The 57,306-nt window shown below is 65.4% G+C and carries 51 protein-coding genes, 1 tRNA gene and 5 pseudogenes (2 of these 57 cut by a window edge); 37 read left to right on the top strand and 20 right to left on the bottom strand.

Annotated elements, in window-relative coordinates; translation table 11 throughout:
• The 8 genes and pseudogenes from G6N24_RS11890 to era all read left to right on the top strand — a co-directional run.
• Window positions 1-66, top strand: partial view of an ester cyclase gene (locus G6N24_RS11890; protein WP_197743090.1) — the end only. 486 nt of this gene lie to the left of the window's left edge; 66 of the gene's 552 nt are visible here — the last part of the coding sequence; the start codon falls outside the window, past its left edge; its stop codon occupies window positions 64-66.
• A gap of 63 nt (window positions 67-129) precedes the next feature.
• Window positions 130-849, top strand: a pseudogene (locus G6N24_RS24550) (PhoH family protein); the annotation flags it as partial.
• Window positions 838-1,614, top strand: a pseudogene (locus tag G6N24_RS25510) (PhoH family protein); the annotation flags it as partial. The pseudogenes G6N24_RS24550 and G6N24_RS25510, both read left to right, overlap by 12 nt.
• A 312-nt stretch (window positions 1,615-1,926) precedes the next feature.
• Window positions 1,927-2,265: pseudogene (locus tag G6N24_RS24540) on the top strand (PhoH family protein); the annotation flags it as partial.
• 19 nt (window positions 2,266-2,284) lie between these two features.
• Entirely contained in the window at window positions 2,285-2,821 is a 537-nt protein-coding gene (gene ybeY / locus G6N24_RS11880) for an rRNA maturation RNase YbeY (RefSeq protein WP_085161030.1), read from the top strand.
• A complete protein-coding gene (locus G6N24_RS11875; RefSeq protein ID WP_085161032.1) occupies window positions 2,818-4,125 on the top strand; it encodes a hemolysin family protein in 1,308 nt (435 codons plus the stop codon). Before ybeY ends, G6N24_RS11875 begins: the two co-directional genes overlap by 4 nt.
• Entirely contained in the window at window positions 4,118-4,438 is a 321-nt protein-coding gene (locus G6N24_RS11870) for a cytidine deaminase (protein ID WP_085161034.1), read from the top strand. Before G6N24_RS11875 ends, G6N24_RS11870 begins: the two co-directional genes overlap by 8 nt.
• Before the next feature lie 73 nt (window positions 4,439-4,511).
• Window positions 4,512-5,411 carry a GTPase Era gene (gene era, locus G6N24_RS11865; RefSeq protein ID WP_085161066.1) on the top strand — a complete coding sequence of 300 codons (900 nt, stop codon included), beginning with the start codon at window positions 4,512-4,514 and terminating at the stop codon, window positions 5,409-5,411.
• Here era and G6N24_RS11860 read toward each other — a convergent pair.
• Window positions 5,408-6,862, bottom strand: coding sequence for an amidase (locus G6N24_RS11860; RefSeq protein WP_085161035.1), 1,455 nt, complete (start codon window positions 6,860-6,862; stop codon window positions 5,408-5,410). The genes era and G6N24_RS11860 overlap by 4 nt on opposite strands.
• A 61-nt stretch (window positions 6,863-6,923) precedes the next feature.
• Between G6N24_RS11860 and recO the strand changes: the two genes are divergently transcribed.
• Genes recO through G6N24_RS11845 form a run of 3 tightly spaced genes read left to right on the top strand, consistent with a single transcriptional unit; the run spans window position 6,924 to window position 9,035 of the window.
• Window positions 6,924-7,721, top strand: coding sequence for a DNA repair protein RecO (recO, locus tag G6N24_RS11855; RefSeq protein ID WP_085161037.1), 798 nt, complete (start codon window positions 6,924-6,926; stop codon window positions 7,719-7,721).
• Entirely contained in the window at window positions 7,714-8,607 is an 894-nt protein-coding gene (locus G6N24_RS11850; protein ID WP_163745494.1) for a decaprenyl diphosphate synthase, read from the top strand. Before recO ends, G6N24_RS11850 begins: the two co-directional genes overlap by 8 nt.
• On the top strand, window positions 8,607-9,035 hold the full coding sequence (locus G6N24_RS11845) for a hypothetical protein (protein ID WP_085161041.1): 429 nt from the start codon (window positions 8,607-8,609) through the stop codon (window positions 9,033-9,035). Before G6N24_RS11850 ends, G6N24_RS11845 begins: the two co-directional genes overlap by 1 nt.
• On the opposite strand, the gene G6N24_RS11840 is transcribed toward G6N24_RS11845, so the two are convergent.
• The gene (locus G6N24_RS11840) at window positions 9,024-9,425 is read right to left on the bottom strand and encodes a Fur family transcriptional regulator (protein WP_085161043.1); all 402 of its coding nucleotides are present in this window, start codon (window positions 9,423-9,425) and stop codon (window positions 9,024-9,026) included. The genes G6N24_RS11845 and G6N24_RS11840 overlap by 12 nt on opposite strands.
• Window positions 9,426-9,477: 52 nt before the next feature.
• Complete coding sequence (locus tag G6N24_RS11835) at window positions 9,478-9,858, bottom strand: ArsR/SmtB family transcription factor (protein WP_085161045.1); 381 nt, start codon at window positions 9,856-9,858, stop codon at window positions 9,478-9,480.
• Between the two features lie 196 nt (window positions 9,859-10,054).
• Here G6N24_RS11835 and G6N24_RS11830 point away from each other — a divergent pair, with 196 nt between their 5' ends.
• The 7 genes and pseudogenes from G6N24_RS11830 (at window position 10,055) to G6N24_RS11805 (ending at window position 17,768) form a co-directional block, all read left to right on the top strand.
• Entirely contained in the window at window positions 10,055-11,434 is a 1,380-nt protein-coding gene (locus tag G6N24_RS11830) for a glycine--tRNA ligase (RefSeq protein WP_085161047.1), read from the top strand.
• A 109-nt stretch (window positions 11,435-11,543) separates the two neighbouring features.
• Complete coding sequence (locus G6N24_RS11825; RefSeq protein ID WP_211278721.1) at window positions 11,544-13,439, top strand: PPE family protein; 1,896 nt, start codon at window positions 11,544-11,546, stop codon at window positions 13,437-13,439.
• Between the two features lie 120 nt (window positions 13,440-13,559).
• Window positions 13,560-14,390 (top strand): annotated as a pseudogene (locus G6N24_RS26080) (PPE family protein); the annotation flags it as partial.
• 30 nt (window positions 14,391-14,420) lie between these two features.
• Window positions 14,421-15,374 carry a beta strand repeat-containing protein gene (locus tag G6N24_RS25820; protein WP_443677544.1) on the top strand — a complete coding sequence of 318 codons (954 nt, stop codon included), beginning with the start codon at window positions 14,421-14,423 and terminating at the stop codon, window positions 15,372-15,374.
• Window positions 15,375-15,910: 536 nt separating this feature from the next.
• Complete coding sequence (locus G6N24_RS11815) at window positions 15,911-17,089, top strand: PPE family protein (RefSeq protein ID WP_085161068.1); 1,179 nt, start codon at window positions 15,911-15,913, stop codon at window positions 17,087-17,089.
• An 84-nt stretch (window positions 17,090-17,173) separates the two neighbouring features.
• Window positions 17,174-17,470, top strand: coding sequence for a WXG100 family type VII secretion target (locus G6N24_RS11810; protein WP_085161070.1), 297 nt, complete (start codon window positions 17,174-17,176; stop codon window positions 17,468-17,470).
• Window positions 17,471-17,483: 13 nt separating this feature from the next.
• On the top strand, window positions 17,484-17,768 hold the full coding sequence (locus G6N24_RS11805) for a WXG100 family type VII secretion target (protein WP_085161053.1): 285 nt from the start codon (window positions 17,484-17,486) through the stop codon (window positions 17,766-17,768).
• 255 nt (window positions 17,769-18,023) lie between these two features.
• Here the strand turns inward: G6N24_RS11805 and G6N24_RS11800 are convergent, their stop codons facing one another.
• Entirely contained in the window at window positions 18,024-18,746 is a 723-nt protein-coding gene (locus G6N24_RS11800) for a GAP family protein (RefSeq protein ID WP_085161055.1), read from the bottom strand.
• Window positions 18,747-19,517: 771 nt separating this feature from the next.
• Here G6N24_RS11800 and G6N24_RS11795 point away from each other — a divergent pair.
• The 6 genes from G6N24_RS11795 to G6N24_RS11770 all read left to right on the top strand — a co-directional run bounded on the left by G6N24_RS11795 (window position 19,518) and on the right by G6N24_RS11770 (window position 25,933).
• The gene (locus G6N24_RS11795; RefSeq protein WP_179963425.1) at window positions 19,518-21,080 is read left to right on the top strand and encodes a phospholipase C; all 1,563 of its coding nucleotides are present in this window, start codon (window positions 19,518-19,520) and stop codon (window positions 21,078-21,080) included.
• Window positions 21,081-21,353: 273 nt separating this feature from the next.
• Window positions 21,354-22,886, top strand: coding sequence for a phospholipase C (locus G6N24_RS11790; RefSeq protein WP_085161060.1), 1,533 nt, complete (start codon window positions 21,354-21,356; stop codon window positions 22,884-22,886).
• Between the two features lie 132 nt (window positions 22,887-23,018).
• The gene (locus G6N24_RS11785) at window positions 23,019-24,545 is read left to right on the top strand and encodes a phospholipase C (protein WP_139822436.1); all 1,527 of its coding nucleotides are present in this window, start codon (window positions 23,019-23,021) and stop codon (window positions 24,543-24,545) included.
• 250 nt (window positions 24,546-24,795) lie between these two features.
• A complete protein-coding gene (locus tag G6N24_RS11780) occupies window positions 24,796-25,125 on the top strand; it encodes a hypothetical protein (protein ID WP_139822434.1) in 330 nt (109 codons plus the stop codon).
• A gap of 165 nt (window positions 25,126-25,290) precedes the next feature.
• Complete coding sequence (locus tag G6N24_RS11775) at window positions 25,291-25,587, top strand: WXG100 family type VII secretion target (RefSeq protein ID WP_163745493.1); 297 nt, start codon at window positions 25,291-25,293, stop codon at window positions 25,585-25,587.
• Between the two features lie 61 nt (window positions 25,588-25,648).
• Entirely contained in the window at window positions 25,649-25,933 is a 285-nt protein-coding gene (locus G6N24_RS11770; RefSeq protein ID WP_085161053.1) for a WXG100 family type VII secretion target, read from the top strand.
• 149 nt (window positions 25,934-26,082) lie between these two features.
• Here G6N24_RS11770 and G6N24_RS11765 read toward each other — a convergent pair whose 3' ends face one another.
• On the bottom strand, window positions 26,083-28,080 hold the full coding sequence (locus G6N24_RS11765) for a TPM domain-containing protein (RefSeq protein WP_085161569.1): 1,998 nt from the start codon (window positions 28,078-28,080) through the stop codon (window positions 26,083-26,085).
• Between the two features lie 69 nt (window positions 28,081-28,149).
• On the opposite strand from G6N24_RS11765, the gene G6N24_RS11760 reads away from it, so the two are divergent.
• Together G6N24_RS11760 and dnaG are read left to right on the top strand one after the other, a co-directional pair.
• Window positions 28,150-29,427 carry a deoxyguanosinetriphosphate triphosphohydrolase gene (locus G6N24_RS11760; protein ID WP_085161567.1) on the top strand — a complete coding sequence of 426 codons (1,278 nt, stop codon included), beginning with the start codon at window positions 28,150-28,152 and terminating at the stop codon, window positions 29,425-29,427.
• A 41-nt stretch (window positions 29,428-29,468) separates the two neighbouring features.
• Entirely contained in the window at window positions 29,469-31,391 is a 1,923-nt protein-coding gene (dnaG, locus tag G6N24_RS11755; protein WP_085161565.1) for a DNA primase, read from the top strand.
• Between the two features lie 3 nt (window positions 31,392-31,394).
• On the opposite strand, the gene G6N24_RS11750 is transcribed toward dnaG, so the two are convergent.
• Window positions 31,395-31,664, bottom strand: a complete 270-nt coding sequence (locus tag G6N24_RS11750; protein ID WP_085161584.1) for a hypothetical protein — start codon at window positions 31,662-31,664, stop codon at window positions 31,395-31,397.
• 135 nt (window positions 31,665-31,799) lie between these two features.
• On the opposite strand from G6N24_RS11750, the gene G6N24_RS11745 reads away from it, so the two are divergent.
• Together G6N24_RS11745 and G6N24_RS25355 are read left to right on the top strand one after the other, a co-directional pair.
• Window positions 31,800-31,872, top strand: a tRNA-Asn gene (locus tag G6N24_RS11745).
• A 174-nt stretch (window positions 31,873-32,046) separates the two neighbouring features.
• Complete coding sequence (locus G6N24_RS25355) at window positions 32,047-33,366, top strand: PE family protein (RefSeq protein WP_085161563.1); 1,320 nt, start codon at window positions 32,047-32,049, stop codon at window positions 33,364-33,366.
• Window positions 33,367-33,378: 12 nt separating this feature from the next.
• Here the strand turns inward: G6N24_RS25355 and G6N24_RS11735 are convergent, their stop codons facing one another.
• The 5 genes from G6N24_RS11735 to G6N24_RS11715 are packed head-to-tail and all read right to left on the bottom strand — an operon-like array spanning window position 33,379 to window position 37,243.
• Window positions 33,379-33,831 carry a DUF4395 domain-containing protein gene (locus G6N24_RS11735; RefSeq protein WP_085161561.1) on the bottom strand — a complete coding sequence of 151 codons (453 nt, stop codon included), beginning with the start codon at window positions 33,829-33,831 and terminating at the stop codon, window positions 33,379-33,381.
• Window positions 33,832-33,846: 15 nt separating this feature from the next.
• Entirely contained in the window at window positions 33,847-34,275 is a 429-nt protein-coding gene (locus G6N24_RS11730) for a thioredoxin family protein (protein ID WP_139822462.1), read from the bottom strand.
• 19 nt (window positions 34,276-34,294) lie between these two features.
• Window positions 34,295-35,008, bottom strand: coding sequence for a serine O-acetyltransferase (cysE, locus tag G6N24_RS11725; RefSeq protein ID WP_085161557.1), 714 nt, complete (start codon window positions 35,006-35,008; stop codon window positions 34,295-34,297).
• Between the two features lie 2 nt (window positions 35,009-35,010).
• Window positions 35,011-35,943, bottom strand: a complete 933-nt coding sequence (gene cysK / locus G6N24_RS11720; protein WP_085161555.1) for a cysteine synthase A — start codon at window positions 35,941-35,943, stop codon at window positions 35,011-35,013.
• A complete protein-coding gene (locus tag G6N24_RS11715) occupies window positions 35,930-37,243 on the bottom strand; it encodes a TQXA domain-containing protein (RefSeq protein WP_085161553.1) in 1,314 nt (437 codons plus the stop codon). Before G6N24_RS11715 ends, cysK begins: the two co-directional genes overlap by 14 nt.
• 331 nt (window positions 37,244-37,574) lie before the next feature.
• On the opposite strand from G6N24_RS11715, the gene G6N24_RS11710 reads away from it, so the two are divergent.
• The 3 genes and pseudogenes from G6N24_RS11710 to G6N24_RS11700 all read left to right on the top strand — a co-directional run bounded on the left by G6N24_RS11710 (window position 37,575) and on the right by G6N24_RS11700 (window position 42,030).
• Window positions 37,575-38,510 (top strand): family 2A encapsulin nanocompartment shell protein, encoded by a 936-nt coding sequence (locus G6N24_RS11710; protein ID WP_085161582.1) that lies wholly within the window; start codon window positions 37,575-37,577, stop codon window positions 38,508-38,510.
• The gene (locus G6N24_RS11705; RefSeq protein ID WP_085161551.1) at window positions 38,497-40,389 is read left to right on the top strand and encodes a family 2A encapsulin nanocompartment cargo protein cysteine desulfurase; all 1,893 of its coding nucleotides are present in this window, start codon (window positions 38,497-38,499) and stop codon (window positions 40,387-40,389) included. The genes G6N24_RS11710 and G6N24_RS11705 overlap by 14 nt, the downstream gene beginning before the upstream one ends.
• Before the next feature lie 95 nt (window positions 40,390-40,484).
• Window positions 40,485-42,030 (top strand): annotated as a pseudogene (locus G6N24_RS11700) (DHA2 family efflux MFS transporter permease subunit).
• A gap of 10 nt (window positions 42,031-42,040) precedes the next feature.
• On the opposite strand, the gene G6N24_RS11695 reads toward G6N24_RS11700, so the two are convergent.
• Both G6N24_RS11695 and G6N24_RS11690 read right to left on the bottom strand, forming a co-directional pair.
• Entirely contained in the window at window positions 42,041-43,687 is a 1,647-nt protein-coding gene (locus tag G6N24_RS11695) for an NAD-dependent malic enzyme (RefSeq protein WP_085161580.1), read from the bottom strand.
• Window positions 43,688-43,775: 88 nt separating this feature from the next.
• Window positions 43,776-44,054, bottom strand: a complete 279-nt coding sequence (locus tag G6N24_RS11690) for a hypothetical protein (protein ID WP_232070537.1) — start codon at window positions 44,052-44,054, stop codon at window positions 43,776-43,778.
• 274 nt (window positions 44,055-44,328) lie between these two features.
• On the opposite strand from G6N24_RS11690, the gene G6N24_RS11685 reads away from it, so the two are divergent.
• Both G6N24_RS11685 and G6N24_RS11680 read left to right on the top strand, forming a co-directional pair.
• On the top strand, window positions 44,329-44,802 hold the full coding sequence (locus tag G6N24_RS11685; protein ID WP_085161578.1) for an LppP/LprE family lipoprotein: 474 nt from the start codon (window positions 44,329-44,331) through the stop codon (window positions 44,800-44,802).
• Between the two features lie 159 nt (window positions 44,803-44,961).
• Complete coding sequence (locus G6N24_RS11680; protein ID WP_085161547.1) at window positions 44,962-46,494, top strand: nitrate/nitrite transporter; 1,533 nt, start codon at window positions 44,962-44,964, stop codon at window positions 46,492-46,494.
• 35 nt (window positions 46,495-46,529) lie between these two features.
• Here G6N24_RS11680 and G6N24_RS11675 read toward each other — a convergent pair whose 3' ends face one another.
• Entirely contained in the window at window positions 46,530-47,123 is a 594-nt protein-coding gene (locus G6N24_RS11675) for a hypothetical protein (RefSeq protein ID WP_139822461.1), read from the bottom strand.
• 155 nt (window positions 47,124-47,278) lie between these two features.
• Window positions 47,279-47,764, bottom strand: coding sequence for a MarR family winged helix-turn-helix transcriptional regulator (locus tag G6N24_RS11670; RefSeq protein WP_085161543.1), 486 nt, complete (start codon window positions 47,762-47,764; stop codon window positions 47,279-47,281).
• A 119-nt stretch (window positions 47,765-47,883) separates the two neighbouring features.
• On the opposite strand from G6N24_RS11670, the gene G6N24_RS11665 reads away from it, so the two are divergent.
• Entirely contained in the window at window positions 47,884-49,923 is a 2,040-nt protein-coding gene (locus tag G6N24_RS11665) for an ABC transporter ATP-binding protein (protein ID WP_372514525.1), read from the top strand.
• A gap of 3 nt (window positions 49,924-49,926) precedes the next feature.
• Window positions 49,927-50,772 carry an energy-coupling factor transporter transmembrane component T family protein gene (locus G6N24_RS24520; protein WP_232070762.1) on the top strand — a complete coding sequence of 282 codons (846 nt, stop codon included), beginning with the start codon at window positions 49,927-49,929 and terminating at the stop codon, window positions 50,770-50,772.
• Here the strand turns inward: G6N24_RS24520 and G6N24_RS11660 are convergent.
• The 4 genes from G6N24_RS11660 to G6N24_RS11645 all read right to left on the bottom strand — a co-directional run bounded on the left by G6N24_RS11660 (window position 50,759) and on the right by G6N24_RS11645 (window position 54,823).
• Window positions 50,759-52,117, bottom strand: a complete 1,359-nt coding sequence (locus G6N24_RS11660) for a nucleoside-diphosphate kinase (RefSeq protein WP_085161541.1) — start codon at window positions 52,115-52,117, stop codon at window positions 50,759-50,761. The genes G6N24_RS24520 and G6N24_RS11660 overlap by 14 nt on opposite strands.
• A 4-nt stretch (window positions 52,118-52,121) precedes the next feature.
• The gene (locus G6N24_RS11655; protein WP_085161538.1) at window positions 52,122-52,391 is read right to left on the bottom strand and encodes a hypothetical protein; all 270 of its coding nucleotides are present in this window, start codon (window positions 52,389-52,391) and stop codon (window positions 52,122-52,124) included.
• Window positions 52,392-52,407: 16 nt separating this feature from the next.
• Window positions 52,408-53,349 (bottom strand): phosphotransferase enzyme family protein, encoded by a 942-nt coding sequence (locus G6N24_RS11650; RefSeq protein WP_163745492.1) that lies wholly within the window; start codon window positions 53,347-53,349, stop codon window positions 52,408-52,410.
• A gap of 88 nt (window positions 53,350-53,437) precedes the next feature.
• The gene (locus G6N24_RS11645) at window positions 53,438-54,823 is read right to left on the bottom strand and encodes a Rossmann-fold NAD(P)-binding domain-containing protein (RefSeq protein WP_163745491.1); all 1,386 of its coding nucleotides are present in this window, start codon (window positions 54,821-54,823) and stop codon (window positions 53,438-53,440) included.
• Window positions 54,824-55,258: 435 nt separating this feature from the next.
• On the opposite strand from G6N24_RS11645, the gene G6N24_RS11640 reads away from it, so the two are divergent.
• Window positions 55,259-56,374 carry a nucleotidyltransferase family protein gene (locus G6N24_RS11640; RefSeq protein WP_085161532.1) on the top strand — a complete coding sequence of 372 codons (1,116 nt, stop codon included), beginning with the start codon at window positions 55,259-55,261 and terminating at the stop codon, window positions 56,372-56,374.
• 112 nt (window positions 56,375-56,486) lie between these two features.
• Here G6N24_RS11640 and G6N24_RS11635 read toward each other — a convergent pair whose 3' ends face one another.
• Entirely contained in the window at window positions 56,487-56,936 is a 450-nt protein-coding gene (locus tag G6N24_RS11635) for an Lrp/AsnC family transcriptional regulator (protein ID WP_085161530.1), read from the bottom strand.
• A 119-nt stretch (window positions 56,937-57,055) separates the two neighbouring features.
• On the opposite strand from G6N24_RS11635, the gene ddaH reads away from it, so the two are divergent.
• Window positions 57,056-57,306, top strand: the 5' end (the start) of a protein-coding gene (gene ddaH, locus G6N24_RS11630) for a dimethylargininase (protein ID WP_085161528.1). 601 nt of this gene lie beyond the right edge of the window; the window shows 251 of its 852 coding nt (coding positions 1-251); its start codon is at window positions 57,056-57,058; its stop codon lies beyond the right edge, outside the window.

The raw sequence follows: 57,306 nt of genomic DNA, 5'->3' as shown, positions 1-57,306 counted from the left end.
GACAAAGATCTACCGGCAAATGCGCTGCTGAACGCTGACCAACCGGGGCTGCCGGCAGTAGACTGAGGCACCCGAAAAAACCGCGCGCAAACCCCCCTACCGGCCAAGAAAGCAGGCATCAGAAACCACGTGACGCCCCGCGAGACCCGCGTTGCTGACGCAGCCGGAGCCGAGAAGCCCGACGCTCAGGTTCGCAGCAGCATCGACGTTCCGCCCGACCTCGTCGTGGGCTTGCTGGGCTCGGCCGACGAGAACCTGCGCGCCCTGGAACGCACCCTGAACGCCGACCTGCACGTGCGTGGCAACACCGTAACGCTCTCGGGTGAGCCGGCCGACGTCGCGCTCGCCGAGCGGGTGATCACCGAGCTGGTCGCGATCGTGGCCAGCGGCCAGGCGTTGACGCCTGAAGTGGTGCGGCACGGCGTCGCCATGCTTGTCGGCACCGGTAATGAGTCACCGGCCGAAGTGCTCACCCTGGACATCTTGTCGCGCCGCGGTAAGACAATCCGGCCCAAGACGCTCAACCAGAAGCGCTATGTCGATGCCATCGACGCCAACACGATCGTCTTCGGGATCGGTCCGGCCGGCACCGGGAAGACATACCTGGCGATGGCGAAGGCAGTCAACGCGCTGCAGACCAAGCAGGTCACCCGCATCATCTTGACCCGTCCCGCGGTGGAAGCCGGTGAGCGCCTTGGCTTTTTGCCCGGCACGCTGAGCGAGAAGATCGACCCGTACCTGCGGCCGTTGTATGACGCGCTGTACGACATGATGGACCCCGAGCTGATCCCAAAGCTGATGTCCGCCGGGGTGATCGAGGTGGCGCCGCTGGCGTACATGCGCGGCCGGGCGCAGCCGGTGTTCACCAAGGTGTTGACCCCGGGCGGTTTTCGGCCGATCGGCGAACTTCGGGTCGGGGATTTCGTGATCGGTTCCGACGGACTCCCGACCGAAGTCTTGGGTGTCTATCCGCAGGGCTTCAAGGAGATCTATCGGGTCTCCACGCAGGATGGTTCGTCGACACTGGCGTCCGGTGATCACCTGTGGTCGGTCTGCACCCGTGACGACAAGCGCCGTGGCAAGTCGCCGCGCCTGTTACAGACCAAGGAGATGATCGGCAACCTCCGCCAGGCGCACCACCACCGCTACGAGTTGCCGCTGTTGAGTGCGCCGGTGAGTTTCGAAACACGGTCGGTGCCGCTCGATCCGTACGCGCTCGGGCTGCTGTTGGGCGACGGCTGCATCACATGTACGACGACACCCAGTTTCGCGACGACCGATCCCGAGCTGGCCGAATCTCTGGAACGTCTCATTCCCGGGATCGAAGTGCGCCGGAAGTCTGGCGTGGATCATGTGCTAAACCGGATCACTCGTCCCGGTGAGGTCATCACTACCGCAAACCCGATCACCAGCGTTCTCCGTCAGCTAGGACTGGCCGGTACGCGGTCTGATACGAAGTTCATCCCCGAGGACTATTTGCTCAATTCGCCCGGTACGCGGCTGGCGGTTCTGCAGGGTCTTCTCGACGCCGATGGCGGTCCGGTAACTCAACAGGGACGGACGTGCCGCATCCAGTTCACCACTGTCTCCGCTCGACTGCGAGACGACGTCGTTTTCATGGTCCAATCCCTCGGCGGTGTGGTGTACCCGCGCACCAGGCGGGCGGTAGGTCGCAGGCCCGGGCGGGCGCGTGGCCGAGCGGTGCACCATCGTTCGGATTCGCACATCCTCGACCTTCGTTTGCCGGAGGGATTAACCCCCTTCCGGTTGGCCCGCAAGGCCGCGAAGTACGACGCGGCAGGTGGCGGTCGGCCAATGCGTTTCATCGATCAGATCGAGCCCGCGGGCACCGAAGAGGCTGTATGCATCCAGGTTGCGGCCGCTGACTCGCTATATGTCACCGACGATTTCCTGCTCACCCACAACACCCTGAACGACGCGTTCATCGTCCTCGACGAGGCGCAGAACACCACCGCCGAGCAGATGAAAATGTTCCTCACCCGCCTGGGTTTCGGGTCCAAGGTCGTCGTCACCGGGGATGTCACCCAGATCGACCTGCCGGGCGGCGCCAGATCCGGCCTGCGGGCGGCGGTCGACATCCTCGAGAACATTGACGACATCCACGTCGCGGAGCTGACCAGCGTCGACGTGGTGCGACACCGGCTGGTCTCGGAGATCGTCGACGCCTACGCGAAATACGAAGAGCCGGGTCTGACGATGAACAGGGCGGCTCGGCGGGCGGCCGGCTCCCGCGGTCGCCGATGATGAGTGCGTGGGCAATCTTATGAGCATTGAAGTATGCAACGAGTCGGGCATCGACGTCTCGGAGGTCGAACTGGTCAGCGTCGCGCGGTTTGTCCTCGCCAAGATGGACGTCAACCCGGGCGCCGAGCTGTCCATGGTGCTGCTGGACACCGCGGCGATGGCCGACCTGCACATGCGCTGGATGGATTTGCCCGGGCCAACCGATGTGATGAGTTTCCCGATGGACGAACTCGAGCCGGGCGGTCGTCCCGATGCTCCCGAGCCGGGCCCGTCGATGTTGGGCGATATCGTGCTGTGCCCGGAATTCGCCGCGGAGCAGGCGGCCGCCGCGGGCCACAGCCTCGGACATGAGTTGGCCCTGCTGACCATCCACGGCGTGCTTCATCTGCTCGGCTACGACCACGGCGAGCCGGACGAGGAAAAGGAGATGTTCGCCCTGCAGGACCGGTTGCTCGAAGAGTGGGTCGCCGATCAGGTCGAGGCCTACGAGCACGAACGCCAGGACGAAAGGGACCGCCGGTTGCTGGATAAGTCAAGGTATTTCGACCGGCCGTGACGGGTCTTGATCAGCTGCTCGGAGCGATTGCGTTGATCGGCCTGGGCGGGGTGTTCGCGATGATCGACGCCGCCATCAGCACGGTGTCGCTGGCCCGCGTGCACGAGCTGGTGCGCGACGGCCGGCCCGGCGCGGTGTCGCTGCAGAAGGTGATGACCGATCGGCCGCGCTACATCAATCTGGTGGTGTTGCTGCGGATCATCTGCGAGATCACCGCGACCGCGCTATTGGTCGTCTTTTTCCGGCACAGAGTCAGCATGGATTGGGGGTTGTTCATCGCCGCGGCCACGATGGTGGTGACCAGCTTCGTCGTCATCGGTGTGGGGCCACGCACCCTCGGCCGTCAGAACGCGTACTCCATCTCGTTGGCGACGGCCCTTCCGTTGCAGGCGATTTCGTGGCTGTTGATGCCGATCAGCCGGCTGTTGGTGGTGGTGGGCAACGCGCTCACCCCGGGCCGCGGCTTCCGCAATGGGCCGTTCGCGTCCGAGATCGAGCTGCGTGAGGTCGTCGACCTGGCCCAGCAGCGCGGCGTGGTCGCCGCCGACGAGCGCCGGATGATCCAGTCGGTCTTCGAATTGGGCGACACCCCGGCCCGTGAGGTGATGGTGCCGCGCACCGAGATGGTCTGGATCGAAAGCGACAAATCAGCCGGGCAAGCGATGACCCTGGCCGTACGCAGCGGACATTCCCGCATTCCGGTAATCGGCGAGAACGTCGACGACATCGTCGGAGTTGTATACCTGAAAGACCTTGTCCAGCAGACGTTCTGCTCGCCGAACGGCGGCCGGGAAACGCCCGTGACGCTGGTGATGCGCCCGGCGGTGTTCGTGCCGGATTCCAAGCCCCTGGACGCGCTGCTACGTGAAATGCAGCACGACCGCAACCATATGGCCCTGCTGGTCGACGAGTACGGGGCCATAGCCGGCCTAGTGAGCATCGAAGACGTGCTGGAGGAGATCGTCGGTGAGATTGCCGACGAGTACGACGAGACTGAGACGGCGCCGGTGGAAGACTTGGGCGACAAACGTTTCCGGGTGTCGGCGCGTTTGCCGATCGAAGACGTGGGCGAGCTTTACGGCATGGAGTTCGACGATGATCTCGATGTGGACACGGTGGGTGGCCTGCTGGCCCTGGAGTTGGGCCGGGTTCCACTGCCCGGCGCCGAAGTGATATCGCATGGCCTGCGCCTGCACGCCGAGGGCGGCCCCGACCATCGGGGGCGGGTACGGATCGGCACCGTCCTGGTGAGTCCGGTCGAATCGGACGGCCCCGACGGCACGGAGACCGATCACCATGGCTGAGCCGCTGGACGCCGAAGACGCGAAGCTGGTGGTGCTGGCGCGGGCAGCGATGGCGCGAGCCGAAGCCGCGAGCGCCGCCGCGGTGCGTGACGTCGACGGTCGCACGTATGCCGCTGCGCCGGTGTGCTTGTCGACGCTTCGGCTGACCGGCCTGCAGGCGGCGGTGGCGGCCGCCGCGTCCAGCGGGACGACCGGCATCGAGGCCGCCGTGCTGGTCGCCGGGTCCGCGGACGATCCCGGCGTCGCCGCGGTCCGCGAACTCGCCCCCACCGCGGCGATCATCGTCACCGACCGCGCGGGCAACCCGTTATGACGCCGAGCGTGCACTCACGGCGAAAAATCGCGCCGATAGTCGCCCTGTGTGCACGTTCGGCGAGGAAACGCGGGTGAGCGAATTCCATTCGGGCTTCGTGTGTTTGGTCGGCAGGCCCAACACCGGCAAGTCGACGCTGACCAACGCGCTCGTGGGCGCGAAAGTGGCGATCACCTCGACGAGACCGCAGACCACCCGGCATGCCATTCGGGGGATCGTGCACCGGGAGAACTTCCAGATCATTCTCGTCGACACCCCCGGCCTGCACCGGCCGCGCACCCTGCTGGGCAAGCGGCTCAACGACCTGGTCCGAAACACCTATGCCGAGGTCGACGTCATCGGCCTATGCATCCCGGCCGACGAGGCGATCGGTCCGGGCGACCGATGGATCATCAACGAGGTCCGTTCGATCGCTCCCAAGACGACGCTGGTCATCGTCGTCACCAAGATCGACAAAGTGCCCAGGGAGCGGCTGGCCGCCCAGCTGGTAGCGGCCAGCGAGCTGGTGGGCAATTCGGCAGAAGTGGTTCCGGTGTCGGCCGTTACCGGCGAACAAGTCGACGTACTGATCGACGTGCTGGCCGCGGCGTTGCCCCCGGGGCCGGCGTACTACCCCGACGGGGAGCTGACCGACGAACCCGAGGAGATGCTGATGGCCGAGCTCATCCGCGAGGCCGCCCTGGAGGGAGTGCGCGAGGAGCTGCCGCATTCGTTGGCGGTGGTGATCGAGGAGGTAAACAGGCGTGACGGCAGGGACGATCTCATCGACGTGCACGCCGTGTTATACGTCGAGCGGGATAGCCAGAAGGGAATCGTCATCGGCAAGGGCGGTGCCCGGCTGCGGGAAGTGGGCACCGCGGCGCGCAACCAGATCGAGAAGCTGCTCGGAACCAGGATCTACCTCGACTTGCGTGTCAAAGTTGCCAAGAACTGGCAGCGCGACCCGAAACAGCTTGGTCGACTGGGGTTTTAACCCTCCCACCACACCTGCGGCTGCTTGGTCGCCCAGCCGCAGACGGCTTCCAGCTCGGCGGCCAGCGAGATCAACATGCCCTCGCTGTTCGCCGGACCCATCAGCTGCACCCCGATGGGTAAGCCGTCGGCGGTGAACCCCGCCGGCACGTTGATCGCCGGCCAGCCCAGCAGGTTCCACGGCCACGTCAACGGGCACGCGGCGATCATCGCGCGGTCGGTGGCGAGGCCGCCCAGCGTGTCGAAGGCGCGCGCCAGCGGCGGTGGCTGCGCGGTGGTCGGTGCCAACACCACGTCGACGATGTCGAAGATCGAGCCCACCCGACGCTGATCGGCGGCTTCGTGCCGGCGCGCGCTGCGCAGAATCGCCTGACCCAACACGTGGCCCGTGCGCAGATTGGACACGGTGCGCGGATCGAGGGTGACACCGTTGCCGAGCCGTTCCTCCCATTCCCACAGGCCCGCGGTGGACCGAGCGAGAAAGTTCCACGCCAGCCGCAGACCGTAGTCCGGGTTGCCCGGCACCACCGTGTGACCGAGCAGCTCGAGCTGTTCGCCGACCCGTTGCGTCGCAGCCAGGATTTCGGGATGCAACTTGGCCCGGAAAAACGTGTACGGGAACCGCGTTGACAACGCGATCTTGAGCGGACCCGGTGCGATGCCGACGTAGTCGGATGCCGTGACCGGGGGCGGTTTGTGCCGATCGCCCGCCACGTTTCCCGACGCGGCGTCGAGCACCAATGCCGCGTCGGCCACCGTGCGGGCCAGCACGCCGTTGACCGTGATGCCGTTGAACGCCTCGGGCAACGGCCAGGTGGAGATGCGCCCACGTTGCGGCTTGATGCCCACCAGGTGTGTCCACGCTGCCGGGATGCGCACGCTGCCGGCGCCGTCGGAGCCAATTGCCGCGGTGACCAGCCCCGCGGCCACCGCAGCCGCGCTACCGCCCGAGGATCCGCCCGGCGTGTGCCGGCGCGACCAGGGGTTTCGGGTGTGTCCGAATCCAGGTCCGCTGGTGAATGGCCATTGGCCCAGTTCGCAAGTGTTGGTCTTGCCGACGATCACCGCCCCGGCCACCTTCAGGCGCCGAACAACCTCGGCGTCGTGAGTAGCGGGCGGGACGTACCCATCGGTGCCGTAGGCGGTTGGCACTCCAGCAACGTCGACGTCGTCTTTGACCGCGATCGGGATACCCAGCAAGGGCGCGGTGTCACCCGCGGCCCGTCGCCGGTCGGCCGCCGCCGCGTCGGCGAGCGCGGACTCGGTGAGCACCACGCGAAAGGCGTTCAGGGTGGACTGGCTGATGTCGATCGCGCGCAGGGAGCGGCGCACCAGCTGATCGGACGTCACGGAGCCGGCGGCCAGCTGGTAGAGCAGGTCGGTGAGGGTGGGCAGGCGCTGGCTGCCGTGTGCAGATGTGGGTCCAGAAGCGGACGCGGAAGCGCCAATCACGGGGTACGAGACTATCGGCGCGGATACCCGTGATGTCGCGGTGGGGTGCAAAACTGTTGTGATGCGGCTGTATCGGGACCGGGCTGTGGTGTTGCGCCAGCACAAGCTCGGCGAAGCCGACCGGATCGTCACCCTGTTGACCCGCGATCACGGGCTGGTGCGCGCGGTGGCCAAAGGTGTGCGCCGCACCCGCAGCAAATTTGGCGCGCGCCTGGAGCCGTTCGCGCATATCGACGCGCAACTACACCCCGGCCGCAACCTCGACGTCGTCACCCAGGTCGTCTCCATCGACGCGTTCGCCACCGACATCGTCAGCGACTACGGCCGATACACCTGCGGCTGCGCGATGCTGGAAACCGCCGAACGCCTCGCCGGTGAGGAGCGGGCGCCCGCCCCGGCTCTGCATCGACTCACGGTGAGCGCGCTGCGCGCGGTGGCCGACGGCCGTCGGCCCCGTGACCTGCTGTTGGACGCCTATCTACTGCGTGCCATGAGCATCGCCGGATGGGCGCCGGCGCTGACCGAGTGCGCCCGTTGCGCCATCCCCGGTCCGCATCGGGCGTTTCACATCGCCGCCGGGGGCAGTGTGTGCGCGCATTGCCGCCCGGCAGGTTCGACCACGCCGCCGTTGGGTGTGCTGGACCTGATGTCCGCGCTGCATGACGGTGATTGGGAGGCCGCAGAGCAGGCACCGCAATCGCATCGCAGCTACGTCAGCGGATTGGTGGCCGCACACCTGCAATGGCATCTGGAACGACAGCTCAAAACATTGCCACTGGTAGAGCGGTCATACCAGGCCGATCGTTCGGTTGTCGAACGTCGCGCCGCGCTGATCGGGCAGGATATGGAGTGTGGCTAGCAAGGCAGAGCGACAGCTGAGGTCCACCGACTTCCCACAACTGCCCCCGGTGCCCGACGACTATCCAACCTTTCCCGACAAGTCGACCTGGCCGGTTGTCTTCCCGCAGCTGCCACCGTCGCCCGACGGGGGACCGCTCCGGCCGCCGCAACACATTTCGAAGGCGGCTGCGCCACGGATTCTGGCCGACCGGATGCCCACTCATGTCGCCATCGTGATGGACGGCAACGGCCGCTGGGCCACGCAGCGCGGACTGCGCCGCACCGAAGGCCACAAGGCGGGTGAGGCCGTGGTACTCGATATCGTCTGCGGCGCTATCGAACTTGGGATCAAATGGCTGAGTCTCTACGCTTTCTCGACCGAAAACTGGAAGCGTTCCCCCGAGGAAGTGCGCTTCCTCATGGGGTTCAACCGAGACGTGGTACGGCATCGGCGCGACATCCTCAACACGATGGGCGTCCGGGTCCGCTGGTCGGGTTCACGACTGAGGTTATGGCGCAGCGTCATCAAAGAACTCGAGGTCGCCGAGAAGATGACGAAGAACAACAACGTCATCACCATCAACTACTGCGTCAACTACGGCGGCCGAACCGAAATCGCCGAAGCAACAAGGCAAATCGCCCGTGAAGTCGCCGCGGGCAGGCTGAACCCGGAGCGGATCACCGAGTCGACCATCTCCCGGCACCTGCAGCTGCCCGACGTACCCGATGTGGACCTGTTTCTGCGTACCTCCGGTGAGCACCGGTCGAGCAATTTCATGTTGTGGCAGGCGGCGTATGCCGAATACGTCTTCCAGGACAAGCTGTGGCCTGACTATGACCGTCGCGACTTGTGGGCGGCCTGCGAGGAATACGCGTCCCGCAATCGACGATTCGGGAGCGCCTAGTGCCATCTCTGCAGGAGCGGCTGGCATCAATACTGCGCGACGTCCTTTCCCTCGAAGAGGAAGCCGACGGCAGTCTCACGGTCCGCCATGATGGCACGTTCGCTTCGTTACGGGTGGTGACCATCGTCGAAGACCTCGACCTGGTTTCCCTGACGCAGATATTGGTGTGGGACCTGCCGCTGACCAAGAAGATCCGCGATCAGGTGGCCAAACAGGCGCAGCATTCGAACTTCGGCTCCGTGACGATGGTGGAAAAGGTCGGGGACAAGGCCGTACAGCGAGACTCGGGCAAGGGTGCGGCCAAAACGGCAGACGTGATGCTGCGATACAACTTTCCCGGCGCCGGCTTGACAGACGACGCGCTGCGCACTCTGATCCTGCTGGTGCTGGATACGGGAACTCAGATGCGCCGCGCTCTAATCGCCTAACGCCCTGCAGTCTGAGCAGGTGCCAAAGATCTCTATCGTGTGGCTGACGTCGGAAAAGCCATGCTTGGTGGCCACTTCGGCGGCCCACATTTCGACTTCGTGGTCACCCACCTCGATGGTGGCCCCGCAGCTGCGGCACACCAGGTGGTGGTGATGGTGCTCCGAGCACCTGCGATACACCGACTCGCCAGTGTCGGTTCGCAGCGTGTCGAGGATGCCCGCCGCGGCCATCGACTGCAGCGTTCGGTAGACGGTGGTCAGGCCGATGTTCTCGCCGCGGCTGCGCAGTTCGTCATGCAGCTCCTGGGCTGAGCGGAATTCGTCGAGCGTCTCCAGCAGGGTCGAGATCGCCGCTCGTTGACGGGTGGAACGGGCGCCGGCTCCTGTCATAGCTGCCCCCCGTAAGCGGGCGGTGCCCCCACTGCATCGTCGCCCGCGCGGGTCACTGCGCATCCTCGCCGGCGTGGGCGACCGCGTCGACGACGATGTGCGCCAAGTGGTGGTCCGCCAGCCGATACAAGACTTCGCGGCCGGACCGCTCACCGGCGACCACGCCCGCCGCCTTGAGGATCTTGAGGTGTTGACTGACCAGCGGCTGTGGCACGCCCAGCGCGTCGACCAGTTCGTGCACGCAGCGCTCAGATTCGTGCAATTGCAGCACGATGGCGATCCGCACGGGCGCGGCGAGCGCCCGCAGCAGCTCGCCGGCGGCGTCGAGAATCTCCCGTGGTGGCGGCGCGGGGAACTCCGTACGAGCGGCGACGTGTTCGTGGTCGCCGCCCACGGCTGAGAATGAATCTTGGGCGGCGGGGGACGTCACCATGTCGGAGTCATCACCTCGTGGAGTAGCCGGCATCGAGAAGCCTGGTGGCTGACCTCCACTGTCACATGCGTGATAACGCATGTCAAAAGACGGGGATGGGTCGTAGGTGCCGGTCGTTACCATGACTGGTGTTTTGCGAGCCGCGGTCACCGCTGCACGCGTCGGCCCCGATCCTGGCGAAGGGAGTCACGGCCCCGTGGCGTCTGTCATCGACACCGTAGTCAACCTGGCCAAACGGCGGGGCTTCGTCTATCCCTCGGGTGAGATCTACGGCGGCACAAAATCGGCGTGGGACTACGGTCCGTTGGGGGTTGAGCTCAAAGAGAACATCAAACGGCAATGGTGGCGCTCGGTGGTCACCGGCCGCGACGACGTCGTGGGCATCGACTCGTCGATCATCCTGCCGCGAGAGGTCTGGGTGGCCTCCGGCCACGTCGAGGTCTTCCACGACCCGCTGGTCGAGTCGCTGATCACGCACAAGCGTTACCGCGCCGACCATCTCATCGAGGCCTATGAAGCCAAACACGGGCAGCCGCCGCCCAACGGGTTGGCCGATATCCGCGACCCGGACACCGGCGAGCCCGGGCAGTGGACCGAGCCACGCGAATTCAACATGATGCTCAAGACTTTTCTCGGACCCATCGAGACCGAGGAGGGGCTGCACTATCTGCGCCCGGAGACCGCGCAGGGCATCTTCATCAACTTTGCGAACGTGGTGACGACGGCTCGCAAGAAGCCGCCCTTCGGTATCGGGCAGATCGGCAAGAGCTTCCGCAACGAGATCACGCCGGGCAACTTCATTTTCCGCACCCGCGAGTTCGAGCAGATGGAGATGGAGTTCTTCGTTGAGCCGTCGACCGCAAGGCAGTGGCATCAGTATTGGATCGACACCAGGCTGCAATGGTATGTCGACCTCGGCATCGACCCCGCCAACCTGCGCTTGTGGGAGCATCCCAAGGACAAGCTGTCGCACTACTCCGACCGCACCGTCGATATCGAGTACAAGTTCGGCTTCGTCGGTAACCCGTGGGGCGAGCTGGAAGGTGTGGCCAACCGAACCGATTTCGACTTATCAACGCACGCAAAGCATTCCGGTGTCGACCTATCGTTCTACGACCAGGTCGCCGACGCCCGGTACACGCCGTATGTCATCGAACCGGCGGCCGGCCTGACCCGCTCGTTCATGGCGTTTTTGATCGACGCCTACAGCGAGGACGAGGCTCCAAATGCCAAGGGTGGGATGGACAAGCGTGCGCTGCTTCGACTGGACCCGCGGCTGGCGCCGGTCAAGGCCGCTGTGTTGCCGCTGTCCAGGCACGCCGACCTGAGCCCGAAGGCGCGCGACTTGGCCGCCGAGCTGCGGAAATGCTGGAACGTCGAGTTCGACGATGCCGGCGCCATCGGCCGCCGTTACCGGCGCCAGGACGAGATCGGCACGCCGTTCTGCGTGACGGTGGATTTCGATTCACTGGACGACAACGCAGTCACCGTGCGCGAGCGCGACGCCATGACCCAGGAGCGGATCTCGATGGACGCCGTCGCCGATTATCTGGCAGTGCGGCTCAAGGGCAGCTAGCCGCCACCGCCGGGTGGGTGATCGATGCTTGCCGGGGGTGGCGCGTGTCGTTTGCGGTAACGGCGGGGTGTGCGGTTGAGAATATTCGGTTAGAGGAGGGCGGTGGGTGATGAGTTTTTCGGTGTTGCCGCCGGAGATCAATTCGTTGCGGATGTTCTCTGGGGCGGGTTCGGGGCCGATGTTGGCGGCGGCGGTGGCCTGGGACGGGTTGGCGTCGGAGTTGGGTTCGGCGGCGGATTTGTTTGCGTCGGTGACTTCGGGGTTGGCGGGTCAGGGGTGGCAGGGTGCGGCGTCGGCGGCGATGGTGGCTGCGGCGGCGCCGTATGCGGGGTGGTTGAGTGCGGCGGCGGCGCGGGCTGCGGGGGCCTCGGCTCAGGCGCGGGCGGTGGCGGGTGTGTTTGAGGCGGCGCGGGCGGCCACGGTTCATCCGCTGGTGGTGGCGGCCAACCGTCGTGGGTTTGTGCAGTTGGTGTTGGCGAATGTGTTGGGGCAGAATGCGCCGGCGATTGCGGCTGCTGAGGCTGCCTATGAACAGATGTGGGCCGCGGATGTGGCCGCGATGGCGGGGTATCACGCGGGGGCGTCGGCGGTGGCGGCGCAGCTGGCGCCCTGGCACGGATCGCCGCCGGGTTCGTCAACGCTGTCGGGTTTGCTGGGGGGCGCCGCGCCGGCCGCGGCAGCCGCGGGCGGCGTGCAGGCGGCCGCCCGAGCGCTCGGCGCGCAGGCAAATGCGATGCCCGCCGCCGCGGCGCAGTCCCTTACCGACCTGAGTCTGAACCTGGGCCTCGGGAACATCGGCACACTGAACGTGGGCGGCGGAAACATCGGCAACCTGAACTTCGGCAGCGGAAACGTCAACGATTGGAATTGGGGAAGCGGAAATTACGGTAACGACAACCTCGGCTCCGGAAATATAGGAACCGGAAACACCGGTAGCGGTAACATCGGTGACTTTAACATCGGTAGCGGAAACTTTGGCAGTGGGAACCTGGGCAGCGGGAATATCGGCAGCATCAACCTGGGTAGCGGAAACTTCGGCACGATCAACATCGGCAACGGAAACAACGGCGACGTCAACATAGGCAGCGGAAACATCGGCGACTTCAACTTCGGCAGCGGAAACATCGGCAGCACCAATTTCGGCTTTGGCAACACCGGAGACACCAATTTCGGCTTTGGGAACAAGGGCAACAACAACATCGGATTCGGGCTGACTGGCAACAATAAATTCGGCTTCGGCGAACTGAACTCCGGCAGCGGAAACTTCGGATTGTTCAACTCCGGCAACAACAATATCGGCTTCTTCAACTCCGGTAATGGAAATATTGGCTTCTTCAACTCGGGCAACGGAAACACGGGCTTTGGAAATGCGGGTAACTTCAACACCGGCTTCTGGCACTCCGGTAATTCGAACACTGGCTTCGGCAGTGCCGGTAGCGGAAACTTCGGTATCTTCGACGGCGGAAATTCGAACTTCGGTAGCTTTAACGTGGGCTTCGAGAACACCGGCTTCGCAAATTCGGGTGCTGGAAACACGGGATTTTTCAACTCGGGCGACTCGAACACCGGCTTCGCAAATTCTGGCAACGTCAACACCGGGTTCTTCAACGCGGGCAATATCAACACCGGCTTCTGGGACGCGGGTGACCTCAACACCGGCATTGGCAGCGCACTCACTCAAACAGTCGGCAACTCCGGCTTCGGAAACCTGGGCACCGGCAACTCGGGCTGGGGGAACAATGATCCCTCGGGCACCGGAAACTCCGGCTTCTTCAACTTCGGGACAGGTAACTCGGGCATCTCGAACGCGGGCGCCGGGTTCACGCCCGGCTTCAACTCCGGATACGGAAACATCGGCGGCCATAATGCGGGAATTACCAACTCGGGTAGCCGGCTCGCGGGTATCTCCAACTCGGGCGACGACAGTTCGGGCATCGTAAATTCGGGCAGCCAGAATTCCGGTGGGTTCAACGTGGGCAATATGCTGTCGGGCTTCTTCCGGTAGCCATCGAAGCCGTCTGTCGGTAGACGCATCGACGGGGGCCTGTGGTGGGTGGCGCGTGTCGTTTGCGGTAACGGCGGGGTGTGCGGTTGAGAATATTCGGTTAGAGGAGGGCGGTGGGTGATGAGTTTTTCGGTGTTGCCGCCGGAGATCAATTCGTTGCGGATGTTCTCTGGGGCGGGTTCGGGGCCGATGTTGGCGGCGGCGGTGGCCTGGGACGGGTTGGCGTCGGAGTTGGGTTCGGCGGCGGATTTGTTTGCGTCGGTGACTTCGGGGTTGGCGGGTCAGGGGTGGCAGGGTGCGGCGTCGGCGGCGATGGTGGCTGCGGCGGCGCCGTATGCGGGGTGGTTGAGTGCGGCGGCGGCGCGGGCTGCGGGGGCCTCGGCTCAGGCGCGGGCGGTGGCGGGTGTGTTTGAGGCGGCGCGGGCGGCCACGGTTCATCCGCTGGTGGTGGCGGCCAACCGTCGTGGGTTTGTGCAGTTGGTGTTGGCGAATGTGTTGGGGCAGAATGCGCCGGCGATTGCGGCTGCTGAGGCTGCCTATGAACAGATGTGGGCCGCGGATGTGGCCGCGATGGCGGGGTATCACGCGGGGGCGTCGGCGGTGGCGGCGCAGCTGGCGCCCTGGCACGGACCGCTGTCCGCCCCAGCTTCCAGCGTGCCGGCACCTCTGCAGGGCATCAACTTCGGCTTCGGCAACATCGGCTCCCTGAATGTGGGTAGCGGAAACACCGGTGACACCAACTTTGGCAGCGGCAATAGCGGTGACACCAACCTGGGCAGCGGCAACATCGGCAGCCTCAACCTGGGCAGCGGCAACATCGGTAACACCAACCTGGGCAGCGGCAACATCGGCAACCAAAACCTGGGCAGCGGCAACATCGGTTCCAGCAACCTGGGCAGCGGCAACATCGGTTCCAGCAACCTGGGCAGCGGCAACGTCGGCAACCAAAATCTGGGCAGCGGCAACATCGGCAACACGAACTTGGGCAGCGGCAACAATGGAAGCTCTAACGTCGGCGGCGGGAATTTCGGCAGCAACAACTGGGGCTTCGGGAACACCGGCAGCGGGAATATCGGCTTCGGTAACACGGGCAACAACAACATCGGATTCGGGCTGACCGGCAACGGTCAATTTGGGTTCGGCAATCTGAATTCCGGCAGCGGAAACATCGGTTTGTTCAACTCCGGTACCAACAATGTCGGCTTCTTCAACTCGGGCACCGGCAACGTGGGCTTTGGGAACTCGGGCATTTCGAACACGGGCTTCGGGAATGCGGGCAATGTCAACACGGGATTCTGGAATGGCGGCAGCACCAACACGGGCTTCGCCGACGCCGGCAATGGAAATACCGGCTTCTTCAACGGCGGCAACGGCAACTCGGGCAGCTTTAATGCCGGCAACGTCAACTCGAGCTTCGGGAATGCGGGCAACTTCAACACCGGATTCCTTAATGCGGGCGACACCAACACGGGCTTCACAAATGCGGGCGACGTCAACACCGGGTTCTTTAACTCGGGCAACACCAACACCGGGGGCTTCAACGCGGGCGGCCTTAACACGGGCTTCTTCAGCGCAGTGACCCAAGTCGGGCCGAACTCGGGCTTCTTCAACGTCGGCACCGGTAACTCCGGTTTTGGGCAGAACGACCCGTCGGGCAGCGGCAACTCGGGATTCCAGCAATCAGGTTTCGGTAACTCGGGCTGGGTCAATACCAGCACCACAATGGCCTTCGGAGGAAACTCAGGTATTCTCAACACCGGCTACGGCAATTCGGGTTATTATAACGGGGCAGTCGACAACTCGGGCATCTTTGTGATCGGCAACATCACAGGTGCCATCAGTTCGGGCTTATTCAACTCCGGCAGTGGCAACTCGGGCCTGTTCAACAACGGCAATTTCGTGTCAGGTTTCTTCAAGGGGTTGTTCGGCGGTTAGTGGTGATCGCTTCTCGTGTTGGCGCCGCAGTGATGAACTACTAGGCGGAGGGGTTGTCCTGGGACGGGTCGGCCGCGCGCGATTACGGACGCATCTGAAAGGTGAGACGAAATCGCGTGACCGGGTGGCTCTAGGCAGGCTGCGGGCGGAACTCCATATTCGCTGAATATTGTCCAGCGCGCCCGCGCACGCCACGCCGCCGACCGACACCGACGGCCCCACCCACGCTCGGAATGCCGGTGAGTCGGCAAATTTTACTCCTACAACTTCCCACATGGCGCGCCATCCTCACCGGCGATGCCGTCGTCCAATCTGTTGACAGGTGGGCGTCCGGACGGGCGCCCGGCCGGGAGTCGTGACGGGCGCGGTTCAAGCGCTCCACATTTGCCGGCTAAGGATTTGGTGAAAGTCCGGGATTTTCGGTCTGGTTTGTCTTAGGCTTCAGCCGTGGTGTGCTTGGCCGCGGTGGGTGACTGCTGGGGTGTGTGGTTGATGGGGCCGTTAGCGCGGCGTGTTGGTTTGGGGTTGCGATGTCGATGATTCCTGGTTTTGTGTTTTTCCCGCCGGAGATTAACTCGGCGTTGATTTTTGCTGGCGCGGGGGCTGGGCCGTTGTTCACGGCGGCGGCGGCGTGGGATGGTTTGGCGACGGATTTGGCGGCGTCGGCGTCGTCGTTCGATTCGGTGATTGCGGGGTTGACGGGTGGGCCCTGGGCGGGTCCGGCGTCGGTGGCGATGGCGGCGGCGGCGGCACCGTATGTGGGTTGGTTGAGCGCGGCGGCGTCGCAGGCGGCGTTGGCGGCCGGTCAGGCTCGGGCGGCGGCGACGGCGTTCGAGACGGCGTTGGTGGCCACGGTGCATCCGGCGGCGGTGACGGCGAATCGGGTGTCGTTGGTGTCGTTGATCGCGACGAATTTCTTGGGTCAGAACACGCCGGCGATTGCGGCCACGGAGTTCGATTACATGGAGATGTGGGCGCAAGATGTGGCCGCGATGGTGGGCTATCACGGCGGGGCACTGGCGGTGGCGTCGACGTTGACGCCGTTTAGCGTGCCGCCGGTGGACTTGGCGGGGTTGGCCTCGCAGGTGGGTGCTGAGGTTGCTGGGACGATGTCGGCGGTGGTGGCTCCGGTGGTGCCGGTGGCTCAGGGGGCAGTGGCGGCGTTGCCCGGTGTGGTGACTGGTGTGCAGTCGTTGGCGTCGGCGGTGCCGGTGTCGACGTTGATGTCGGCGGCTCAGGTTGCGGCGTATCCGGCGAGCATGTTGATCTCGCCGATGATGTCGTTGGCGCAGAGCGCCAATGCGAGTTCGGCCGGGTTGGCTAATGCGGCGACCGTGGGGGCCGATATGCCGAAGTTTGTTGGTGACACCGCTCCAGGGTTGAAGGGGCTGGGCGGCGGTGCCGGTGGGCTGGGGGCGGAGATGGGTGCCGGTTTAGGAAAGGCGCATCTGGTGGGGTCGATGTCGGTGCCACCGACCTGGCAGGGGTCGATGCCCAAGGCGATGGCGTCGTCGGCGATGGCGGGGTTGGGTGCGATGAATCCCGCGGCCATGGCGCAGGCTGCCGGTACTGGTGGTATGGGGATGATGCCGATGCCAATGCCGATGGGTGGGGCCGGTGCTGGTATGCCCGCGGGAATGATGGGCCGCGGTGGGGCCAATCCGCATGTGGTGCAGGCGCGGCCCAGCGTGGTGCCGCGCATTGGGGTCGGATAGGGCGGGGGTGATAGGTCGGGGTCTTCGGTGCTTGTGGTGATGGATTGATTGTCGATTGACGGGATTGTGGAAGGGAGCGGTGTGGTGGCTACTCGGTTTATGACCGATCCGCACGCGATGCGGGCGATGGCTGGTCGGTTTGAGGTGCATGCGCAGACGGTTGAGGATGAGGCGCGGCGGATGTGGGCGTCGTCGCAGAACATTTCGGGTGCCGGCTGGAGTGGGCTGGCCGAGGCGACGTCGTTGGACACGATGAGCCAGATGAATCAGGCGTTTCGCAACATTGTGAACATGCTGCATGGGGTGCGGGACGGGTTGATCCGCGACGCGAATAACTATGAGCAGCAAGAGCAGGCTTCGCAGCAGGTCTTGAGCAGCTGAAAGGACGTTGGTGATGACGATTAATTACCAGTTTGGTGATGTGGATGCCCATGGGGCCACGATTCGGGCTCAGGCGGCGTCGTTGGAGGCTGAGCATCAGGCGATCGTGCGTGATGTGTTGGCGGCCGGTGATTTCTGGGGTGGTGCCGGGTCGGTGGCCTGCCAAGAGTTCATCACCCAGTTGGGCCGTAATTTCCAGGTGATCTACGAGCAGGCCAATGCTCATGGGCAGAAGGTACAAGCCGCGGGCAGCAACATGGCCAGCACCGACTCGGCGGTGGGTTCTAGCTGGGCCTAGCCAGTTCTAGGCTAGCCCTAGCCGGCGCCGGCGAGCGCCGGAACGGCGCGAGTGAGAAGCCGGGCCATCCAGCCCTAGCCACACTGTCAGGGGCGCGGGTAGCACCAGGGGGCACGTGCATTACCCGCGCCCTTGGCATGCCAACACGAACCGTGTTGCAGCGCAGCACAATACGAGCCAGGCCGGGACGGCGCGCCCATGTTGCCGGACGGGGCCGTCGCCGAAGCAGTTCGCCGTGGGGACGTGATGCTTTGCTCAGGCGTAGCCCATTCCGCTGGTCACCAGGAATACCCCCAGCATCGCGATGACGACGGCGAACAGCTGTTGCCGGCGACCTTTCACCCAGCCGTGCGCGACAGTCAGGGCCTGGCAGGTCTTTGCCGGTGCGACCAGTTGGCTTACGAGCGGGATCTCGACGAACGCCAGGGCCACGACGGAGTACACGGCGGCGGCTATCAGTTGGCTGCCGGTAGCGACTCCCGAGGCCAAGATGGCGGTAAGCGCCGCCAAATACCTGAGGTCCGTTGATAGCCCAAGTCCGATGATGAACGCCACCCATAGCGGTCTGGCCCGCAGCGCACCGTGGGCGTGCGTCGACAATCTGGAGAATGCGGTCGACGTCAGCGCCTGCAGATGCGACGGGTTGGCGCCGGGCAGAGCCACCCGGGCCCGCAAGCGCGGTGACAGCCCAAGCGCGAGGGCGGCGATCATCAACGCCACCACACCCATCGCGACCCGAACCTGCCCGCCCGCGGAACTGGCGGCGGCGAGTTGGACTCTCTGCATGACTGAAAGTGCGAAGTCCCGCAGCCCGAAGAGCACACCCAGCGCCATACCAACGCTGATTGTTACTCCGCCGAGCCAGCACGCGACCAGCTGACGAAGCGGCCGGGGTCGTGAGGACAAGAGGACGCTGATCCCGATACGCACGGGGTCGGCTGTCGCCACCAGAGCTAACACCAGCACTGTGCCCCACATGGCAGGGAACGCTACCGCGCCAGGGGCGGGTTGTCTTGTGCGATTAGCAGATTGGTTTGCCAATAACCGCCAGATCACGCGGTGCGATGACCGCCCAGAGTCATTTCTGGCGAACTCATAAGACGGCCAGCGGGACAAGCCATTTCACCGCCACCCCGGTGGCCCGGTCGTTGACCTCGAATTATTCGCCTGAAATGCCGGCACCCAAGCCGGAAGCGAAATGGGTCTATGAGGGTTCGGTTAAAAATATTGGGTTGGCTAAATTTTTTGTCGAGGCACTCTTTCGTTGTGATCGGCAGCTGCTTCCCCGGCCGAATTGGCGGGCCCAGGAATGCTCGGGATGCCGGGGAGCTCTCACGGGTCGCTGGTTGCGCGGCGGCGCGGCCCGGGAACTTGCCGACAAGGAGGCCCGCGAGGCAACGGGCGACGCTGGCGTCGCGGTCGCTCGTGCGCCGCAGCTCCTCGCGGACGTGACGACGCCAACGGCCGGATCTGCAGCCGAGGTCACCTTAGGCAGGGCAGTGGCGACGTCATCCCCTGGCGCCCAAGACCTTTCAGGTGATCGGTCGGCGCCCGTTTGTCAGCCTGTGTGCCCGGTGCGGTGTCGCGAGTCGCTGGCGCGCATTCGGGCACCCAGTGACGCCCAAAACAGCATAGTTGTGTTTGCTGCTCTGCCAATACGCGCACGCGACACGCCCGTTGGCATAGCGCGCTCGACGAGGGTCGCAACTATACCGTGATCTGAAGAATGTGCGCGGGAAGGCAGGTCTGGTGAGCGTAAGCCCATTCCTCGGAATGTCGCGCCGAGACTTTCTGGCAAAAGCCACCGGTGCCGGCGCCGCGGCGTTTCTGATGGACTGGGCCGCACCGGTGATCGAAAAGGCCTACGGCGCGGGGCCTTGCCCGGGGCATTTGACCGACATCGAGCACATCGTGCTGTTGATGCAGGAGAACCGCTCATTCGATCACTATTTCGGGACGCTCTCGAGCACCAATGGATTCAACACCGCGTCGCCAGCCTTCCAGCAACCGGGGTGGAACCCGCGGACGCAGGCACTGGATCCCGCCGGCATCACGATTCCGTTCCGCCTTGACACCACCCGAGGTCCCTTCGTGGACGGCGAGTGCGTCAACGACCCCGAACACCAGTGGATCGCGATGCACCTGGCATGGAACGGCGGCGCCAACGACAACTGGCTACCGGCGCAGGCGACCACCCGCACGGGCCCCTATGTCCCTATGACAATGGGTTACTACACGCGTCAAGACATCCCAATCCACTATTTGCTGGCGGACACGTTCACAATTTGCGACGGCTACCATTGTTCGCTGCTGACGGGGACTCTGCCCAACCGGCTGTACTGGCTAAGCGCCCACATCGACCCCGCCGGCACCAACGGCGGCCCGCAACTTGTCGAGCCCGGCTTCCTGCCGCTGCAGCAGTACAGCTGGCGCATCATGCCGGAGAACCTCGAAGATGCCGGAGTCAGCTGGAAGGTATACCAAAACAAGAGTTTTGGGCGATTCATCAACACGCCGATCAGCAACAACGGACTGGTCCAGGCCTTCAAGCAGGCCGGAAATCCGAGGTCGAACCTGGCCCGTTTCGGCATCGCCCCGACCTATCCCGGCGATTTCGCCGAGGACGTCAAAGCCAACAGGCTGCCCAAGGTGTCCTGGTTGGTTCCGAACATCCTGCAGTCCGAGCACCCTGCCCTGCCGGTAGCGCTTGGGGCGGTATCGATGGTGACCGCGCTGCGGATTTTGCTGTCCAATCCGGCGGTGTGGGAAAAGACTGCCCTGATCGTCAGTTATGACGAAAACGGCGGCTTCTTCGACCACGTCGTGCCGGTGACGGCGCCGCCCGGGACTCCTGGCGAATATGTCACGGTGCCAGACATCGACGCGGTTCCTGGGTCCGGTGGCATCCGCGGTCCGCTGGGTCTGGGCTTTCGGGTGCCCTGCCTCGTCATTTCCCCGTGGAGTCGAGGCGGGCTGATGGTCCATGACACGTTCGACCACACGTCGCAGTTGAAGTTGATCCGCGCGCGGTTCGGCGTGCCGGTTCCCAACCTGACTGCCTGGCGAGATAGTGTGGTCGGCGACATGACTTCGGCGTTCAACTTCGCCGTCCCGCCGAAGGCATCGCGACCCAATTTGAGCCACCCTTTGCTGGCGGCCGTGCCGAAGCTGCCGCAATGCATCCCCAACGTCGTGCTGGGCACAACCGACGGAGCGTTGCCGAGCCTTCCGTATCGGGTGCCGTTCCCGCAGTCGATGCCCACCCAAGAAACCGGGCCCACTCGGGGGATTCCCAGTGGCCTGTGCAGCTGAATGGCGCGCGACTGGTTACCAGAAAACTCTTGACACCACTTGATGGCCAGAAAATTGCGGAGCAAACCCTGGAATCGAGGTCGGAGCAAAACCTGAAACGGATAGTTCGCCAACGCGACAATGCGCCACCGCCCGGCAAGTAAGCGGAATCCGAGCACGACACGCCGGTCGGCGTGTCGTGGCTGGTGGGCGCCGCAACTATACCGTGATTTGGAATGTGTTCCGGGAGGCGGTCAAGGAGGGCGCGTGGGGAGCGAGCATCCGGTCGACGGGATGACCCGTCGACAGTTTTTCGCCAAAGCGGCTGCCGCAACCAGCGCCGGAGCTTTCCTATCCTTGGCCGGTCCGGTGATCGAAAAGGCTTATGGTGCGGGCCCCTGTCCGGGGCATTTGACCGATATCGAACACATCGTGTTGTTGATGCAAGAGAACCGGTCGTTCGATCATTACTTCGGGACACTCTCCGGCACCCTGGGGTTCGACGATCCGTCGCCGGCATTCGCGCAAAAGGGCTGGAACCCGCAGACGCAGAATCTTGACCCCGCCGGTATTACGATCCCGTACCGCTTCGACACCACCCGCGGCCCCGCAGTGGACGGCGAATGCGTCAACGACCCCGACCACGCATGGGTCGCCATGCACAACTCGTTTAACGGCGGTGCTAACGACGGCTGGCTGCCAGCGCAGGCCGCGAGCAGTCCGCTACAAGCCAATGTGCCCGTGACGATGGGCTTCTACACGCGCCGTGACCTGCCCATCCACTACCTGCTGGCAGATACCTTCACGATCTGTGACCACTACTTTTGCTCGTTGCTCGGCGGAACCACGCCCAACCGGCTCTACTGGATGAGCGCCTGGATCGACCCCGCTGGCACCAATGGTGGTCCGGTGCTGGTAGAGCCCAACATCCAGCCGCTGCAGCACTACAGCTGGCGCATCATGCCGGAGAACCTCGAGGACGCCGCGATCAGTTGGAAGGTCTACCAGAACAAGTTGCTGGGAGCCCTCAACAACACGGTCGTTGGCTACAACGGGCTGGTCAATGATTTCAAGCAAGCCGGGGATCCGAGGTCGAACCTGGCCCGTTTCGGTATCGCCCCGACCTACCCGCGCGACTTCGCCGCCGACGTCAAAGCCAACCAGCTGCCCAAGGTTTCCTGGGTGCTCCCGGGGTTTCTGCTGTCGGAACATCCCGCGTTTCCGGTCAACGTCGGCGCTGTCGCGATAGTGGACGTCCTGCGGATCTTGCTTTCCAATCCGGCGGTGTGGGAGAAGACCGCGCTGATCGTCAACTATGACGAAAACGGTGGCTTCTTCGACCACGTCACCCCGCCCACGCCGCCGCCGGGCACACCCGGCGAATTCGTCACCGTCCCCGACATCAACTCGGTTCCGGGGTCCGGTGGTATCCGCGGTCCGATCGGTTTGGGTTTCCGCGTCCCATGCATAGTCATTTCTCCGTACAGCCGTGGCCCGCTGATGGTGCATGACGTTTTCGACCACACCTCAACGCTGAAACTAATCAGCGCGCGCTTTGGCGTGCCGGTTCCCAACATCAGCGCTTGGCGAAACGCGACGGTCGGCGATATGACCTCGACGTTCAACTTCGCCGTCCCGCCGAATCCGTCGCGGCCCAATTTGGATCATCCGGTGCTGTCCGCGGTTCCGAAGTTGCCGCAGTGCGTTCCCAACGTCGTACTGGGATCGACGCTTAAGACATCAATTCCGTATCGGGTGCCATTCCCGCAGGCGATGCCCACTCAGGAAACCCAGCCTGTCCGCGGAATTCCCAGCGGTCTCTGCTGATCCAGAATTTTGAATGGTCGCAGCGCACGACACGCCGGCTGGTGCTTGACCAAAGATCGCTGACGTGAATATACGGTGAGCCGGAATATGCCAAGAAGGGCGGGCGTGATGGTTCAAAGCGCATTCGCCGGAATGTCGCGTCGAGAATTCCTCGCTAAGGCCACCGGTGCTGGCGCCGCGGCGTTTCTGACGGACTGGGCCGCCCCGGTGATCGAAAAGGCCTATGGTGCCGGTACCTGCGCCGGTCATTTGACCGACATCGAGCACATTGTGCTGTGCCTACAGGAAAACAGATCATTCGATCACTACTTCGGCACCCTCTCCGGCGTCGATGGATTCAACACCCCTACTCCACTATTCCAGCAAAAGGGCTGGAATCCCCAGACGCAGTCGCTTGACCCCGCCGGCATCACCTTGCCTTACCGCATCGATACGACCAGGGGACCCAACGGTGTTGGTGAGTGCGTCAATGACCCCGACCACCAGTGGATCGCCGCCCACCTGTCCTGGAACGGCGGCGCCAACGACGGCTGGCTGGCTGCGCAAGCGAGGACCCGGTCGGTGGGCAATACCCCCGTGGTGATGGGCTACTACGCACGTCCCGACATACCGATCCATTACCTGTTGGCGGACACGTTCACGATCTGCGACCACTACCACTCTTCGCTGCTGGGCGGGACCATGCCCAACCGGCTGTACTGGATAAGCGCCACGGTCAATCCCGACGGCGACAAAGGTGGACCCCAGATTGTCGAACCTTCGATCCAGCCGAAGTTGACGTTCACCTGGCGCATCATGCCGGAGAACCTCAGTGATGCCGGGATCAGTTGGAAGGTCTACAACAGCAAGTTGCTCGGCGGGCTCAACGACACGTCCCTAAGCCGCAACGGGTATGTGGGGAGTTTCAAGCAAGCGGGAAACCCACGGTCGGACCTGGCCCGTTACGGCATTGCGCCGACCTATCCCGGCGACTTCGTCCGTGACATCATCAACAACACATTGCCTGCGGTCTCCTGGGTCGTCCCGTTGACCGTCGAGTCCGAGCATCCCTCATTCCCGATAGCGGTCGGGGCATGGACGATCGTGAATCTGATCAAGGCGCTGCTGGCCAATCCGGCGGTATGGGAAAAGACGGCGCTGATCATCGCCTATGACGAACACGGCGGCTTTTTCGACCACGTCACACCTCCGACGGCGCCGGCGGGGACGCCCGGCGAATGGATTCCCAACAGTGTCGACATCAACAAGGTCGACGGCTCCGGTGGCATACGTGGCCCGATCGGCCTGGGCTTTCGCGTGCCGTGCTTCGTCATTTCGCCCTACAGCCGCGGCGGGCTGATGGTCCACGACCAGTTCGATCACACGTCGCAGCTGCAATTCATCGGAAAGCGGTTCGGGGTTCCGGTTCCCAACCTGACGCCGTGGCGGGCCAGCGTGACCGGGGATATGACGTCGGCATTCAACTTCGCCCTTCCGCCCGACCCGTCGCGCCCCAACCTGGATCACCCCGTCCGCCAACTGCCGAAGGTCGCCAAGTGTGTGCCCAATGTGGTGTTGGGATTCTTGAACGAGGGGCTTCCCTACCGGGTGCCCTATCCGCAGACCATGCCGAGCCAGGAATCCGTGCCTGTCCGCGGGTTGCCCAGCGGCATCTGCTAACGCCAGGCGGTCGCAAGCCGTGCGGCCCATCCCGTTGGCTCGACCCCCCGGGAGGCCCAAGGGAGTGTCACGACTCGCGCCGCGATGCGTCCACTGTCGGAGGTGCGCCCGTTTCTCCGCGGGATAAGGGCAAAGAAATCGTGGAATTCGTCGATATTGCCCCCCGGATTGCCTTACGATGCGGAGTGCTTGGTGGTGATTTCTCGCCGTCGAGTGATGTGCATTGAGATCGGGACTGGAAGGGGACGGTGTGCTTTTGCCTCTTGGTCCGCCGTTGCCGGACGACGCCGTGTCGGCGAAACGGGGTGAGTCGGGCATGCTCGGCGGGTTGTCGGTTCCGCTCAGCTGGGGGGTGGCCGTTCCACCGGATGACTATGACCACTGGGCCAAGGATTCCGACGCGGACTCCGCCGCCGAGCTGGTGCCCGGTGCGGTGGACCCGGAGCCGCTCGACCCAGGCATGGAGGAGTGGGACGAGTGGGAAGCTTGGCGTGAGTGGCAAGCCGAGAACGCCGAGCCTCGCTTCGAAATGCCGCGTAGCAGCAGCAGCGTGGTACCGCATTCCCCGGCGGCGGGTTGAGAGAGAGGGGGAAGACTGCCGCTTTTTCACAAGTGATCGGCGGCCTCGGCAATCTTCGTCGCCGGCGATCACGACGCTCAATCCCTACGAGTATCCAGGTAACCCTACGAGCATCCCAGGTAATAAATCCAGGTAGTAAGTCCAGGTAATAAGGAGACAGGCGACATGGCAACACGTTTTATGACCGATCCGCACGCGATGCGGGCTATGGCGGGTCGCTTTGAAACGCACGCCCAGACGGTCGAGGACGAGGCCCGTCGGATGTGGGCGTCCGCGCAGAACATCTCGGGTGCGGGCTGGAGCGGCCAGGCGGAGGCGACGTCGCTGGACACCATGAGCCAGATGAATCAGGCGTTCCGCAACATCGTGAACATGCTGCACGGGGTGCGCGACGGGCTGATCCGCGACGCCAACAACTACGAACAGCAAGAGCAAGCCTCGCAGCAGATCCTCAGCAGCTAACGGCCATCGCGGTGAAAGCCGCTGTAGCGCAACACTTCACAAGCTAAGGAGAACAGGTTCGATGACCATCAACTACCAGTTCGGCGATGTCGACGCCCACGGCGCCACCATCCGGGCGCAGGCCGCGTCACTCGAGGCCGAGCACCAGGCGATCGTTCGCGATGTGTTGGCCGCTGGGGACTTTTGGGGCGGCGCCGGTTCGGTGGCGTGCCAGGAGTTCATCACCCAGTTGGGTCGTAACTTCCAGGTGATCTACGAGCAGGCCAACGCCCACGGCCAGAAGGTGCAAGCCGCCGGCAGCAACATGGCGAGCACCGACAGCGCTGTCGGGTCCAGTTGGGCCTGACCCTACTGAAGGGAAGCTAGACAAGTTCGGTTCGCGGCGGCGCACTGGCCACCCGGTGCGCCGCCATTATCGGAGACTGCGCACGCCCTTACGGGGGGCACCGAGTACCCCTGTGAGGGCGTGCGCAGCTTTGTTGCCCGCCGGGGCGCTTAGAACCGTCCGCCGCCGCCCATGAAGCCGCCGTCGGGTGAGCCCCCGGTTGAGCTCGAGGAACCCCCGAACGACGTGGGGCTCCAGCCGCCAAACCCGCCCCGCAGGCCCCCGCTCAGGATGTTGCCGATGATGATCCCGCCGATCATCGCGCCAATGTCGTTGCTCCCGCCGCGGGCGTAGGCGCGCTGAGCCGATTGCACGTCGGCATTCGCCAGCGCCTGCGCGTTAGCGGCCAGCGTCGACGCCCCGTTGGCGTAGGCAATGGCCTCGGCCAGGTTCGTCGCCTTCTTGTCTTGCGCGGCCTGGAGTTGCCGTTTCGCTTCGGCGAGCCGGGTCCGGGCTTCCGGCCCGATGCTGCCGCGACGGGTGTCGATGTACTCGGACACTGCACGCACCCGCGACTGGGCGGTGAACAACGCCTGCTCGAATGAACGGTTGAGCCGCTCGGCGCTTGCCCGTTCTTCGGCCAGCGTCGCCAGCAACCGGTCAAGGTCCGCATCGGCCTTGGTCAGTCGCGCGAACGCGGCCAGCGGATCGGCGGAGCCGGCGCCGCGGGCACTGTCCAGCGCGCTGGCCGCCGCATCACGCGCTGCGATCAGTTCGCGGGTGTGGCCAACATTCCCGTTCTGCGCCTTCTCGAGTTGCTCATTGGCACGCTGGATGCCCGTTTGGGCATCGGCGATTAGTGTCGGCAGTGTCGCAACTGCGCGCCGGATGTCGTCGGCAGCGTTGTCCACCGCATCGAGCAGCGCACGGGCTTGGCCGAGCGCCGACTCGGCGGCACGGATCGCATCCACCAAACCGCTCTGCTGTCCGCTCACCGCCCGGGTCGCCAGATCTCGCGCCGAGCCGACGTTGCGGTCGGCGAATGCCAGCCGCTCCTTGGCGGCCGCGACATTGCCGGAGACCGAAGCCAGTGCCGCAGTGCCGAATTCGTTGTGTAACTCGGCGAGCCGCTGTTCGGCCGGGACGATTCGGCTGGTGAGTTCGACGTACCGCTGCGTCAGCCCGTCGAGCCGGGATGGGGCATTGATCACCAGATCTCGCAGTTGCTCGAAGGCCTCCGTCTGCGACTCCAGCTCGCGGTCGGCGTGCGCCGCCGACACGATCACCTGGGTGAGCAGCTCGCGCCGCTGCGCCGGCGTCTCGGGCGTGCCGTCGTCAAGTTGTTGGCGCACGGTGAAGGCCTGGGCCAGGGCAGCTTTGGCGTTGTTCACCGCCCGGGTAAACGTCTGGGTCCGCTCTTCGCCGAACTCATCTATCGCCAGCGCAAGCTCGTTGGAGCTCGTACGCACCGCGTTGTCGACGTCGACCACCATCGAGCGGGAGAGATCGTCGAGGGCGTCCAGCGGTACGGCGGCCAGCGCCGTTGCGTTGGTGGGGTCGACTCGTCGTGCCGCAGCCAGCGCCGCGGCGCGCCGTCGCCGGCCGCGATAGCGCATCACAACCAGCAAGGCCACGGCGGCGACGACGATGACGCCGAGCGCAATCAGCAGTGGCAACCGATTTGGCGAACTTGGCGACCTGTTGAGCCCGTCGGCCGCGGCGACGGCCGCACCCCCGAAGTCGCCGTTGCGCAGTGCGGGTTCGATCTGATTGCGCCGCAGGCTGTCGACCTGGCTCTCGCTGATCCCCGGCACAGTCGACGGCACCAGGAAGGCATACGCACGTGCGGCGGTCGCCACGGCCAGCAGCGCGTCGTAATCACCCAGCTCACTGGTGCGCATGGTGCGCTGCGCCCAAGTCACCGCGGTCTGCCCGGAGAAGCTGTCGACGTAGACCACCCACAACCGGATGCGGCGGTCGGCGTAGAGCTTGTCGACGGCCGACTTCACTGCGGCGCGACCAGATTCCGTGAGGACGCCCGCATTGTCGGTGACGTAGCCCGGAAGCCGGAATGGTGGCTGCGCGGCACATGGCGGCGCCGCCGGCAATCCGGCGAAGCCCACAGTGACGATCGTCAGGATCATGCCGAGCAGGCGACCGATGCGCATACGGGCAATTTAATCGAGCGCGGCGACGATGCCGACTGGTCTGAGTCCTCCCTGGCAGACTGTGGGGCGGTGAGCACGAATCAGCAGGATCCCTACGACGACTTCGACCGTCAGCGGCGGGTGCCCGAAGCGCCGAAGACCGCGGGGCTGCCGGGTACCGACGGCCAGCATCGCACCGACTTCGCCCGCGACCGGGCCCGGGTGCTGCACAGCGCGGCGCTGCGCCGGCTGGCCGACAAGACACAGGTTGTCGGCCCCCGCGAGGGTGACACTCCGCGCACTCGGCTGACTCACTCGCTGGAAGTCGCCCAGATTGGGCGGGGAATGGCGATCGGGTTGGGCTGCGACCCCGACCTCGTCGAACTGGCCGGATTGGCCCACGACATCGGGCATCCGCCCTATGGGCACAACGGGGAGCGGGCGCTGGACGAAGTCGCAGCCGAGTACGGCGGCTTCGAGGGCAATGCGCAGAATTTTCGCATCTTAACCAGCCTTGAGCCGAAAGTCCTTGATGCACAGGGATATAGCGCGGGGCTGAACCTGACGCGCGCATCGCTGGACGCGGTCACCAAGTATCCATGGATGCCGGGGCAAGGTAATCGCAAGTTCGGGTTCTACGACGAGGACCGCGATCCTGCGGCCTGGGTGCGCGCACGGGCACCGGCGAACCGGACGTGCCTTGAAGCTCAGGTGATGGACTGGGCCGACGATGTCGCATATTCGGTGCACGACGTCGAGGACGGCGTCGTCTCCGAACGCATCGACCTGCGCGTGCTCGCCGACGACGACGACGCGGCCGCGTTGGCCAAGCTGGGGGAAAAGGAAATGCCCCGGGTGAGTGCCGACGAATTGATGGCGGCCGCGCGACGGCTGTCGAGGCTGCCGGTCGTCGCCGCGGTCGGCAAGTACGACGCCACGCTGTCGGCGTCGGTCGCGCTCAAGCGGCTGACCAGTGAGCTGGTGGGCCGGTTTGCCTCGGCCGCCATCGCGACCACCCGCGCCGCGGCCGGCCCGGGCCCGCTGGTGCGCTACCGCGCCGACTTGCGGGTGCCGGACTTGGTGCGTGCCGAGGTTGCGCTGTTGAAGACCCTGGCGCTGCAGTTCATCATGTCGGACCCGCGGCACCTTCAGACGCAGGCCCGCCAGCGCGAGCGTATCCATCGGGTGGCGCAAGGACTGTACGCTGGGGCGCCGCGGACGCTCGACCCGCTTTTCGCCGCGGCATTCAACACCGCTGCCGACGACGGCGCCCGGCTGCGGGTCGTCGTCGATCAGATCGCCTCTTACACCGAGGGTCGGCTGGAACGCATCGACGCCGGTCAATTCGGGCACGGCGCCGGCCGGTAAGCGGGCCGATGAGCATCGGGCCAACGCTCTAGACTGAGCCGATGGCCGGGCGGATTTCTGATCGCGACATCGCCGCCATCCGCGAACGGGTCCGCATCGAGGAAGTCGTCGGCGACTACGTTCAGCTGCGTCGCGCCGGCGCCGATTCGCTCAAGGGGCTGTGCCCGTTCCACAACGAGAAGTCACCCTCATTTCACGTCCGGCCCAATCACGGCCACTTCCACTGTTTCGGCTGCGGTGAGGGCGGCGACGTATACGCGTTCGTTCAGAAAATCGAACACGTTAGCTTCGTCGAGGCGGTCGAACTGCTGGCCGACCGGATCGGCCACACGATCAGCTACACCGGCGCGGCCACCAGCGTGCAGCGCGACCGCGGTAGCCGCAGCCGGCTCATCGCCGCCAATGCGGCCGCGGCGGAGTTCTACGGGTCGGCGCTGGAGTCCGACGAGGCGGCCGCGGCTCGCCAGTACCTGACCGAGCGCAGCTTCGACGCCGAGGCCGCTCGTCGCTTCGGCTGCGGATTCGCTCCGTCGGGCTGGGATACGTTGACAAAGCACCTGCAGCGCAAGGGTTTTGAGTTCAAGGAACTGGAAGCCGCGGGCCTGTCCAAGCAGGGCCGGCACGGCCCTATGGACCGGTTTCACCGACGGCTGCTGTGGCCCATCCGCACCTCGGCCGGCGAGGTGATCGGGTTCGGGGCGCGGCGCCTGTTCGACGACGACCCGATGGAGGCCAAGTACGTCAACACGCCCGAGACGCCGCTGTACAAGAAGTCGTCGGTGATGTTCGGCATCGACTTGGCCAAGCGCGACATCGCCAAGGGCCATCAGGCGGTGGTCGTCGAGGGCTATACCGACGTGATGGCAATGCATCTGGCCGGGGTGACCACCGCGGTGGCGTCGTGCGGGACCGCATTCGGCGACGAGCATTTGGCGATGCTGCGCAGGCTGATGATGGACGACAGCTTCTTTCGCGGCGAACTGATCTATGTTTTCGACGGCGACGAGGCCGGCCGCGCGGCCGCGCTCAAGGCCCTCGACGGCGAGCAGAACCTGGCCGGTCAGTCGTTCGTCGCGGTAGCACCCGACGGCATGGACCCCTGCGACCTACGGTTGGCGTCCGGCGACGGCGCGCTGCGCGATCTGGTGGCACGGCGAACACCGTTGTTCGAGTTCGCGATTCGTAGCGCACTTGCCGAGATGGACCTGGACAGCGCGGAGGGCAGGGTGGCCGCGCTGCGGCGCTGTGTGCCAATGGTGGGCAGGATCAAGGACCCCACGCTGCGCGACGAGTACGCCCGACAGCTCGCTGGCTGGGTCGGTTGGGCCGACGTCGCGCAGGTTATCGACCGGGTGCGGGGCGAGGCCAAGAGGTCCAAGAAACCCGGCCCGGGCGGCCCCGGATCGAGGGCCGCGCGCCGGGGCGCGCAGCAGGCTCCCGACGTAACCCGGGGTGAGCCCGCTGTCACCCGTCCCGACCCGCGTGATCCCACGTTGTGGCCGCAGCGCGAGGCGCTGAAGTCGGCGTTGCAGTATCCGGCGTTGGCCGGCCCGGTTTTCGACTCGCTGACCGTTGAGAGCTTCACCCACCCCGGCTACGCGGCCGTCCGCGCGGCCATCGAGGCGGCGGGGGGTACCGCGGCCGGTGTCATCGGGGCGCAGTGGCTCGATGCGGTGAGTCGGCAGACGACGTCGGCCTTGACCGCCGGATTGATCAGCGAGCTGGGGGTGGAGGCAATCCAGGTCGACGACGACAAGGTGCCGCGCTACGTCGCCGGGGTACTGGCCCGTCTGCAGGAGGTCTGGATGGGGCGGCAGATCGCCGAGGTGAAGTCCAAGCTGCAGCGCATGTCGCCAATCGAACAGGGCGACCAGTATCACGCGCTGTTCGGCGACCTGGTCGCCATGGAGGCCTACCGGCGCAGCCTGTTGGAGCAGGCCAGCGGCGACGATCTGACCGCGTGAGGGTCAGCGCGCTGCCTTCGCCCGCCGCTCGGCCGGACACTCTACCGAGCGCTCGACGATGGCCGTCTCGTTGTCGATCTCGGTCAACGTCACAAACCCGGCGTCGGGGGAGATTCGGTTGGCGATCTTGCGACGCCCCGCTTCGATCACCGACCTGGCGGCGGGACTGCCGGTAAGCGCGCGATAGGTGCCGGCGATCTGCTCGTAGCGGCGGCGCCCGGCTTTTGCGCCCAACACGTAACCCAGTCCAAGCACGGCGACATACCCGATCAAAGCGGTCCCTCCGACGAACGGTGCGGTTGTCTCCATCCTGCCTCACCCGCCGGGTTGCGTGCGCGCCGCGTACCGGATCCCTCTGGTTGGGCGCTGGTATGCCAGTACGCTAGAGTCGTCCCGCGATCCGCGTGGTCCCCTGTAGCTCAATTGGCAGAGCGTTCGGCTGTTAACCGAAGGGTTGGAGGTTCGAGTCCTCCCGGGGGAGCAGGATTTGCGCTCCTTTTCTCAGCCGAGCCCGACCCGGCCGGGTCTTGGTGCTGCAGTCGATGCCTGGATTGGGAAGATGTCCACCGCGTAGCGCGCTACGATCTGCCTGACAACGTGGATCGATGACGACCCGACCACAGCCGGGTCGGCAGCAGGCGGTGGGAGCTGGCCCGTGTCGCATGTGAATGCGGAGCCGCAGAAGATGGCAGCGGCGGCCGGGGATTTGGCCGCCATCGGTTCGACAATGCGGGCGGCCAACGCGGCCGCTGCGGCCCCGACCTCAGGAGTGCTTCCCGCGGGCGGCGATCAGGTGTCAGCGGGCATCGCGGCGATGTTCGGCGTGCACGCGCAGACCTATCAGGCCGTCAGCGCCCACGCGGCGGCGTTTCACGACAAGTTTGTGCAGGCCCTACAGGCGAGCGCGGGGGCATATGCGAGTGCCGAGGCCAACAACGCCTCGCCCATGCAGCAGGCGTCGGGCGCGTTCAGCGCGGTGACCCAGAACGCCGGCGAAGGCTCGCTGATGGGAAATGCCGCCAACGCGGCGGTGGGTGCGGGGCAACATGGCGGCGGCCCGCCGGGCGGTTTCGCCGGCGTCGGCGCGTCGGGCCCGAACGGTAGCGGGGTCGGTGGGGGCATGGCCGGGGCCGGGCTTGGAGCACATCCCGGTAACGGTCTCCCAGCCGCGGCCGGTGGCCCGCACGGCGATGCGGGGGGCGGCGGAATTGCGGGCGGCAATGGTGGGGGCGGCGGCAATGGCGGGGGCGTCGGCGCCGGGCCGGGCGGCGGCTCTGGTGGCGGCAACCCCTCGGGCGGCGACGGCGGCGCGGTCGGCGGGGCCGGCGGCGCTAACGGCGTCTCTGCCGGGGACGGTGGCGGAACCCACGGCAGCGGTGGGGCCGGCGCGGCCGCCCACCCGGGTGGCAGTGGTGGCGGGGCCGGCAGCCCCAGCGGAGCTGGCGCCACCACCGGTGCCGTGGCTGCCGGGGGCACCGCGCTCCCGAGTGCGGGGTGGGCCGGCGGCGCCGGCTCGCCCAGTAGCGTTGGCGGTTATGGCGGGTTGGCGTTCGGCCCGGGAGGCGCTGGTGGTGTTTGGGGGGCCGGCGGTAGCGCCGATTGGGGCGCCAGCGGGGGCTTGGGTGTACCGGCGGCACCCCAAACACCGTTGGCATCGGCGGCCTCCCCGGCGGCGGGCGAACCGGCCTTACCGATGGCAACCAAGCCGCAAGCGGTGCACCCGGGCAACGCTGCGCACCCGGGCGACCCGGCGCGCCCGGGCACCCCGGCTGGTGCCGATCGCGACAAATCGCCACTGCTCCTGCCCCTCCCCTTGACAAGCCTTCGGGGGCTGCGCCGAAATTTACGGACGCGGTTGGGGATTCGAGAGCCAAGTGGACTGCGGAAGCTTCCGCGCGCCGATGAGAGCAGCCGGCCCTGGGGGCGTGAACAGCTTCTGCACGCTCTCGGCCTTAGGCCGCCCGGGCACGAGTGATCGATGGCGTCGTCACGCGGCGGGTGCGCGGCGCAATCGAGCGATCAGGGGATACAGCTGGCAGCCAAGGCAGATGCCGAAGGCGGCGTTCAGGAAGGCGGCGAACAGCGCGAACGACGTTGCGACCATGCCCAACACGGGGAGGCCCGCGGCGAAGCCGACTACCCCGATGACCGCGAATATCAGTCCGACCAACTGGGCGAACTTCAGCGGCGCCACGGGTTCACGTTCGCTGACCGGCGCCAGCCGGGGTGCCACCAGCTTCGCGAACAGCAACCCGTAAGGGCTGTTGCGCGGGCCCCGTACGGCGCTGACGGCGAAGACGGCGGCCTGAGCGCCCAGGATCACCGCCGCGCCCGGCTCGTTGAATACCGACACAATGAGGGTGAGGACGAGAACCGCGGTGGTGATCCACGCGGCAAATCGGGGACCGCGGATGTCCACTTGTCCGGGATCGGTCGACATGAGATCGCTCCTTTTTCAAGGCAATTGAATTTGCAGGGGGGCCAATGCTGTCCGCAGGTCAGCCGCCTTCGGCACACCAGCGGTGCGGTATCGCTGCCGCCCGTCCGCGTCGAAGATGAACGTGGTGGGAAGCGATAGCACCGACATCCGTTTTGCCGCAGCGGGATTCGCGTCGATGTCGATCTCCACGTGTGCCACTCCGGGAAGGTCGGCACACACCTGGTCGACCACGCGGCGCACGGCGGCGCACGGACCGCACCACGCGGCGCTGAAGTGCAAGACGGTGGGCCCGGTGTTGGACAGGCCGAGCCCCGACGTGTCCTGTTCGGGCTCGGACCTAATTTCGCGCAATACGCCCGAGCGTCGATTGACCACAACGCCGATCCCCGACGCGCCTACCAGCGCCGCGATGACGGTCGTCCCGGCGGCTACAAGAGTGCTCACTTTTGCTCCATCGATGACCTCATATGGAAAAGTCCTCGCCGTGCCAGACCCCGGCTTCGGGCGGCCGGATAACGCGACCATGCTGTGGGCCAGTCTGCTGGCCTGTTTGCACGCCACTGCCCAGGGCTTCCAGCCTGGCCACCCTGATGAGCAGGGATTGGAGGCTGACACCCACGAGATCGGGCAGCATCGAGTCGTCCGGAGCGCCCGGGCCGGGACGGCTGCGGCCGATGATCTGCCCGGGAACCCCGACGACCACGGAGCTCGACGGGACCTCCTTCACCACGACGGCGTTGGCGCCGATCCGGCTGTCGTCGCCGATTTTGATCGGGCCGAGGACCTTGGCTCCGGCGCCGATGGTCACGCGGTCACCGACGGTGGGGTGGCGTTTGCCGGTATCGGTGCCCGAGCCGCCGAGGGTGACGCCGTGGTAGATGGTGACGTCGTCGCCCACCTCCGTGGTTTCTCCGATCACCACGCCGGTCGCGTGGTCGATGAACAGGCCGCCGCCGAGCACGGCCCCGGGGTGGATATCGACTCCAGTCAGGATGCGAGTGAGCTCGGCTAATGCCCGTGCGAGCAGCCGGGCTCGATGCCGCCACAGCCAGTGGCTGACGCGGTGGCCCCATACCGCGTGCACGCCCGGGTAACAGAAGATGACCTCCAGCGCGGTGGGGCGGGCCGGATCGCGCCGCCGGGCCGCCTGTATGTCGCGCCGTATCGCTGCCAGCATCGCTAGTCGCTCAGATCGGCAAACAGCACCGTGCTCAGATATCGCTCGCCGAAATCGGGAAGCACGACGACGACCTGCTTTCCGGCGTTCTCGGGCCGGCGAGCCACCTGCAGGGCGGCCCAGACCGCCGCGCCCGACGAGATGCCGACCAGCAGTCCTTCTTCCTTGGCCAGCCGCCGGGCCAGGTCAACCGCGTCGTCGTTCTCGACGGTGATGATCTCGTCAACCAGGCCCAGGTCCAGTACCGGCGGGACGAACCCGGCGCCGATGCCCTGGATCGGATGCGGTCCCTTCTGGCCACCGGACAGCACGGGCGACGCTGCGGGCTCGACGGCGACGAACTGCGCCGATGGCTTGCGTTCCTTGATGACCTGGGCGACTCCGGTGATGGTGCCGCCGGTGCCGATTCCGGACACGAAGATGTCGACTTTCCCGTCGGTGTCGCGCCACACCTCCTCCGCGGTCGTGACGGCGTGGATGGCTGGGTTCGCCGGGTTCTCGAATTGCTGCGGTATGAAATACCGATCATCGGTCTTGGCCAGTTCCTCGGCCTTGGCAATGGCGCCCGCCATGCCGTCCGCGCCCGGGGTGAGGACGAGCTCGGCACCGTAGGCGCGCAGCAGCATCCGCCGCTCGATGCTCATCGTGTCCGGCATGGTCAGCACGCACTTGTAGCCGCGCGCGGCGGCCACCATCGCCAACGCGATGCCGGTGTTCCCGCTGGTCGGCTCGAGGATGATGGTGTCCGGCTTGATCAGGCCCGCCTGCTCGGCAGCATCGATCATCGCTACCCCGATGCGGTCCTTCACGCTGCCGGCCGGGTTGAAGGATTCCAGCTTGGCGACGACGTCGGCCACGGCGCCATCGGTGACCCGGCGCAGCCGCACCAGCGGCGTGCGGCCGATCAGCTGTGTGATGCTCTCAGCGATGCTCATCTGCTTCTCCAACGTTGTCGGCCCGACAGTCGCCATCCCAGCTGATGTCGAAATGGATCGCAACGTTGGCGGGCGTGGTCAGGGCAACGGGCGTGAATGCTGTTGGACCGGGCAGCGCCTGCGGCGCTTCCTCGCGCGCGACGCCGATCAGCACACGTCGGCTGCTGTGATGTGGTGCCATCGCGGTCAGCGTTGTTCCGGTCGCGCCGGGCGCTCGGCGCAGGTAGAAGTCTGTGCCGGGTTGGATGGTGTCGTCGATCGCGATACCGTCGACGTCGAGCAGGGTGTGACCATCGGAGGCGTTCAGCGTCAAGGGGATTCGCAGCTGGAACGGGCCCACGAGGTCGGATTCGGCGGTCGCTTTGGTGTCGATCAGTAAAGGTTCCTCGTTGTGGTGAGCGGCTTTTCGCGCTCCAGCGAGTAGGTAGTTGTAGAGGTGCACGACGCGGTCGGCGTTGCGGTAGTGTCGTGAACCGGTCAGCCAGAAGCGGACTCGGTCGATCGTCGGGGTGGGACCGTCCGCGGTGGTGATGAGCCGATAGTAGCGGTAGCCGCGCCCGCCACGGCCATGGCTACTTGCTGACAATGTGCTGCCAACGCCAAGTGTGCGCCTATGCCGGCTCCGGCCAGCGCTTGCGGTAAGTTGCGAGCCGGAAATATCTTGCCAATCAACGCCGTTGGCCGATTTCTGCAACGTGATGCCGACCGTGGTATCGGACGCAACCCACACCGAGTAGCCGCCGAGTTGCGGGTCACCGTCGAATTCAAACGTGATCACCGGTCCGGGCGCTCGATGCATCGCCACGGGTACGTTGAGGGGTCGGGTGTCCAGGGCCAGGCCGTTGGTGAGATGCCAGATCGCGGCCTGCGTTCCGGCGATCGCCTCGTGTTCGCTGATGTTCGCCGGCCCGAGCGGGTAGCCGGCCTCGCGCAACTGCTCGCTCAATTCGGCGGCTGGGCGTATCGGGAAGGAGTGCCGCAGTATCCAGTTCACTTCGGCTTCGCAACCACGTGTGCGCAGGTGTGGCAGCGCGGACCAGGTGTCCAGGCGGTAGCGAGATGGGTGGTGGGGCGCGGTGCCGGTGAAATCCAGCGAGTACGCCTGCAGGTTCGGGTTGAGCCGGATCAGATCGGTACGCGCCGAGGTGCCGTCGGCGAAGACGATCTTGTCGACCGTGTGCGAGTAGGTGCCGCCGCGGTAGCGCGTCATGCGCGTCAGGTCGGTGACCGGCCGCAGCTGGATGCGGCGACGGGTCGCCACGGGCGCCACGGCACGGCCGGGTAGGGAGAGCACAGTCATGAGCGGTTGATCTTCCTGAAAGAATTCGAGCCACGCGCGTCGCGATGCCGCGGGAGACCGCGCGCGAGGTCAGGGTCAGACGGGGTCAGGAAATCAACAACAACAGTCCACGGCGAGGCAGCGCGAGGGGATGAAGCGCGGCTGAAGGGCCTGTTGCATGGCCCCACTATACGGCATGGGCGCATTTCGCCGGTTCTGCTCGGGTGCGGGCCTAACTCTTTGCCTATGGATTTCTATCACGTAGGCTCGCCGCGCACGAGCATTCCGTGTGGGGCAAAACGACTCTGCCTCACCACCAGTGCACTACCGGACCACCCACGGAAGGACCATGATGACTGCACCTCAAACGGGGGCCCAAAACGAATCTCAAGCGCTCGGCGATCTCGCCGCCAGGCAGCTTGCCAACGCGACGAAGACCGTTCCGCAACTTTCGACGATCACGCCGCGCTGGTTGCTGCATCTGCTGAGCTGGGTGCCGGTGGAAGCGGGCATTTATCGGGTGAACCGGGTGGTCAACCCGGAGCGGGTCGCGGTCAAGGCCGAAGCGGGCGCCGGAACCGAAGCGCCGCTGCCGGAGACCTACGTCGACTACGAGACCAGCCCACGCGAGTACACGCTGCGGACGATTTCGACGCTCCTGGATATCCACACCAGGGTGTCCGACCTGTACTCCAGCCCACACGATCAGATCGCGCAGCAGCTGCGGCTGACCATCGAGACGATCAAGGAGCGCCAAGAATCCGAGCTGGTCAACAGCCCAGAATACGGGTTGCTGGCGCAGGCTACCCCGGAGCAGACCATCCAAACGCTGGCCGGTGCACCCACGCCCGACGACCTCGACGCGCTGATCACCAAGGTCTGGAAGACACCCAGCTTCTTCCTGACGCACCCCCAGGGCATCGCGGCGTTCGGCCGTGAAGCCACCTACCGCGGCGTGCCGCCCCCAACGGTGAGCCTGTTCGGCGCGCAATTCATCACCTGGCGCGGCGTTCCGCTGATCCCGTCGGACAAGGTGCCGGTGAAGGACGGCAAAACCAAGTTCATCCTGGTGCGCACCGGCGAGGAGCGCCAGGGCGTGGTGGGCCTGTTCCAGCCGGGCCTGGTCGGCGAACAAGCCCCGGGGCTCTCGGTGCGGTTTACCGGCATCAATCAGTCGGCGATCGCGACCTATCTGGTCACCCTCTACACGTCTTTGGCCGTCCTCACTGACGACGCGCTCGCCGTGCTCGACGACGTCGCTGTGGACCAGTTCCATGAGTACAAGTGAGTACCGCTCGGTAGACGCCGAAAGCGAGCTGCCGGTGAGCGCCGCGGAGCTCGCCGCGCTGGCCAATCAGTTGTACGCGGTCGGCATTCGCCCAGGGTCCGATAGCCCGCCGCAGACGACACCGGTCGCCCCGCGTGGCAGCGTGCCCGACACGACGGCCGCGACGTCGGCTGGGCGGACGGCGGCCGGTACATCCGATCCGCTCACGGCGGGCATTCCGGCTGTCAGCCTCTCGGACGTCTATGTCCCGGCCCCGACATCGCCGGGACTTGAAGCCATGCCGCCGCAGACGGTGCCGGTGGCTCCGCGCGGAAACGTGCCGGATGCCACCGCGGCGCCGTCGGCGGCCGAGACGACAGCCGCGCTGGCCGATCCGTTTTTGCCGTCCGGTGTCGCGGATCTGACGGCCTTTGCGGTGCCGACGTCGGGCATCGTGCCGACCGTGCCCGGTGTGCTGGCCGGGGTGCCGCCGACGGTGCCGGTGGCGCCGCGCGGCTCAGCGCCGGGCTGGCTACCCGAAGCGCCATCGGCGGGCGATCTGGGCTGGTCGGATGCAGTGCCATCGCGCCCGGATGCGCCACCGGGTGATGAGGCGAGCTACTACTTCCTGAACAAGCCCGAGCCGGTGCCGCAGCTGCCCGAGATCGGCCAGGCGCACGAGGTGTTCGACGTGAACGCCGTGCGGGCCGACTTTCCGATCCTCCAGGAGACAGTCAACGGCAAGCCGCTGATCTGGTTCGACAACGCCGCTACCACCCAGAAGCCACAGGTCGTGATCGACCGGCTGGCGTACTTCTACGCCCACGAGAACTCCAACATCCACCGCGCGGCACACGAGTTGGCGGCCCGGGCGACCGACGCCTACGAAGAGGCCCGCGAGACCGTACGCCGGTTTATCGGCGCTTCGGCGGCCGAACAGAACATCTTCGTCCGCGGCACCACCGAGGCCATCAACCTGGTGGCCTACGCTTGGGGCGGTAAACACCTGGGACCCGGCGACGAGATCGTCATCACCCATCTAGAGCACCACGCCAATATCGTTCCTTGGCAACTGATTTCGCAACAAACGGGCGCGATCCTGAAAGTCGCGCCGGTGGACGAAGCGGGCAACCTGCTGCTGTCGGAGTTCGAGGACCTGCTGGGGCCGAAGACGAAACTGGTTGCCGCGACCCATGTTTCAAATGCGCTGGGCACGGTGACGCCGGTCGAGAAGATCGTCGAGCTGGGCCACCGCTACGGCGCACGGGTGCTGATTGACGGCGCACAGTCTATTCCGCATCTGCCGATCGATGTCTCGGCGCTCGGCGTTGATTTCTTCGCGTTCTCCGGCCACAAAATCTACGGCCCCACGGGGATCGGCGTGCTCTACGGGACCGAGGAAGCGCTGGCCGAGACACCACCGTGGCAGGGCGGCGGCAACATGATCGCCGACGTCACGCTGCAGCGATCGCTGTACCAGGGACTGCCCAACAAGTTTGAGGCCGGCACCGGAAACATCGCCGACGCCGTCGGGCTCGGCGAGGCGCTGCGTTACGTCGAGCGGGTGGGCATCGAGCGCATGGCCGCCTATGAGCATGCGTTGCTGGACTATGCGACTCCCCGCCTGGCCGACATTCCGGGTGTTCGCCTCGTCGGCACGGCGGACGAGAAGGCCAGCGTGTTGTCGTTCGTGCTGGCCGGACACGATCCGCTCGAGGTCGGCAAGGCGCTCAACGCCGAGGGCATCGCGGTGCGGGCCGGGCATCACTGCGCCCAGCCGATTCTGCGTCGCTATGGCCTGGAGGCCACCGTCCGTCCCTCGTTTGCGTTCTACAACACCTTCGAGGAGATCGACGTCTTCCTGCGGGCGGTGCGGCGCATCGCCGAGGGCGGTAGGTAGCGCGAGCAGACGCAAAAGCGCCCAAAATCGTCCGATTTGGGCGCTTTTGCGTCTGCTCGCGCAGCCTGCCGCATAGAGTTCATCGCCAGATCGCCATGAACCGCACGCAGCTCCTCACCCTCGTCGCCACGGGCCTGGGCCTGTTCATGATCTTCCTCGACGCGCTGATCGTGAACGTGGCGCTGCCCGATATCCAGCGCGGCTTCGGGGTGGGGGAGGACGGCCTGCAGTGGGTGGTGGCGGCCTACAGCCTCGGCATGGCGGTCTTCATCATGTCGGCGGCCACGCTCGCCGATCGCTTCGGCCGCCGCCGCTGGTACTTGACGGGTGTTTCGGTGTTCACGGCGGGATCCGTCGCCTGCGGCTTGGCGCCCTCATTAGGGATGCTCGCCATCGCGCGCGGTGTACAGGGCTTGGGCGCGGCGACCGCCAGTGTGACCTCGCTGGCCCTGGTGAGCGCCGCCTTCCCGGACGCCAAGCGGAAGGCGCAAGCAATCGGGATCTGGACCGCCATCGCCAGCGTCGGCACGACGGCGGGCCCGACGCTCGGCGGCCTGCTGGTGGACCAGTGGGGGTGGCGGAGCATCTTCTACGTGAATGTGCCCATGGGCGCGGTCGTGGTTCTTCTGACGGTGTGCTTCGTCGAGGAATCGCGCAACGAGCGCGCAGCACGCTTCGACGTGTCCGGGCAGACGCTGTTCATTGTGACGGTAGGGGCATTTCGTGTATGCGATCATCGAAGGTCCCGAGGTCGGCTGGACGTCGCCCCACATCATCGCGCTGCTGTTGGCGGCCGTCGTTGGCTGTGTCCTGTTCTTGTGGATCGAGCGCAGATCGCCGGATCCGATGATGGATCTGACCTTGTTCCGCGACGCTTCGTACGCGGTGTCCATCGGGACCATCTGCACGGTGTTTTTCGCCGTCTACGGGATGCTGCTGCTCACCACGCAGTTCCTGCAGAACGTGCGTGGCTATACCCCGGGCGTGACCGGCCTCATGATCCTGCCGTTCAGCGCGGTCGTGGCCATCGTGTCGCCCCTGGTTGGCGTCCTGGTTGGCCGGGTTGGGGCACGCATGCTCGTCCTGGTGGGGCTCTGTTTGTTGATGCTGGGTCTGCTCACGCTGATCGCCAGCGAGCACCGCAGCGCGGGCTTGGTCCTGGCCGGGCTGGGATTGTGCGGCACCGGCGTCGCGTTGTGCCTGACGCCGATCACGACCGTCGCGATGACCGCCGTCCCGCTAGAACGTGCGGGCATGGCGTCCGGCATTATGAGCGCCCAGCGGGCGATCGGCTCGACGATTGGGTTCGCGGTCCTGGGCTCGGTCCTGGCCGCCTGGCTGACGGCCACACTCGAGCCCCACCTGGCGCCGGCAGTGCCCGATCCGGTCGAGCGGCACGCCATCGCCGTGGTCATCATCGACAACGCCAACCCGCGAGCCCATGTCAGCGGAATCGTGCCGCGGCAACCAATCGTGCACCGCGACCCCGCTCAGATCGCGGAGGACGATTTCATCGACGGCATCCGCGTCGCGTTCCTCATCGCCACGGTGTCGCTGGCCTGCGTGTTTCTGGCCGGTTGGCGCTGGTTCCCGCGTGGCGTCGCCGAACTCGAGGCCGTGACAGCGTCGACCGTCGAATGACCGAAATCGCTTAGTCGTAGCGCGGTACCCACATGGTGTCGAGGATGGCCTGGCGCACGTTGTCATGGGTTCGGGTGGCCACTTCGTCGTCGACCGCGGCGTGATACACCGCCTCGGCAACCGCCATCGAGATCGAGCGTAGGTCCTTGACGTCCGGCAGCAGGGAATCCCCGGGATTCGTTGGATTAGCCTGTCGCGCAATGGCGTTCGCTGCCGCGTGCAGCATGTTCGGGGTGAGCTGCTTGGCCCGGGCGACGATGACGCTCAGGCCGATGCCCGGGAACACCAGCACGTTGTTGGCCTGGCCGATGGTGTAGGTGGTCTCGCCGTATTCGACGGGAGCGACCGGGCTGCCGGTGGCGAGCAGCGCCTTGCCGTTCGACCAGCCCAGCACGTCGGCCGGCATGGCCTCCATGCGCGAGGTCGGGTTGGACAGCGGAAAGATCATCGGTCGTTCGCAGGACGCCGTCATCGCCTCGATGACCTCTCGGGTGAACGCGCCGTAGACCGTCGAGCAGCCAAGCAGGATGGTCGGTGACGCCATCTTGATCGCGTCGACCAGTCCGACCCGATGCCCGGCGGCCACACCGAGCTGGCGGCGGTTCTTCGCGTAGGGCACCTGGAAGTCGCGCAGGTCGTCCATGTCGTCGAACAGCAGGCCCTGCTTGTCGATGGCCCAGATCTGCGATGTGGCTTGCTCGATGGTCGCGCCGTCGGCGACCATCGCGTCACGGATCTGGTCGGCGATCCCCATCCCGGCCGTCCCGGCACCGAACACGATCGTTGTCTGGTCGCGCATGGGGATGCCGGTGACGCGCGATCCCCCGTACCCGGCCGCGACCACCACCGCGCCGGTTCCCTGCACGTCGTCGTTGAACACACAGTAATCCGCGCCGTATCTCTGCAGGATCACCCGTGCGTTGGCCGGCCCGAAGTCCTCGAAGTGCAGCATCGCATGCGGAAACAGCCGGTGTGCGGTCTCGACGTAGCGCCCGATGAACCGGTCGTATTCGGCGCCACGGCGTCGGGCGTGGCGATTGCCCAGGTAGAACGGGTCGGCCAGCAGCTGTTCGTTGTCGGTGCCGACATCGAGCGACACCGCGATGCAGCGGCGTGGATCGATGCCGCCGCCGGCGGTGTAGAGCGCCAATTTGCCCACCGCGATCTGGATGCCACCCACACCCCAGTCACCGATACCGAGGATCGCTTCGGCGTCGGTGCACACGATCAGGTCGACGTCGTCGGGCCCGAGCCCGAATGTTTCGAAGGCGCCGGCGATCTCGTCGGGTTCGTCGATGCTCAGAAACAGTCCGCGCTGCCCGCGGTATTCATCTGAGAAGCGTTGGATGGCCTCGCCGACGGTGGGTGTGTACACCACCGGCATCAGCTCGGGCAGATGGTCTTCCAGGACCTTGAAGTACAGCAGCTCGTGGCGGTAGTGCAGCTGCTCGAGGAGCAGGTTGCGGCCCAGATCGGTGGCGAGGCTTTGCAATTGATGCCAGACGCGGTCGGCCTGTTCGTCGAGGGTGAGCACCGCCGACGGAAGCCGGCCGGTGAGGCCCAGCCGCCGTCGTTCCTCGTGGGTGAAGCCGACCCCGCGATTGAGACTCGGCGCGGACAAAGCGAGCGGGATTCGTGGCACGCAAGGGTCGCCCATGGCAGTCTCCATCCGTGACTTGGCTCGTCGAGTCACGGTAACGCCGATCGAGGTGAACGCGCCTTGAAAAGCTCGTGCTAGCCCGCGTTCAGCGACTGGACATGAATTCGGCCGCGCCCGGGTCGAGCTGGCGATAATCGGCAGCGATGTCGCAGATGCACGGCGGTGCCCCGTCGTGCAACCATCGCCACAGCTGGGCCCCGCGCTTGCGCATCAGGTGTTGAACGTAGACCTTGTCGCGCTGCTCCCGGGAGAACACCAAGTCCAGGTTGATGGGCAACCCCGCCCAATCGACTTGAACGGGTGCCGACGCGGGGCCGCCGGGCGGGTTGTCTGCTGCGGCGCCAGGGCGCGTCCGACCGTGCACGGGGCAGCCAATGTTTGTGGCGTCCCTATCGGGCCCGTCATATTCCCGAGCCACGCCAACCGCCCTCCTCGACTGCGCAATCCCAAACCCTGGGTGAATAGTGCGACCGGGATGTTTCAGCGGCGGGTGCGCGACGTTTCGGTCGCATTACGGCACTGACGTTGCTCGCATAAGTTCCTGTTTCGGGCCCCGAACCTGATTTCGACCGAACCGAGGGGACAGTCACAGCCTTCGCTAAGCTCGCGACGTGCGTCGTCACCGGACCGCGATCCTGATGGTCCTGGGCCTGCTGTTGGGCCTCCCGGTCGGTTGCGGCGGGAAGTCGCCGGCACCGCCGCCCCCGCCGCCCGACAATTGCAAGGCGTCCGATGGACCGACAGCCGACACGGTAAAGCGGTCCATTGATTCTGTTCCGGTCCTGATACCCGGGTCGATGTGGGTCGAAATCGCGCGGGGACACACCAAGAAATGCCGCTTGTACTGGGTGCAGATCATCCCGAGCATCGCCGACGAGGCGACCCCCCAGCAGCTGTTGTTTTTCGACCACAACACCTCATTGGGCGCACCCACCCCAAGTCCGAAGCCGTACATCACCGTGCTGCCTGCCGCCGATGACACAGTGACGGTCCGCTACCAATGGCGGGTCGGCGGCGATCAGCCATGCTGCCCCAGTGGCAGCGGCACGGTGCGGTTCCAGATCGGCCCGGACGGCAGGCTGAAGGCGCTCGACCCTATTCCGCATCAGTAGCCCTCGCGCACAGGGTTTTACGGGCACGAATGCGCCTTCGCCTTCAGGACTTCTACAGGAATTCCCCAGGACATTCATGCAGCACCCGAGATGACTCGTATACAAAAGCCTGGCAGCCTGGAGGGCCGGTGCCGCTCGAGGCTCGATCTAAGGAGGGTGATGAAACAGCAGGCGCTGCTGCAAAGAGAGGAGTCGCCAAGCGGCACAGGTGACGGCCTGACAGGTAGAACGACCGTCCCGCAATGCGATTCGACAGCCCGGGCCAAGGCCGCGGATCGCTCGCGTCGCATTTCGCATTGGGACGCCGAGGATCTGGTGGCCTGGGAGGCCGGCAACAAGCTCATTGCCCGGCGCAATCTGCTCTGGTCGGTGGTGACCGTGCACCTGGGCTACTCGGTGTGGTCACTGTGGCCGGTGATGGAGCTGTTTATGCCCCAGGACGTGTACGGGTTTTCAGCGGGCGACAAGTTCTTGCTGGGCACCACCGCGACCTTGGTTGGTGCGTGCATGCGGATGCCCTATTCGTTGGCCACCATGATCTTTGGCGGTCGTAACTGGGCGTTGTTCTCGGCGCTCGTGCTGTTGATCCCCACCGTGGGCACCATGGCGCTGCTGACCCATCCGGGGCTGCCGTTGTGGCCGTATCTGGTGTGCGCGGCACTGACTGGCCTGGGCGGCGGCAATTTCGCCGCGTCGATGAGCAACGCCAACGCCTTCTACCCGCATCGGCTCAAGGGCTCGGCGCTCGGAATTGCCGGTGGGGTAGGCAATCTCGGGGTGCCGGTGATCCAGTTGGTAGGGCTGCTCGTTATTGCCACCGCGGGCGACGGGAAGCCCTACTTGGTCTGCGGTCTGTATGCCGTGCTACTCACCATCGCGGCAATCGGAGCGGCGCATTTCATGAACAACGTCGAACAGCACCGGGTCGAGGTGAGCCGGCTGCGGTCGGTCCTGTCCGCCGTCGTGTCCGCCCGAGACACCTGGTTGCTCTCGCTGCTCTACCTCGGCACCTTCGGCTCGTTCATCGGATTCTCGTTCGCGTTCGGCCAGGTGTTGCAGACCAACTTCCTGGTGGCCGGACAAAGCATTGGGCAGGCCTCGCTGCACGCCGCCGAACTTGCCTTCCTCGGACCGTTGCTGGCGGCGCTGGCCCGGATCTATGGCGGCCGGCTGGCCGACCGAATCGGCGGCAGCCGCCTCACCCTGAGGGTCTTTGCCGCCATGGTTCTCGCCGCCGGGCTCCTGGTCTGCGTCAGCACCGTCGAGCACCGACACACCGGACAACCCGGCGACACCGAGCTGGCCGGCTACTTAGTCGGCTTCATCGCCTTGTTCATCTTGGCCGGGCTGGGCAACGGATCCGTCTACAAGATGATCCCGACGATCTTCGAGGCCTGCAGCCGCTCCCTGGAGATCGGCGATGCCGAGCGCCGCGATTGGTCACGAGTCATTTCGGGCGTGGTCATCGGGTTGGTCGCGGCGGTCGGTGCGCTCGGTGGGGTCGGAATCAACCTGGCCCTGCGAGAGTCCTATGTCAGCACCGGCACGGCGACCTCCGCGTTCTGGATCTTCATGCTGTTCTATGCCGTCGCCGCCCTTGTGACCTGGAAGGTGTACGTGCGCGAGCCGGCCGTACGCCTTCCGGTGGGCGTCCGGACGGCCGAGCCGGCGAGGGTCTGCGGAGTCGGCTGACCAAACCGGGCCAGGACTTCTGTCAGGCGGTATACCTAACTTTCACGGCTGGGTGGTCGCAGTCGGTACAGGACGAGCCCGGCCCACATTGCGCCAAAGATCCACGTCTCGTTGTGGGTGGCCAGCGAATCGACCCGGCGCAGATCAACGGAGGCGGCGAACCCCCACGCCGGGATATACCAGGAGACCTGGTCGAAGCCCCATGTGCCGACCAGCGAAAGAAGGCCGCCGGCGAACACGCAGGAAGCCAGGACCGCCGGCAACAGCAGCGGCACCACCTTTCTCGCCGACTTGCCCAGCGTGGAAAGCGCCAGCGCGACGATCGCCGAGACGACGGTAGTGGCGGCCACGCTCACATAGAGCTCGACGGCGGGATCGCGAAGCAAGACCGCGCCGTGCACGGGCCCGCCCTTGGCGACGACGACGAAGCCGGTCAGGATGGCGGCATCGACGGCCGCGGCCGCGCACAAAACGAGGGTCTTGCCGACCACAGTGAAGCGCAGCACCAGATCCGGGTTCGTTTGCCGCGCGGCGGGCGGGTTAACGGGGCCCGGGCGGTCCAGGCGGATGTCGCATTCCCTGCCGAAGCCCACCACAACGTCGCGGCCGGGCGCAAAGACGTACCGCATCGATCCGGCCCATACGGTCAATGGGGAGGCGCCCGAAGTCAAGAGGCCTCGCTCCGCATCGCCGCCGCCGTCCAAATCACCGGGTTCCGCCCAAATCACTGGGTTCCACACCGACAGATGTGCAGGGGTTCGATCCACCCAGAGCAAGGCACTGATCACGGCGTTTTGCGACCCTGCGCAGCTGTGGCGTCATCCAGCAGACGGCGCAACACCTCAACGGCATCCGCGAGCACCTGGCGATCCGCCGGGTCGAGCCGGGCCAATTGCGGTTCGATCGCCGCAGCCCGGTCAGCTCGAACTGCGGTCAGCGTGCGCATCCCCTCGGGCGTGATGCGGATGCGGACAGCCCGGGCATCTCCGGGATCGACGGTTCGGGTCACCAGGCCGGCGTCCTCGAGCCTTCGCACCTGGGTGGTCATCGTCGGCTGGGAACAGTGGTCGACCGCGGCCAGGTCACCGATGCGGGCCTCCCCGTGGGCTTCGATCGTCGCCAGCAGCCTGGCCTGCGCCGAGGGCAACGGCATCTGGATGCGCTGGGTGGCCAGCCGGTTGAGCCTCGCGACCACGCCGAGTAGATCCGCTCCTAGGCCCTGATGGGGCTCGGCGACCTCGGCGTGGTTGGCGGCGAGGGGTGAATCCATTCCCTCATCGTTGCATAGCTTTGCTATGCGAGACCAATCGCTGCCTCCCGCCCGCCGAAACCCGATGCGGCACGGTGTGCTGCCGCGCCTCAGGGCCCGTGCCTGGCAGAATCGGTAAAGTGACCGTGCCTGGCCCCCTCCGCTTGCCTCACCGGGGTGGGCCGCTGCCGCCGAGTGAGCTGGCGCAGGCCTCGGTCATGGCCGCGCTGTGTGCGGTGACCGCGATCATCGCCGTCGTCGTCCCCTTCGCTGCGGGACTGGCGCTACTGGGCACGGTGCCGACGGGCTTGCTCGCCTACCGTTACCGCGTCCGTGCGCTGATCGCCGCGGCGGTTGCCGCTGGGGTGATCGCCTTCCTGATCGCCGGGCTGGGCGGCTTCATGGGGGTCGTCCACAGCGCCTACATTGGCGGGCTGACCGGAATCGTCAAGCGCAAGGGCCGGGGCACACCGACGGTGATCGTCTCGTCCCTGATCGCCGGGCTCGCGTTCGGTGCGTTGATGGTGGCCCTGTTGGCCCTGTTGGCCCGACTGCGGCACCTGATTTTCACTGTGATGACCGCAAATGTCGAGGGCGTCGCGGCCACCCTGACTCGTATGCATATGCAGGGGTTCGGTGCGGACTTGAAGCGATATTTTGCCGATGGACTGCACTACTGGCCGTGGGTGATGATCGGCTATTTCACCCTCGGGATCCTGATCGTGTCGTTGATCGGCTTTTGGGCGTTGTCTCGCCTGTTGGAACGGATGCGCGGCATACCCGATGTGCACAAGCTGGACGCTCCAGCCGGCGACGCGGGCAGGGACGTTCCGATCGCGCCGGTTCCGGTGCGGTTGGACAAGGTGCGCTTCCGCTACCCCCGTGCCGGCCAGGACGCGCTGCGCGAGGTCAGCCTGGACGTCTCGGTCGGCGAACACGTAGCGATCACCGGCGCCAACGGGTCCGGGAAAACCACGTTGATGCTGGTCCTGGCCGGTCGGGAACCGACGTCGGGCACGGTTGATCGCCCGGGCGCGGTGGGCCTGGGCAAGCTGGGCGGCACGGCGGTTGTCTTGCAGCACCCGGAAAGTCAGGTCCTGGGCACCCGGGTCGCCGACGACGTGGTGTGGGGGCTGCCGCCAGGTATGAAGATCGATGTTGGCCGGTTGCTGGGCGAGGTCGGTCTCGAGGCCCTCGCCGAACGCGACACCGGAAGCCTCTCCGGCGGCGAACTGCAGCGCCTCGCGCTCGCGGCGGCGCTGGCCCGGGAGCCGGCGATGCTCATCGCCGACGAGGTCACCACGATGGTCGATCAACAGGGCCGGGATGCCCTGCTCGGCGTGCTGTCCGGTTTGACCAAACGCCACCGGACCGCCCTGGTGCACATCACGCATTACAACAACGAGGCCGCTTCCGCGGACCGCACGATCAAACTCACCGATTCGCCCGACAACACGGAGATGGTCGAGACCGTTGCGGCGCCGGTGCCGGCGGCTGCGGTGGATCACGTTGGGCGCCAACCGGTGCTCGAAATCGTGGGCGTCGGCCACGAATACGGCAGCGGCACCCCGTGGGCCAAGACCGCACTGCGCGACATCAGCTTCGTGGTGGAGCAGGGTGACGGGGTGCTGATCCATGGCGGAAACGGGTCGGGCAAGTCGACGCTGGCGTGGATCATGGCCGGACTGACGATTCCCACGACCGGCTTGTGCCTGCTTGACGGCCGGCCCACCCATGAGCAGGTCGGTGCGGTGGCGTTGTCCTTTCAGGCGGCCCGCCTGCAGTTGATGCGCAGCCGCGTCGACCTGGAAGTGGCCTCGGCAGCGGGGTTTTCGCACCGCGATGAAGACCGCGTGGCCGCTGCGCTGGCCGTGGTCGGGCTGGATCCGGCGCTGGGCAAGCGGCGCATCGACCAGCTCAGTGGTGGTCAGATGCGCCGCGTCGTGCTGGCCGGACTGCTCGCGTGTTCGCCGCGGGCGTTGATTCTCGACGAGCCGCTGGCGGGTTTGGACGCCGCCAGCCAGCGCGGTCTGGTGCGGCTGCTGGAGGACTTGCGCCGGGAGCGGGATCTGACGGTGGTCGTCATTTCGCATGACTTCGTCGGCATGGAGGAACTTTGCCCGCGCACGCTGCATCTGCGCGACGGTGTGCTGGAATCGGTGCCGAAGGTGGCGGGGTAGGTAATGACTTCCACTTCCGTCCCGACCCCCGGCGAGACCCGCCGCCCCGGACGTCCGGTTGTCCTGCTGATTCCGGTACCCGGCACGTCGGCCATCCACGACTTGTGGGCCGGCACCAAGCTGGTGGTCGTTTTCGGTGTCTCGGTGCTGCTGACGTTCTATCCGGGATGGGTCGCGATCGGGCTGATGGCGGCCCTGGTGCTAGCCGCGGCCTGGATCGCACACATTCCGCGCGGCGCGCTGCCGTCGGTGCCGCGCTGGCTGTGGGTCGTCCTCGCAATCGGCGGTTTGACAGTCGCGCTGGCCGGTGGCAGTCCGTCGATCTCGGTGGGCGGGGTCGAGCTTGGGCTGGGCGGGACGTTGAATTTCTTGCGCATCACCGCGCTGTCGGTCGTGCTGCTTGCTCTCGGGGCGATGGTGTCCTGGACCACCAATGTGGCCGAAATCGGGCCCGCCGTAGCCACTTTGGGACGGCCGTTGCGAATATTGCGGATCCCGGTCGACGAGTGGGCGGTCGCCTTGGCGCTCGCGCTGCGGGCCTTCCCGATGTTGATCGACGAGTTCCAGGTGCTCTACGCCGCTCGCCGGCTACGACCCAAGCGGGTACCGCCGAGCCGCAAGGCTCGGCGCCAGCGGCACGCACGGGAATTGATCGACCTGCTCGCCGCGGCCATGACGGTGACGCTGCGTCGCGCCGACGAGATGGGTGACGCGATCACCGCCCGCGGCGGCACCGGGCAGTTGTCGGCGAATCCGGCGCGACCGAAGTTGGCGGACTGGGTTGCGCTCGCCATCACCGTCATGGCCAGCGGTGCCGCGGTGGCGATCGAGACGATCATGCACGCTTAGGCGAGTGGTCGGCGAACCACACTCGCATTTCCAGTTCGGCGGCCGTCGGTGAGTCCGACGCGTGGAATCCGTTGTTCTGCAGGGTTGGCCGGCGGCCGAACGGTATCTGACCTGCATAGGCGCTGCCTCGAAGGCTCCGCGGCAATGCCTGGCCAGGGTCGGGGACCCCCAGGGTCGCTGACCGATCCTCGTGCATTGCCAACGTCGGCCCGTCAACCGCAAGCGCGAGCACGACGTCGTTCCGCTCTGAGAACCACCCGGCAATGACACCGGGCACATGCGAGTTGACCACCGCGCGCTCGCCATCGACGTCAACCCAGAGGCTCTGTCCCTGTTTTACCCGTGTCCGTATCGTCATGTCCGACAACCATTCCGCAGGAGGTGGTCTTGTCTGCAGGTATCCGACGACCGGGCGTGGATCGCCGGCAATGTGTGCCACCACTCGGTCGCCCCATCGGCAATTCACATAGTGAGCACCGTGGTGCGCGGCAATTCGTCGAACAACGTCGGGTGCCGTCAGCGGCCATGCGGTCGCTGCCGAGACGTGGTAGCCGGCGCGCCCGATCCAGTCGGCGAATCGTTCGAATGTCGCGGCACACTGGCCCAATCCGGGCTTGATCAGCAGGATGCCGGTGCGGTCGGCGGTATTCGGTTTGAGTTCGGCGGCGTACGGTTGAGCGGTTGACCGCGCGCGATCGGCCAGGTCGATGAGTTGGCGCCCCAGTGTTTGCCCGGCGACCGGGTCAACGCGGGCGAGCTGTTTGGACGCGTCGGCGGTACCGCGGACGACCAATTCCCTCAGCGCGCGGCCAAGCAGGTCGGCTGCGCTTGCGTTGGCATCGAGCGGTCTGACGGGCCAGGGCGGGCAGGACCTGTCGCTGTAATCGCGCCATATGGTCGCGCGCCGCTGGATGACTGCGAGCGTCTCGCACTGACGTTGACCGGAGATTGCTCGTGCTGCAAGCCGATTCATGGCAGTTGTGTCGTCGACCGTGAGTTGCAGTTCAACGACGGGCGAGCGGCCGGTGACGTCGACGACAGCTTCGCGGAGTCCGACGGAACCGTCGAGCACTAGTGTTCGCCATGGTGTCCGCCCGATCCCACGGCTCAGCGCTCTGGTGAGTGTCGAGATGGGAAACGGCCGGTGCCCGTCGTACGCTTCCGCATCAACGTCGGTCCACACGTCCGACGTGCGCAGCCACCGTATCTGGTCGCCGACGCTCACATGCTTCGCCCCCACACAGTCGGCAAGGGCACGGGCCAGCGTCGTCTTTCCCGCGGAGGGCCTGCCGGTTATCAGCACAACGCCGTCCAGGACGTGGAAGTCGGTCAGCAAGTCGAGCATATCGCTAGGGCGCCGTGTCCAACTCGTAGTGACAGAGGGTGGCTACCAGACTCTCGACGGTGGCGAAGTTTTCGGCGGTGACGTCATAATCATCGAAGACGAATCCGCCTAATGATTCGAGCCTGGCAGCCAATTCGAACAACAGACGAACGGAAGCGGCGCCCAGCTCAGTCAGCCGTACCGTTTCGGCACGATCCGTGGTAATTGTTATGGCTTTGCCCAGCAGGCTGGTAAGCCCGCGTTCGAGAAGTTGGCGAGCCTCCTGCTCGGTCATAGCCACCTCCGCATCGTCACACTACCAACCGCCGTACATCGGCGATCAGATCGTCGATTTGCTCAAGCAGGTCGGAAACGAGCTGTAGTACGTGCAGGTTCTCCGTTGGGCGCGTGCGCAAGTCCATCGCCACGATTGCGTAATGCGCCAGGACGACGGTGGGCAACAATGCCCAACAAGCTCGACTGAGGTCGCCGGCGATCGACTCGTATCCCTGTGTGGCTTGCGCTAATTCGGCCGCAGTAGCCATCTGGAAGTTGCCATCGGTCGTCCGCGTCGGGGCTACCAGGGAGGCGAGGTCGAATAGCGATGAGTCGCGACGACAGAACTCCAGATCGATCAACACGATGACGCCGCGATCGACCCGGATTGCGTTGTCATACCTGGCGTCGCCATGCACCACCGTCGTGGGCATTGCCGCCAACTCCTTGGCCCGCTGCCGGATCCGTTGTTGCGCAACGATGATCGGGGCACCTGGTTGAGGGTTTGGCAGGCTTGCTTGGCACAGGGCCGGCCAACGTGGGCCAACTGGCAACGTCGTGTGACGGAATACCTGGTGTAGTTGGGCCAGTGCTCGACCGAGGGCGTGTGCGTCGGCGCCGCTGGCATGGGCTCCTCCGAGCAGCCGATAAAACGACGCGGCATGCGTGCATGCCCGCCAAACATCTGGGTCGTTTTCCAGGTAATGAGATCGTGAGTGCAGCAGTGTCTTCGGTGGGCCTTCACCCCACCCGATCGCTGCGGCCGGGGCGACGATCGGTGAGGCTTCGCTCGCCGCGCTCGCGGCTAGCATCGCCTCGGCGCGAAGCCGGCGGACTTGGCGGCCGCTCCAGAACTTCGCGACGAGCCGCCTGGTGTTCGATTGCACGCGCCACAGTCGCCGGGAGCCCCATGCGTGCGGCGCGGGATCCAGCACCTCCACCTCGCCAAGGCGCAGCATCGATTCGGCGGCCGCCACGGCGGCTGCCGCCGTTTCGCGAGTGACCCACGAAGACGCAAAAGCATCTGTCGGACTTTGGTTTTCGAAGGGGCTGCGCATCCGGCAGTTAGCTGTCCGTCGCTGCAGCGGGGACGGCCGGGTTGGTCGTGGTCGCCGGCTTTGCCTGGATCGCCGCGAAGATGTTGGAGACCACCTCGTTCTCGAAGCAGCGGAAGTCTGGATCTGGGACGCCTTCGGCGTGAAAGAGGTTTATCGCGTTGCCTTCGGCAAGGACGATGAGCGACGGGCCCGACGGAATCCGCACCTCCAGTCCTGTCCCTGCGATGCTGCGAGCAATGCCTGCGTTGCGCGCTTCGGCGACGATTTTGGCCAGGTCTTGCGAGGATGCAGCGCAAACCATCGCGCCGTCGGCAAGAAGGGCACCGATGCGCAGGTCCACGGTTTGGTGTCCAGAACAGCCGATCAGATAGTGGTGCACGCGGGCGGCAAGGGCCGTGTCAACCCGGTCGAACACCCGGAACCCGTCGCTCGCTGCCAAACTGCGCCGTCGCGGGCTGATGTCCGAGATGGTCACGGTCAGCCCTATTGCCCGCAATAGCAGAGCCAGTTCGCGGCCGATCGCACCGAAGCCGACAACATGGGCAAGTGCGTCGGTGAGTGGGCGATGGCAAGAGTGGTGGAGAAATTCACGCAGGCAGCTCACCGCGATCGCCTTGCTGAGATCGAGTTTCGTCGCGGTTCCGGAGAGGTCGATGAACTGGTTGTTGAGGCCGGCTTCGCGGAGCAAGCTGCGCCCGCGGGCTGTTGTCTCGATGCAGGTAGCTCGCGCGGCAAGCGCCTCATGGGCGGCGACGGCCGCAATGAGGGCGCCACCGTCGTCGACGACGACCAGGTGGCGCGAATCTGATTCGGCGGCAAGGTGTTGGGCGACCTCCAGGGTGGTCATGTCAGTCATGACGCGAACACCGAGAGCGCTCATGGTCGCTAGCGTCCGCGCTCGATATTTCGTGCTGTCCGGCTTGGGAATAAACCAGACGTCGTTGGTGACGCGAAGCACGGCCTGTACGACTGCCAGTTTTTCGATAAGCGGATGCTCTCGTATCGCCACGAGAGCGTTGGTCGAGGCCCAGCGCGGGCCTGGAACTGTCGTGGGAGTCATCGATTCGATGCGTGCGAGTTCCACGGGACTGAATGCGCACCATCGCGCGGCAAATTCCGCAGCGGATGGTGACAAGTCCATCGTCGGTGTGTAGAGGAAAGCGGATGTTGCTGCCATGCCCGCGAACATGGGATGTTGCCGCAGCCGATCCGCGGCCGTGATGTCCACCAGACGCAGCTCGATTACTTCGTCGTGCCGCTGCGCCTGGGCTGTGTGCTCGTCGCCGGCGCCGCCTCGTATTGTGTGCCAGCCGCGGGCCAGTTGCCAATCCAACGTGTTGAGTAGCCCCTGCGTTTCGGAAAGCAAATCGGCCGGACAGGCAGCGAACCTCATCCCCAGTTCTCGCACGAACATGTTCGTCCCGAGCCGGTGACGACTGCCCGGACCACTCATAGGACCCGCCGCGCCTGTTTAAATCGGGGCCGTGTCATACCCATTCTCCTCGCGGATGTTGTCGACAGGCTACCAGCCAATTAGCTGGCAGATTGCTGACAGTTAACCAGCTAATCGCTGTCTTTGGCAGGCAATAATGGCCTGGATGTTGGGCTGTTTTCCCCTGAATCACGCAACGCAGAAACGGATATTCGGCCCCGGGACAGCCCCGGGAGCACTTCTCGGGCATCGCCGATTCGTGTTTCGCTCACCAAGTCTCGAGCAAAACCAAGAACCCGCCGCCCGGTTCATTGGACGGCGCCCAGGCAACAGCGTCGGCACGAGACGGGTCGCGGCCGTGCCTGTGGGTTCAATCGTTCTGGGTAGGCTACGGCTGTGTCCGAATCACGCACAAACGGGTGGCGGCTTGGCGAACGCGAACGTGCTCTGATTCTGCGGTGCATCAGTCGTGATCGTGAACATGATCACGACATCCTCGATCTTGTGCGGATGCGCTGCGATTGGAATGCCATTTTCATTTCGTCGCTGTGGCACAAGGTTGCGTTTCTGGTGTATGCCCGCCTGCGTGAAGTCGGCGCGCTAGACATCGCCATGGCCGACGGCAACCTTCCGCTGCTGCTCCTCAATCACTGGAAACAGCTTACGAAGGTCAACGAAATTCGTAGCGAGCTCTATGCGTCCGCGGCCGTGGATTTATGTGCGGCCGCAGCGGCGCATGAGTGCGACTTGGTTGTCGCCAAGGGCGGGATCGCCATGTTCGGCACTGCTTACACCAAATACGAACGCAAGACATATGACGTCGACTTCCTTGCCCGCCCAGGACAGACCCGGTTGCTGGAGAAGGTGTTCGCAGAGTGTGGGTTCAGGTACGGCGCCTACAACCACGCGGAGCAAACGCTCTATCCGCAACGGCCGGGTGAACTGCGGCGGCATCTGCTGCAGGGGCGAGGTTTGCCGAACTTCATCCGCACCGAAGACGGCGTGATCGACTATCTGATCGCACAAGTCCGCTTTCGGATTGGCGCCAGTTCGAAGACGGAGGATTGGATCCCTGCCGATCCGTTGATCGACGCCTCAGAAACCAGGGACCAAATCAGAGTGGTCAACTGGTGCGACTTGGGCCTTCAGATGGGGCTGCATATCTATCGGGAGGCGCACGAGCACGAGCACCGGCAGCTGAATCACCACGTTAATCTCATCAAGTTCTGCGACTTTGATCGCGTGCTGAACGCACGGGGACCCGATTTCGGCGACGACGTCTTTAGTCGGGCATGCGAATTCGGTTTTGCTGAAGAGCTTGGATTCGCCGCGGCGTCGACAAACATGTTCCTGCCGTCGCCGATGAGCGCCGACTTAGCCGAAAGGTGCGCCGCCAAGGCCGATCTGGGGTTGGATTTCGCGGAAATGCGGGACGAGGTCTGGTCAACCGGACTCAATTTCGAGGGACAACGCGGTGGCTGGCTCGACTTCGCCGGACCGAAGACGACGTAGCTACTTCGACCTGAAAAGTCGCGCGTTTGAAGCGCGGGTTGATGGCGCTGCGCTGGCATTGATGGTCTGAAGGCCCTTGTGGCGGATGGGGTTGCGGCCTTCGGGTCGAGGGTCAGTTGGACCGCATCCGGTCGATGAGGTTCGACAGCACGACAATGCTCTCGCTGCGTTCGATGTCGGCGCTTGACCGGATGCGCTCGAGGGCCGTCTCCAGGTGTTGCATGTCGCGGGCGAGCACGTGCAGGATCGCGTCCGGCGTGCCGGTCACCGTCGCCGCGCTCAAGACCTCGGGGATGCCCACCCACGCCGCCCTCAGCTCGTCGGGGGCGATCCTGCCGTGACAGAACACCTGCACATACGCCTCGGTATTCCAGCCAAGCGCGTTGCGGTCGACGACGGTGGTGAAGCCTTTGATCACACCGTTGCCGAGCATCCGGTCGACGCGGCGCTTCACCGCCGGCGCGGACAAACTCACCTTCTGGCCGAGCTCGGCGTAGGTGGCCCGCGCGTGCTCGGCCAGCTCGGCGAGGATGCGCTCGTCGGTGTCGTCCAGCCGGTCCATCGCCGCCCTCGTATCTCATGCAATAAATCGCTGCATCGGCAAATCATACGCAATATATCACTGGCAAATACGCAATGATCGTCGCTCAATTGCGCCAATCGGACAAATATCGTTGATCCATGACGGACTACTGTGTCGACGCGCCGTGCCCTCGGTCGACAGTCCCCATCCGGACGTCGCGTGCGCGGCGGTACGCGATGACCCCGCCGGCGTTTTACGACGTCGAGTATGCGATCAACCCGTGGATGGACGTCAGCACGCCGGTCGACGTCGACGTCGCGCAAGCGCAGTGGGAGCGTCTGCGTGAAACCTACCTTCGGCTGGGCCACCACGTGGATTCGGTAGAGCCGGTCCCCGGGCTGCCGGACAT

The sequence above is a fragment of the Mycobacterium lacus genome, assembly GCF_010731535.1.
Taxonomy (GTDB): domain Bacteria; phylum Actinomycetota; class Actinomycetes; order Mycobacteriales; family Mycobacteriaceae; genus Mycobacterium; species Mycobacterium lacus.
This window is presented reverse-complemented; position numbering and strand designations above follow the sequence as displayed.

Excerpts from the sequence above, each read along its gene's own strand:
- G6N24_RS11710 (WP_085161582.1), top strand. The coding sequence starts at position 37,575 with ATGACTGCACCTCAAACGGGGGCCCAAAACGAATCTCAAGCGCTCGGC.
- G6N24_RS11825 (WP_211278721.1), top strand. The coding sequence starts at position 11,544 with ATGAGTTTTTCGGTGTTGCCGCCGGAGATCAATTCGTTGCGGATGTTC.
- G6N24_RS11815 (WP_085161068.1), top strand. The coding sequence starts at position 15,911 with ATGATTCCTGGTTTTGTGTTTTTCCCGCCGGAGATTAACTCGGCGTTG.
- G6N24_RS11675 (WP_139822461.1), bottom strand. The coding sequence starts at position 47,123 with ATGCGGTACGTCTTTGCGCCCGGCCGCGACGTTGTGGTGGGCTTCGGC.
- G6N24_RS24520 (WP_232070762.1), top strand. The coding sequence starts at position 49,927 with ATGACTTCCACTTCCGTCCCGACCCCCGGCGAGACCCGCCGCCCCGGA.
- G6N24_RS11735 (WP_085161561.1), bottom strand. The coding sequence starts at position 33,831 with ATGTCGACCGATCCCGGACAAGTGGACATCCGCGGTCCCCGATTTGCC.
- G6N24_RS11695 (WP_085161580.1), bottom strand. The coding sequence starts at position 43,687 with ATGGGCGACCCTTGCGTGCCACGAATCCCGCTCGCTTTGTCCGCGCCG.
- G6N24_RS11705 (WP_085161551.1), top strand. The coding sequence starts at position 38,497 with ATGAGTACAAGTGAGTACCGCTCGGTAGACGCCGAAAGCGAGCTGCCG.
- G6N24_RS11655 (WP_085161538.1), bottom strand. The coding sequence starts at position 52,391 with ATGACCGAGCAGGAGGCTCGCCAACTTCTCGAACGCGGGCTTACCAGC.
- G6N24_RS11800 (WP_085161055.1), bottom strand. The coding sequence starts at position 18,746 with ATGTGGGGCACAGTGCTGGTGTTAGCTCTGGTGGCGACAGCCGACCCC.
- G6N24_RS11635 (WP_085161530.1), bottom strand. The coding sequence starts at position 56,936 with ATGGACCGGCTGGACGACACCGACGAGCGCATCCTCGCCGAGCTGGCC.
- G6N24_RS11840 (WP_085161043.1), bottom strand. The coding sequence starts at position 9,425 with ATGACAGGAGCCGGCGCCCGTTCCACCCGTCAACGAGCGGCGATCTCG.
- ybeY (WP_085161030.1), top strand. The coding sequence starts at position 2,285 with ATGAGCATTGAAGTATGCAACGAGTCGGGCATCGACGTCTCGGAGGTC.
- dnaG (WP_085161565.1), top strand. The coding sequence starts at position 29,469 with ATGGCCGGGCGGATTTCTGATCGCGACATCGCCGCCATCCGCGAACGG.
- G6N24_RS11670 (WP_085161543.1), bottom strand. The coding sequence starts at position 47,764 with ATGGATTCACCCCTCGCCGCCAACCACGCCGAGGTCGCCGAGCCCCAT.
- G6N24_RS11805 (WP_085161053.1), top strand. The coding sequence starts at position 17,484 with ATGACGATTAATTACCAGTTTGGTGATGTGGATGCCCATGGGGCCACG.
- G6N24_RS11790 (WP_085161060.1), top strand. The coding sequence starts at position 21,354 with ATGACCCGTCGACAGTTTTTCGCCAAAGCGGCTGCCGCAACCAGCGCC.
- G6N24_RS11785 (WP_139822436.1), top strand. The coding sequence starts at position 23,019 with ATGTCGCGTCGAGAATTCCTCGCTAAGGCCACCGGTGCTGGCGCCGCG.
- G6N24_RS11765 (WP_085161569.1), bottom strand. The coding sequence starts at position 28,080 with ATGCGCATCGGTCGCCTGCTCGGCATGATCCTGACGATCGTCACTGTG.
- G6N24_RS11680 (WP_085161547.1), top strand. The coding sequence starts at position 44,962 with ATGAAACAGCAGGCGCTGCTGCAAAGAGAGGAGTCGCCAAGCGGCACA.
- G6N24_RS11660 (WP_085161541.1), bottom strand. The coding sequence starts at position 52,117 with ATGCTCGACTTGCTGACCGACTTCCACGTCCTGGACGGCGTTGTGCTG.
- G6N24_RS11870 (WP_085161034.1), top strand. The coding sequence starts at position 4,118 with ATGGCTGAGCCGCTGGACGCCGAAGACGCGAAGCTGGTGGTGCTGGCG.
- G6N24_RS11770 (WP_085161053.1), top strand. The coding sequence starts at position 25,649 with ATGACCATCAACTACCAGTTCGGCGATGTCGACGCCCACGGCGCCACC.
- recO (WP_085161037.1), top strand. The coding sequence starts at position 6,924 with ATGCGGCTGTATCGGGACCGGGCTGTGGTGTTGCGCCAGCACAAGCTC.
- cysK (WP_085161555.1), bottom strand. The coding sequence starts at position 35,943 with ATGAGCATCGCTGAGAGCATCACACAGCTGATCGGCCGCACGCCGCTG.
- cysE (WP_085161557.1), bottom strand. The coding sequence starts at position 35,008 with ATGCTGGCAGCGATACGGCGCGACATACAGGCGGCCCGGCGGCGCGAT.
- G6N24_RS11715 (WP_085161553.1), bottom strand. The coding sequence starts at position 37,243 with ATGACTGTGCTCTCCCTACCCGGCCGTGCCGTGGCGCCCGTGGCGACC.
- G6N24_RS11835 (WP_085161045.1), bottom strand. The coding sequence starts at position 9,858 with ATGGTGACGTCCCCCGCCGCCCAAGATTCATTCTCAGCCGTGGGCGGC.
- G6N24_RS11645 (WP_163745491.1), bottom strand. The coding sequence starts at position 54,823 with ATGAGGTTCGCTGCCTGTCCGGCCGATTTGCTTTCCGAAACGCAGGGG.
- G6N24_RS11775 (WP_163745493.1), top strand. The coding sequence starts at position 25,291 with ATGGCAACACGTTTTATGACCGATCCGCACGCGATGCGGGCTATGGCG.
- G6N24_RS11685 (WP_085161578.1), top strand. The coding sequence starts at position 44,329 with ATGGTCCTGGGCCTGCTGTTGGGCCTCCCGGTCGGTTGCGGCGGGAAG.